General features: G+C 55.9%; 56 protein-coding genes (2 of these 56 only partly in view). 20 read left to right on the forward strand and 36 right to left on the reverse strand.

Annotation, left to right across the window (positions count from 1 at the left end; genetic code table 11):
* The 12 genes from dtpA to blr form a co-directional block, all read right to left on the reverse strand.
* A protein-coding gene (gene dtpA, locus PGR79_RS21615; RefSeq protein WP_087858483.1) for a dipeptide/tripeptide permease DtpA crosses the window boundary here: on the reverse strand, positions 1-1,392 show its 5' portion. The gene continues 114 nt to the left of window position 1, outside the view; only the first 1,392 of its 1,506 coding nucleotides appear in the window; its start codon is at positions 1,390-1,392; the stop codon falls past the left edge of the window.
* 656 nt (positions 1,393-2,048) lie between these two features.
* Positions 2,049-2,684 (reverse strand): endonuclease III, encoded by a 636-nt coding sequence (gene nth / locus PGR79_RS21620; protein ID WP_113374672.1) that lies wholly within the window; start codon positions 2,682-2,684, stop codon positions 2,049-2,051.
* Between the two features lies 1 nt (position 2,685).
* Positions 2,686-3,384, reverse strand: a complete 699-nt coding sequence (locus PGR79_RS21625; protein ID WP_087858486.1) for an electron transport complex subunit E — start codon at positions 3,382-3,384, stop codon at positions 2,686-2,688.
* 3 nt (positions 3,385-3,387) lie between these two features.
* Positions 3,388-4,008: an electron transport complex subunit RsxG gene (gene rsxG, locus PGR79_RS21630; protein ID WP_113374673.1), complete on the reverse strand. Its 621-nt coding sequence runs from the start codon at positions 4,006-4,008 to the stop codon at positions 3,388-3,390.
* Positions 4,009-4,017: 9 nt separating this feature from the next.
* Positions 4,018-5,070 carry an electron transport complex subunit RsxD gene (rsxD, locus tag PGR79_RS21635; RefSeq protein WP_015705232.1) on the reverse strand — a complete coding sequence of 351 codons (1,053 nt, stop codon included), beginning with the start codon at positions 5,068-5,070 and terminating at the stop codon, positions 4,018-4,020.
* Positions 5,071-7,167, reverse strand: a complete 2,097-nt coding sequence (gene rsxC / locus PGR79_RS21640; RefSeq protein ID WP_113374675.1) for an electron transport complex subunit RsxC — start codon at positions 7,165-7,167, stop codon at positions 5,071-5,073.
* Positions 7,160-7,738, reverse strand: coding sequence for an electron transport complex subunit RsxB (gene rsxB, locus PGR79_RS21645; RefSeq protein ID WP_113374676.1), 579 nt, complete (start codon positions 7,736-7,738; stop codon positions 7,160-7,162). The genes rsxC and rsxB overlap by 8 nt, the downstream gene beginning before the upstream one ends.
* A complete protein-coding gene (rsxA, locus tag PGR79_RS21650) occupies positions 7,738-8,319 on the reverse strand; it encodes an electron transport complex subunit RsxA (protein ID WP_015366851.1) in 582 nt (193 codons plus the stop codon). Before rsxA ends, rsxB begins: the two co-directional genes overlap by 1 nt.
* 78 nt (positions 8,320-8,397) lie before the next feature.
* On the reverse strand, positions 8,398-8,838 hold the full coding sequence (locus tag PGR79_RS21655; protein WP_113374677.1) for a DUF2569 domain-containing protein: 441 nt from the start codon (positions 8,836-8,838) through the stop codon (positions 8,398-8,400).
* Between the two features lie 78 nt (positions 8,839-8,916).
* Positions 8,917-9,132 carry a transcription modulator YdgT gene (gene ydgT, locus PGR79_RS21660; protein WP_015366849.1) on the reverse strand — a complete coding sequence of 72 codons (216 nt, stop codon included), beginning with the start codon at positions 9,130-9,132 and terminating at the stop codon, positions 8,917-8,919.
* 214 nt (positions 9,133-9,346) lie between these two features.
* Positions 9,347-10,717 (reverse strand): GH1 family beta-glucosidase, encoded by a 1,371-nt coding sequence (locus PGR79_RS21665; RefSeq protein ID WP_113374678.1) that lies wholly within the window; start codon positions 10,715-10,717, stop codon positions 9,347-9,349.
* Positions 10,718-10,827: 110 nt separating this feature from the next.
* On the reverse strand, positions 10,828-10,965 hold the full coding sequence (gene blr, locus PGR79_RS21670; RefSeq protein WP_015366847.1) for a division septum protein Blr: 138 nt from the start codon (positions 10,963-10,965) through the stop codon (positions 10,828-10,830).
* 170 nt (positions 10,966-11,135) lie between these two features.
* Between blr and PGR79_RS21675 the strand changes: the two genes are divergently transcribed.
* A complete protein-coding gene (locus tag PGR79_RS21675; protein ID WP_087858490.1) occupies positions 11,136-12,176 on the forward strand; it encodes an oxidoreductase in 1,041 nt (346 codons plus the stop codon).
* Between the two features lie 33 nt (positions 12,177-12,209).
* Here the strand turns inward: PGR79_RS21675 and add are convergent, their stop codons facing one another.
* Both add and PGR79_RS21685 read right to left on the reverse strand, forming a co-directional pair.
* Complete coding sequence (gene add / locus PGR79_RS21680; protein ID WP_087858491.1) at positions 12,210-13,214, reverse strand: adenosine deaminase; 1,005 nt, start codon at positions 13,212-13,214, stop codon at positions 12,210-12,212.
* Positions 13,215-13,451: 237 nt separating this feature from the next.
* Positions 13,452-13,847 (reverse strand): DUF1398 domain-containing protein, encoded by a 396-nt coding sequence (locus PGR79_RS21685; protein WP_087858492.1) that lies wholly within the window; start codon positions 13,845-13,847, stop codon positions 13,452-13,454.
* Between the two features lie 345 nt (positions 13,848-14,192).
* Here PGR79_RS21685 and metQ point away from each other — a divergent pair, with 345 nt between their 5' ends.
* Positions 14,193-15,008, forward strand: a complete 816-nt coding sequence (gene metQ / locus PGR79_RS21690; RefSeq protein ID WP_087858493.1) for a methionine ABC transporter substrate-binding lipoprotein MetQ — start codon at positions 14,193-14,195, stop codon at positions 15,006-15,008.
* Here the strand turns inward: metQ and PGR79_RS21695 are convergent, their stop codons facing one another.
* Positions 15,009-15,437, reverse strand: coding sequence for a MerR family transcriptional regulator (locus PGR79_RS21695; protein ID WP_087858494.1), 429 nt, complete (start codon positions 15,435-15,437; stop codon positions 15,009-15,011). It abuts the gene before it with no gap.
* An 80-nt stretch (positions 15,438-15,517) separates the two neighbouring features.
* On the opposite strand from PGR79_RS21695, the gene PGR79_RS21700 reads away from it, so the two are divergent.
* The gene (locus PGR79_RS21700) at positions 15,518-16,744 is read left to right on the forward strand and encodes an NADH:flavin oxidoreductase/NADH oxidase family protein (protein ID WP_113374679.1); all 1,227 of its coding nucleotides are present in this window, start codon (positions 15,518-15,520) and stop codon (positions 16,742-16,744) included.
* 33 nt (positions 16,745-16,777) lie between these two features.
* On the opposite strand, the gene yedF is transcribed toward PGR79_RS21700, so the two are convergent.
* The 5 genes from yedF to malX form a co-directional block, all read right to left on the reverse strand.
* The gene (yedF, locus tag PGR79_RS21705) at positions 16,778-17,011 is read right to left on the reverse strand and encodes a sulfurtransferase-like selenium metabolism protein YedF (protein WP_015366840.1); all 234 of its coding nucleotides are present in this window, start codon (positions 17,009-17,011) and stop codon (positions 16,778-16,780) included.
* Positions 17,008-18,219: a selenium metabolism membrane protein YedE/FdhT gene (gene yedE, locus PGR79_RS21710; RefSeq protein WP_087858495.1), complete on the reverse strand. Its 1,212-nt coding sequence runs from the start codon at positions 18,217-18,219 to the stop codon at positions 17,008-17,010. The genes yedF and yedE overlap by 4 nt, the downstream gene beginning before the upstream one ends.
* 164 nt (positions 18,220-18,383) lie before the next feature.
* Positions 18,384-18,587 carry a putative selenium delivery protein YdfZ gene (gene ydfZ, locus PGR79_RS21715; RefSeq protein WP_015705242.1) on the reverse strand — a complete coding sequence of 68 codons (204 nt, stop codon included), beginning with the start codon at positions 18,585-18,587 and terminating at the stop codon, positions 18,384-18,386.
* 92 nt (positions 18,588-18,679) lie between these two features.
* Positions 18,680-19,864 carry a MalY/PatB family protein gene (locus PGR79_RS21720; protein ID WP_430922488.1) on the reverse strand — a complete coding sequence of 395 codons (1,185 nt, stop codon included), beginning with the start codon at positions 19,862-19,864 and terminating at the stop codon, positions 18,680-18,682.
* 48 nt (positions 19,865-19,912) lie between these two features.
* A complete protein-coding gene (malX, locus tag PGR79_RS21725) occupies positions 19,913-21,505 on the reverse strand; it encodes a maltose/glucose-specific PTS transporter subunit IIBC (protein WP_113374681.1) in 1,593 nt (530 codons plus the stop codon).
* Positions 21,506-21,678: 173 nt separating this feature from the next.
* Here malX and PGR79_RS21730 point away from each other — a divergent pair, with 173 nt between their 5' ends.
* Positions 21,679-22,707, forward strand: a complete 1,029-nt coding sequence (locus PGR79_RS21730; RefSeq protein WP_015705245.1) for a Mal regulon transcriptional regulator MalI — start codon at positions 21,679-21,681, stop codon at positions 22,705-22,707.
* A 57-nt stretch (positions 22,708-22,764) separates the two neighbouring features.
* Here the strand turns inward: PGR79_RS21730 and PGR79_RS21735 are convergent, their stop codons facing one another.
* The gene (locus PGR79_RS21735; protein WP_113374682.1) at positions 22,765-24,258 is read right to left on the reverse strand and encodes a YdgA family protein; all 1,494 of its coding nucleotides are present in this window, start codon (positions 24,256-24,258) and stop codon (positions 22,765-22,767) included.
* A gap of 97 nt (positions 24,259-24,355) precedes the next feature.
* Entirely contained in the window at positions 24,356-25,534 is a 1,179-nt protein-coding gene (gene manA, locus PGR79_RS21740; protein WP_430922490.1) for a mannose-6-phosphate isomerase, read from the reverse strand.
* Positions 25,535-25,730: 196 nt separating this feature from the next.
* On the opposite strand from manA, the gene fumA reads away from it, so the two are divergent.
* Both fumA and fumC read left to right on the forward strand, forming a co-directional pair.
* Complete coding sequence (gene fumA / locus PGR79_RS21745; RefSeq protein ID WP_032714392.1) at positions 25,731-27,377, forward strand: class I fumarate hydratase FumA; 1,647 nt, start codon at positions 25,731-25,733, stop codon at positions 27,375-27,377.
* A 144-nt stretch (positions 27,378-27,521) separates the two neighbouring features.
* The gene (gene fumC, locus PGR79_RS21750) at positions 27,522-28,922 is read left to right on the forward strand and encodes a class II fumarate hydratase (protein WP_113374684.1); all 1,401 of its coding nucleotides are present in this window, start codon (positions 27,522-27,524) and stop codon (positions 28,920-28,922) included.
* Here the strand turns inward: fumC and tus are convergent.
* Together tus and rstB are read right to left on the reverse strand one after the other, a co-directional pair.
* Positions 28,912-29,844 (reverse strand): DNA replication terminus site-binding protein, encoded by a 933-nt coding sequence (tus, locus tag PGR79_RS21755; RefSeq protein ID WP_045392408.1) that lies wholly within the window; start codon positions 29,842-29,844, stop codon positions 28,912-28,914. The two genes, fumC and tus, sit on opposite strands and share 11 nt — an antisense overlap.
* 73 nt (positions 29,845-29,917) lie before the next feature.
* Complete coding sequence (rstB, locus tag PGR79_RS21760) at positions 29,918-31,219, reverse strand: two-component system sensor histidine kinase RstB (RefSeq protein WP_113374685.1); 1,302 nt, start codon at positions 31,217-31,219, stop codon at positions 29,918-29,920.
* A 190-nt stretch (positions 31,220-31,409) separates the two neighbouring features.
* On the opposite strand from rstB, the gene PGR79_RS21765 reads away from it, so the two are divergent.
* The gene (locus tag PGR79_RS21765; protein ID WP_113374686.1) at positions 31,410-31,991 is read left to right on the forward strand and encodes a hypothetical protein; all 582 of its coding nucleotides are present in this window, start codon (positions 31,410-31,412) and stop codon (positions 31,989-31,991) included.
* Positions 31,992-31,997: 6 nt separating this feature from the next.
* Here PGR79_RS21765 and rstA read toward each other — a convergent pair whose 3' ends face one another.
* Positions 31,998-32,714, reverse strand: a complete 717-nt coding sequence (gene rstA / locus PGR79_RS21770; protein ID WP_032707933.1) for a two-component system response regulator RstA — start codon at positions 32,712-32,714, stop codon at positions 31,998-32,000.
* Between the two features lie 125 nt (positions 32,715-32,839).
* Here rstA and PGR79_RS21775 point away from each other — a divergent pair, with 125 nt between their 5' ends.
* Complete coding sequence (locus PGR79_RS21775; RefSeq protein ID WP_015366825.1) at positions 32,840-33,175, forward strand: GlpM family protein; 336 nt, start codon at positions 32,840-32,842, stop codon at positions 33,173-33,175.
* Here the strand turns inward: PGR79_RS21775 and folM are convergent.
* The 3 genes from folM to ydgH all read right to left on the reverse strand — a co-directional run bounded on the left by folM (position 33,172) and on the right by ydgH (position 36,442).
* Positions 33,172-33,894, reverse strand: coding sequence for a dihydromonapterin reductase (gene folM, locus PGR79_RS21780; protein ID WP_113374687.1), 723 nt, complete (start codon positions 33,892-33,894; stop codon positions 33,172-33,174). The genes PGR79_RS21775 and folM overlap by 4 nt on opposite strands.
* Before the next feature lie 37 nt (positions 33,895-33,931).
* Entirely contained in the window at positions 33,932-35,314 is a 1,383-nt protein-coding gene (locus PGR79_RS21785) for an amino acid permease (protein WP_430922493.1), read from the reverse strand.
* Between the two features lie 177 nt (positions 35,315-35,491).
* On the reverse strand, positions 35,492-36,442 hold the full coding sequence (gene ydgH, locus PGR79_RS21790; protein ID WP_032711543.1) for a DUF1471 family protein YdgH: 951 nt from the start codon (positions 36,440-36,442) through the stop codon (positions 35,492-35,494).
* A 519-nt stretch (positions 36,443-36,961) separates the two neighbouring features.
* On the opposite strand from ydgH, the gene pntA reads away from it, so the two are divergent.
* The 3 genes from pntA to PGR79_RS21805 all read left to right on the forward strand — a co-directional run bounded on the left by pntA (position 36,962) and on the right by PGR79_RS21805 (position 40,210).
* Positions 36,962-38,491 (forward strand): Re/Si-specific NAD(P)(+) transhydrogenase subunit alpha, encoded by a 1,530-nt coding sequence (gene pntA, locus PGR79_RS21795; RefSeq protein WP_113374689.1) that lies wholly within the window; start codon positions 36,962-36,964, stop codon positions 38,489-38,491.
* A 10-nt stretch (positions 38,492-38,501) separates the two neighbouring features.
* Positions 38,502-39,890, forward strand: a complete 1,389-nt coding sequence (gene pntB / locus PGR79_RS21800; RefSeq protein ID WP_020078971.1) for a Re/Si-specific NAD(P)(+) transhydrogenase subunit beta — start codon at positions 38,502-38,504, stop codon at positions 39,888-39,890.
* 131 nt (positions 39,891-40,021) lie between these two features.
* Positions 40,022-40,210 carry a YdiH family protein gene (locus PGR79_RS21805; protein ID WP_045392396.1) on the forward strand — a complete coding sequence of 63 codons (189 nt, stop codon included), beginning with the start codon at positions 40,022-40,024 and terminating at the stop codon, positions 40,208-40,210.
* A 135-nt stretch (positions 40,211-40,345) separates the two neighbouring features.
* On the opposite strand, the gene uspE is transcribed toward PGR79_RS21805, so the two are convergent.
* The 3 genes from uspE to ogt form a co-directional block, all read right to left on the reverse strand.
* Positions 40,346-41,296, reverse strand: a complete 951-nt coding sequence (gene uspE, locus PGR79_RS21810) for a universal stress protein UspE (protein WP_045392393.1) — start codon at positions 41,294-41,296, stop codon at positions 40,346-40,348.
* A gap of 151 nt (positions 41,297-41,447) precedes the next feature.
* Positions 41,448-42,200, reverse strand: coding sequence for a fumarate/nitrate reduction transcriptional regulator Fnr (fnr, locus tag PGR79_RS21815; RefSeq protein ID WP_004862555.1), 753 nt, complete (start codon positions 42,198-42,200; stop codon positions 41,448-41,450).
* A 194-nt stretch (positions 42,201-42,394) separates the two neighbouring features.
* Positions 42,395-42,910 carry a methylated-DNA--[protein]-cysteine S-methyltransferase gene (gene ogt / locus PGR79_RS21820; protein ID WP_430922495.1) on the reverse strand — a complete coding sequence of 172 codons (516 nt, stop codon included), beginning with the start codon at positions 42,908-42,910 and terminating at the stop codon, positions 42,395-42,397.
* A 451-nt stretch (positions 42,911-43,361) separates the two neighbouring features.
* Here ogt and PGR79_RS21825 point away from each other — a divergent pair, with 451 nt between their 5' ends.
* Complete coding sequence (locus PGR79_RS21825; protein WP_087858541.1) at positions 43,362-43,481, forward strand: phosphatidate cytidylyltransferase; 120 nt, start codon at positions 43,362-43,364, stop codon at positions 43,479-43,481.
* A gap of 32 nt (positions 43,482-43,513) precedes the next feature.
* On the opposite strand, the gene abgT is transcribed toward PGR79_RS21825, so the two are convergent.
* The 3 genes from abgT to PGR79_RS21840 all read right to left on the reverse strand — a co-directional run bounded on the left by abgT (position 43,514) and on the right by PGR79_RS21840 (position 47,911).
* A complete protein-coding gene (gene abgT, locus PGR79_RS21830) occupies positions 43,514-45,040 on the reverse strand; it encodes a p-aminobenzoyl-glutamate transporter (RefSeq protein ID WP_113374691.1) in 1,527 nt (508 codons plus the stop codon).
* A 115-nt stretch (positions 45,041-45,155) separates the two neighbouring features.
* Positions 45,156-46,601 carry a M20 family metallopeptidase gene (locus tag PGR79_RS21835; protein ID WP_113374692.1) on the reverse strand — a complete coding sequence of 482 codons (1,446 nt, stop codon included), beginning with the start codon at positions 46,599-46,601 and terminating at the stop codon, positions 45,156-45,158.
* On the reverse strand, positions 46,601-47,911 hold the full coding sequence (locus PGR79_RS21840) for a M20 family metallo-hydrolase (protein WP_113374693.1): 1,311 nt from the start codon (positions 47,909-47,911) through the stop codon (positions 46,601-46,603). The genes PGR79_RS21835 and PGR79_RS21840 overlap by 1 nt, the downstream gene beginning before the upstream one ends.
* A gap of 166 nt (positions 47,912-48,077) precedes the next feature.
* Between PGR79_RS21840 and PGR79_RS21845 the strand changes: the two genes are divergently transcribed.
* Positions 48,078-48,986, forward strand: coding sequence for a LysR family transcriptional regulator (locus PGR79_RS21845; protein ID WP_087858508.1), 909 nt, complete (start codon positions 48,078-48,080; stop codon positions 48,984-48,986).
* 102 nt (positions 48,987-49,088) lie between these two features.
* On the forward strand, positions 49,089-49,652 hold the full coding sequence (gene smrA, locus PGR79_RS21850; RefSeq protein ID WP_087858509.1) for a DNA endonuclease SmrA: 564 nt from the start codon (positions 49,089-49,091) through the stop codon (positions 49,650-49,652).
* Here smrA and PGR79_RS21855 read toward each other — a convergent pair.
* Entirely contained in the window at positions 49,649-50,455 is an 807-nt protein-coding gene (locus PGR79_RS21855; RefSeq protein WP_015366809.1) for an IclR family transcriptional regulator domain-containing protein, read from the reverse strand. The genes smrA and PGR79_RS21855 overlap by 4 nt on opposite strands.
* A gap of 167 nt (positions 50,456-50,622) precedes the next feature.
* Between PGR79_RS21855 and PGR79_RS21860 the strand changes: the two genes are divergently transcribed.
* Genes PGR79_RS21860 through pcaC form a run of 6 tightly spaced genes read left to right on the forward strand, consistent with a single transcriptional unit; the run spans position 50,623 to position 55,687 of the window.
* Positions 50,623-51,309 carry a 3-oxoacid CoA-transferase subunit A gene (locus PGR79_RS21860; protein WP_032707939.1) on the forward strand — a complete coding sequence of 229 codons (687 nt, stop codon included), beginning with the start codon at positions 50,623-50,625 and terminating at the stop codon, positions 51,307-51,309.
* A 10-nt stretch (positions 51,310-51,319) separates the two neighbouring features.
* Positions 51,320-51,976, forward strand: coding sequence for a 3-oxoacid CoA-transferase subunit B (locus PGR79_RS21865; RefSeq protein WP_087858510.1), 657 nt, complete (start codon positions 51,320-51,322; stop codon positions 51,974-51,976).
* Between the two features lie 10 nt (positions 51,977-51,986).
* Entirely contained in the window at positions 51,987-53,189 is a 1,203-nt protein-coding gene (pcaF, locus tag PGR79_RS21870) for a 3-oxoadipyl-CoA thiolase (RefSeq protein WP_430922498.1), read from the forward strand.
* A 9-nt stretch (positions 53,190-53,198) separates the two neighbouring features.
* Complete coding sequence (locus tag PGR79_RS21875; protein WP_213794750.1) at positions 53,199-54,551, forward strand: 3-carboxy-cis,cis-muconate cycloisomerase; 1,353 nt, start codon at positions 53,199-53,201, stop codon at positions 54,549-54,551.
* Positions 54,541-55,308 (forward strand): 3-oxoadipate enol-lactonase, encoded by a 768-nt coding sequence (gene pcaD, locus PGR79_RS21880; RefSeq protein WP_087858513.1) that lies wholly within the window; start codon positions 54,541-54,543, stop codon positions 55,306-55,308. The genes PGR79_RS21875 and pcaD overlap by 11 nt, the downstream gene beginning before the upstream one ends.
* Entirely contained in the window at positions 55,298-55,687 is a 390-nt protein-coding gene (gene pcaC / locus PGR79_RS21885) for a 4-carboxymuconolactone decarboxylase (protein WP_015705266.1), read from the forward strand. Before pcaD ends, pcaC begins: the two co-directional genes overlap by 11 nt.
* Before the next feature lie 153 nt (positions 55,688-55,840).
* On the opposite strand, the gene PGR79_RS21890 is transcribed toward pcaC, so the two are convergent.
* Positions 55,841-56,716, reverse strand: partial view of a mechanosensitive ion channel family protein gene (locus tag PGR79_RS21890; protein ID WP_395226201.1) — the 3' portion only. The gene runs 741 nt beyond the window's last position; the window shows 876 of its 1,617 coding nt (coding positions 742-1,617); the start codon falls outside the window, past its right edge — the gene reads right to left on this strand; it ends in the stop codon at positions 55,841-55,843.

Consider the following 56,716-nt stretch of genomic DNA (forward strand, 5'->3'; position numbering starts at 1 on the left):
AATTTGCAGGAACACGTGGCCGTAAACGTTCAGAGAAACCAGCGGGTCGGTGACGTTTTCCGGTACTGCCATCAGGTTAGCTATTTTACCTGCAATGATGGCGGCGCCTGCGGTGGTCAGGAACCAGCTACCCATGATGAAGCCCATCAGACGTTGCGGTACCAGTTGAGCCACCATCGCCAGGCCGAGGCCGGAAATCATCAGTTCACCGATACTCTGCAGCGCGTAGCTGAGGATCAACCAGTTGACGGAGACGATACCGGCATCGCTGGCGAATTTGGTACCCAGCGGCAGCACCAGGAAAGCACCGGAGCACAGTACCATACCGATGGCGAACTTATGCGGCATCGGCAGACGGTCACCCATCTTGTTATAAATCGCCGCCAGAATCGGGCTACCAATCATAATCCAGAACGGGTTCAGCGCCTGATACTGCTCAGGTTCGAACGCGATACCCAGAATCGAGTGCTCAACGTTACGGATCGCGAAGAAGTTCAGCGAGGTTGGCATCTGGCTGTACAGTACGAAGAAGACAATCGCTTCAACCATCAGCAGGAAAGCAACGATCATTTTACGACGCGCCGCGCCCTGCAGCGCCATGGCTTCTTTAGCGAAGATGATAACGATGCCCAGTGCGATGACGCCCAGCGCCATACGTGCGATGCCCTGGTTGTGCAGCAGCCAGGTGGCAATAGCAACCAGAACTACCACGCCGACGATGGTCGCCAGCAGTTTGCCGACATGTACCGGAGCGAAGTCAGGTTTAGAACCGTACTGTTTAACCCACTTCTGGCAGAAGGCGAAGTTAACCACGGTAATCAGCATGCCCACTACGCTCAGCGCGAACGCCACGCTCCAGCCGAACTTCGCCGCCAACCACGGTGTGGCCAGCATAGAGAAGAAGGAACCGATATTGACGGACATGTAGTACATGGTGAATGCACCGTCCAGACGCGGGTCGTTCTTGTCGTAGCAGGTAGAGAGCAGGGAGGACGGGTTGGCTTTAAACAAGCCGTTACCGACGGCGATAGTCGCCATACCCATATAGACGATGGCGGCATCGTGACCGGACCAGGCAACCAGCGCATAGCCGATAGCCAGTACAATCGCGCCAAGCATGATGACGCGTTTGGTGCCAAGTACCTTGTCGCCGAGCCATCCGCCGATAGCGACCAGGCCATAAACCAGTGCACTAAAGGAAGAGAACAGGGTGATAGAATCCGCTTCCGACATACCCAGCTGTTTTACCAGGTAAACGGCCATGATCCCTTGCAGGCCGTAATAACCAAAACGCTCCCATAACTCAATGGAGAAAATGAGATAAAACGCTCTTGGTTGTTTGAAAGCGTTCAAACTCACGCTTTCTGCTGGTTTATTGTTTGCAGTTGACACATATACCTCTTTTTTTACATCCCATATTAACGGGGGCTGTTTGGGGCGCAATCCCGGAGGACCGCCGCCTTTATAGTTATTCTTGGAGGGAAAACGGCAAGTAATGTTCACTATCCTGCCCCATCAGGCAATAGCTTTGTAATACTCTGTTACACATAACTAAGCCACTATAATTAGCCAGTCATACAAATGTTATACAGAGTTAAATTTCACCTTTTTGCTAAACCTGATATTTTAATCTGTGATTGGCCGTCGCTTCGGGGATAAAGGCGATATATTCTGCTTTTTGACCTTGAAGGCAGTGAGATGGCCTATATTCCTAAAAATAAGCAGGCTATTGTCCTGGCGTGTAAGGCTCTGATATTGAAATTGCTGGCTTTTTGCAGCATTTTTGCAACAGTAATTTAACGATGAGTTGCGTGGATGATCTTGATCACAAATATATAGAAAATTTTCAACGGTAAAAAACGAATGCGCTGATTGCTGGTTATATAACCGCATAATTATCCATCTAAACGGCAAAAGTATGGAGTGATTATCGGTATGATTGATAAATAATAGAGCCATAACCATAGGTTAAGTTATGGCTCCAGGCGGTCAATGAGGAAAATAGCGGCGGCTGGGGAGAGCGGTCGTATTCAGCAGATATGCAGAACTCAGGACTCTACCTTCTCTTTATACTCGCACAAATCTTCAATCAGGCAGGAACCACAGCGCGGTTTTCGCGCGATACAAGTGTAACGGCCGTGAAGAATAAGCCAGTGGTGGCAGTCAACTTTAAACTCCGCAGGAACCACCTTTAACAACTTTTCTTCGACTTGTTCAACGTTCTTGCCGGGAGCAAATTGTGTCCGATTGCAAACGCGAAAAATATGGGTATCGACGGCAATAGTCGGCCAGCCAAAGGCGGTATTCAGCACGACATTAGCGGTCTTACGCCCGACCCCCGGTAAGGCCTCCAGCGCCGCCCTGTCTTCCGGTACTTCACCGTTATGCTGCTCCAGCAGGATGCGGCAGGTCTTAATGACGTTTTCGGCTTTACTGTTAAAAAGACCAATGGTCTTGATATAGGACTTCACGCCGTCAACGCCAAGTTCCAGCATCGCCGCCGGCGTATTGGCGACCGGATAGAGCTTCGCCGTCGCTTTATTGACGCTCACATCGGTGGCCTGCGCCGACAGCAGCACCGCAATCAGTAACTCGAACGGCGAGGTAAAATTAAGTTCGGTGGTTGGGTGCGGGTCGTTATCCCGCAGCCTGGTCAGGATCTCCAGGCGTTTGGCTTTATTCATCTTACGCTTTCCCTGTCACATCAGTTGGGGCGACGGAGACGGCCTGCGCCGCTTTCGCCTTACGCTGCTTAGTACGCTCATCGATGAGGTATTTTACCGCCAGCATCATACCGAGGCCAATGAAAGCGCCCGGCGGCAGCATCGCCAGCAGGAACGGCGTATCGGTATGGAAAACTTCGATGCGCAGAACTTTCGCCCAACCGCCTAATAAGCTATCGGCGCCATCAAACAGCGTGCCATTGCCGATTATTTCGCGCAGCGATCCCAGCACAAACATGGCGCAGGTCGCGCCCATACCAATGGAAAAACCATCAAGCGCCGACAGCGCCGGTCCTTTTTTGGCGGCGAACGCTTCGGCGCGCCCCACCACGATACAGTTGGTGACGATAAGCGGAATGAAGATACCCAACGATTGATATAGGCCGAAAGCGTATGCGTTGATAAGCATTTGTACCACGCTAACTACCGAGGCGATAATCATCACGTAGATCGGAATACGGATCTCCGCCGGCGTCCAACGGCGCAGGCTGGAGATAGTGAGGTTAGTTAGCGTCAGTACCAGCGTGGTCGCCAGACCGAGGCCCAGAGCATTGGTAGCCGTTGAGGTAACCGCAAGCAGGGGGCACATACCCAACAGCTGAACCAGCGCCGAGTTATTCTTCCACAACCCTTGAACAATGACGTCTTTTACTTCGCTCATGGTTTAGTCTCCGCAGGCGGTGAATTCAGGGATCTGCGCGGGCAGCGTTTGCGCATACAGTCCCGCGCGTTTAACGGCGTTTACCACCGCGCGGGGGGTAATGGTCGCACCGGTGAATTGGTCGAAATCACCACCGTCTTTTTTCACCGCCCAGTGGCTATCATTTTGACCATGGATAACCTTGCCGCTGAAGTGGGTGATCCAGTCAGAAATACGCAGTTCGATCTTATCGCCGAGCCCGGGGGTCTCATGATGCTCGGTGACACGTGATCCAAGAACGGTGCCTTTAAAGTCAGCTGCGACCAGCAGTTGAATCGCCCCGGAATAACCATCCGGCGCCGTGGCTTCCATCACCGCGCCGACCGGCGTATCGTTCTGCTTTGCAATCCACACTTTATGCTGACCTTTGCCTAACTGCGACGCGGTCACCAGATAACAGCTTTTCAGCAAATCGTTATTATAACTCTCCGCTGGCAGGACCTGATCGAATAGGGCCTTTTGCTGCAGCGCGGCCTGCTGCTCGATGGTGTTTTTGGTTAACTCATTAATGGCGGCCGTTAGTCCGGTCGAGCCAGCGGCAAAGAGCGCCAGCGTGATGCCATGTTTACGCATGCTGTTTAACATCGCGACTCCTCAACGGTGGCCATACACGCGCGGGCGCGTGTAGTAGTCAATCAATGGGACGGTAATATTCGCCAGCAGCACGGCAAAGGCGACCCCGTCCGGATAACCGCCGAAGCTGCGGATTAGCCATACCAGTAAACCGGCCAGCGCGCCGAAAATCAGGCGTCCGCGGTTGGTGGTGGATGCCGTCACCGGATCGGTAAGGATAAAGAATGCCCCGAGCATGGTGGCGCCGGAAAGCAGATGCATTTGCGGCGATGCCAGGCTTTCCGGTGAGAAAATCCAGCCGAGAGTGGCGCAGACGGCAAGGCTTAGCAGGAAGCTAACCGGGATATGCCAGCGGATGGTTTTTTGCCAAAGCAGGAACAGACCGCCAGCCAGCCAGGCGAGGTTAACCCACTGCCAGCCGAGACCAGCCAGTTGGCCGCCATAAATTGGATACTGCAGGATCTCTTTTGCGCTGTGTCCGGCATGCAGCGACGTTTTAAATGTATCCAGCGGAGTAGCCTGGCTGATACCGTCGATTCCCATGCGCAGGCTGTTCATATCGCCACCGCTGGCGGTGTGGCCGCTGAAAATGACCTGCAGCGCATCCATAAAACCAGGAACCTGAGCGGCAATCTCGTGCGGTGGTAACCAGGAGGTCATCTGCACCGGGAAAGAGATCAGCAGGACGACGTAGCCGATCATTGCCGGGTTGAAGGGGTTATGCCCTAATCCGCCGTACAGTTGCTTGGCAATCACCACCGCGAATGCGGTGCCCAACACCACCATCCACCACGGCGCCAGCGGCGGAATACTGACTGCCAGCAACAAACCGGTCAGCAGGGCGGAGTTATCCGCAAGGGTTGCCGCAATATTTTGTTTGCGCAACTTGAGAATAGCCGCTTCGGTTCCCCATGCGGTGAAGGCCGCAAGGATAATCTGCAACAGGGTACCCCAGCCGAAAAACCAGCTCTGGACGACAATACCAGGGATCGCCGCCAGCAGCACCAGTAGCATAATTCGCGAGGTCTGGCGCTGGTTGTGGGTATAAGGGGAGCTTGCGATTCTGAAAACCATTTATTCCTCGTTAACTGCCTGCTGTGTTGCTTTACGTGCCTGAACGCGAGCGATAGCTGCCGCGACGGCCGCTTTACGCGGGTCGTCATTGGCCGCGTCCGGCGCGGTTTGTTGTTCTACTTGCTGTGCGGCCTTACGCGCTTTTGCACGGGCGATAGCGGCTTCAACGGCGGCTTTACGCGGATCGACCGCGGGCGCAGCCTCAACCGTTGTTTCACTTTCGGCAGACGGTGCGGCGTTTTCAACCTGCTGCGCAGCCTTACGCGCTTTGGCTCGGGCGATAGCGGCTTCAACGGCGGCTTTACGCGGATCGACCGCGGGCGCTGCCTCAACCGTAGCTTCACTTTCGGCAGACGGTGCGGCGCTTTCAACCTGCTGCGCGGCTTTTCGTGCTTTGGCGCGAGCGATGGCGGCTTCAACGGCGGCTTTACGCGGATCGGGAGCATCGGCTGTCGAGTCGACAGCAGTTTGCTGTGCGGCTTTGCGCGCCCGAGCCTCGGCTTTACGCGCTTCGCGGGCGGCAATCGCTTCGCTGTTGTCCGGTTTACTGCCGGATTGAATGACAATCGGCTGCGCCGCATCACGCTGCTTATCACGCACCCGGGCCAACGCGGCGTTAATAGCATCCTGATCTTTCGCCGCCGGTTGGACGGCCGCTTTTTTGTGCCGCTCCTGACGCGCGGCTTTTTCGCGCTCAAGACGCGCCTGTCGCGCTTCAAAACGAGCTTTGGCCTCGGCGGCGCGCTGTTCTTCCAGGCGAATGGCGGCAATTTCCGCTTTTTCCTGGCGGAAATATTGCACTAGTGGAATATTGCTAGGACAGACCCAGGCGCAGGCGCCGCATTCGATGCAGTCAGCTAAGTTGTGGGTGGTGGCTTTATCGTGCTGCTGGCCTTTACTGAACCAATATAGCTGCTGGGGGAGGAGATCTGCCGGGCAGGCATCGGCGCAGGCGCTGCAGCGGATACAACCTTGCTCTTCCTGCGTTTCGCCCATCTCAGTCACCGACGGCGCCAGCAGGCAGTTAGTAATTTTCACGACCGGAACGTCGAGCCAGGGCAGAGTGAAGCCCATTAGCGGCCCGCCCATGATGACCATCGGCTCCGCGCTGGCGCAGAAACCGGCATCGCTCAGAAGATGGCGCACCGGCGTACCAAGGCGCGCCCAAACGTTGCCCGGACGGCTAATCGCTTCGCCGGTGAGGGTGACGACGCGCTCGGTCAACGGCTCGCCGTCGATCACCGCGCGTTTAACTGCATAAGCGGTGCCAACGTTCTGCATCAGGACGCCAATATCGGAAGAGCGTCCGCCGTGCGGCACCTGCTTTCCGGTGAGGATTTGCGTGAGCTGCTTCGCGCCGCCGGAGGGATATTTGGTTGGGATCACCCGCAATGCTATGCCATGGGCGTCGGTTAATACCGCGCGCAGCATGGAGATGGCCTGCGGCTTGTTATCTTCGATACCAATCAGCACCTGTTTGGGCTGCAAAATATGCGCAAGGATGCGGATCCCCTCCACAACCTGCGCCGCGCAATCCTGCATCAGGCGATCGTCAGCGGTGATATAGGGTTCGCATTCGGCGGCATTGATAATCAGGGTGTCGATTTTATCACCGCCGCCGCGCAGTTTTGTTCCCGTAGGGAAGCCGGCGCCGCCGAGTCCGGCGACGCCAAACTGGTGGATACGTTCGATCAGTTCTTCACGCGACTTGTTGTGGTAGTCGCTCCAGCCCTCGCGCTCAATCCAGCAATCTTCGCCATCGGCGTCGATAATAACGCTCAGTTCCGCCAGCGCGGAAGGATGGGCGGTCGAGTGAGGCTCGATAGCCGTCACCGTTCCGGAAGTCGGGGCATGAACCGGCAGCATTCTGCCAAAACCGCGGGTCAACGGTTGACCGCGCAGAACTTTGTCGCCCGGTTGTACGCACAATTCGCCTTCAGTACCGATATGCTGCTTCAGCGGAATGACGAAACGCTGCGGCAGAGGAACCTGACGCAGCGGCGTGCCGTTGGACTGAGTTTTCATTTCAGGCGGATGAATACCGCCGTTGAAGTCCCAGATTTTGTCTTTTCGGAAAGCGGAAAATAACTTAAACATGTTGTTCCACAGGAATATTGCGTACTGGGATGGTTTGCAGGTCCCATTTCCAGGTTTCGGTAGTCTGAGCGACTGGACGCAGGTCAATACACTGAGTCGGGCAGGGGGCCACGCAGAGATTACAGCCGGTACACAGGTCGCTCATCACCGTATGCATGGCGCGGGTCGCGCCAACGATGGCATCGACCGGGCAGGCCTGAATACATTTGGTGCAGCCAATGCAGTTGGCTTCATCAATCACCGCCAACATGCGAACCGGCGCTTGCTGCTGCTCGTCGCCGTCAATAGGCTGCGGATCGACATTCAATAATGCGGCGATTTTTAACATAACCGCTTCGCCGCCGGGGGCGCAGCGGTTAATTTTTTCACCTTGAGTCCCAACGGCTTCCGCGTAGGGACGACAGCCAGGAAAACCGCATTGGCCGCATTGACTTTGCGGCAGCAGTTCATCAATTTTTTCTACCACCGGATCGTCTTCCACCGCAAAACGGCGCGACGCGTACCCCAGTATTAAGCCGAAAATCAGCCCGAGCAGGCTGATGGCGATCACGGCTATCCAGACAGCGCTCATTACAACTTCACCAAACCACTAAAGCCCATAAATGCCAGCGACATTAATCCTGCGGTCACCAGCGCAATCGCGTTACCGCGAAACGGCGCGGGAACATCGGCAACTACTAGTCGTTCGCGAATGGCGGCGAATAACACCATCACCAGCGAGAAACCGACGGCGGCGGCGAAACCGTACAGCGCGGACTGCAGGAAATTATGCCCGAGGTTAATATTCAGCAATGCCACGCCAAGCACCGCGCAGTTGGTGGTGATTAACGGCAGGAAGATCCCCAGCAGGCGATACAGCGCCGGGCTGGTTTTACGGACCACCATCTCGGTAAATTGCACCACCACCGCGATGACCAGGATAAAGGCCAGGGTGCGCAGATAAACAAGGTTTAGCGGGATAAGGATCCAGGTGTCGATCAACCAGGCGCAAATCGAGGCCAGCGTCATCACGAAGGTGGTGGCCAGTCCCATCCCCATAGCGGTTTCCAGCTTTTTGGAAACCCCCATAAACGGGCACAATCCAAGGAACTTCACCAGCACGAAGTTATTAACAAGGACAGTACCGACAAAGAGCAGTAAATAATCAGCCATTATTGGACCTGAAACGAAAAAAAGCCGCCTATTATCGAATAAATCGATACCGGCGACAACAGGTGAACTGTGTGGTTATTACGGATTGACGAAGGTCCGCTTAACCCGCGCAGAGCGTCGAAAATAGGGCGCAAACAGTGCTGCGGCAAGCAACGGAAACAGCAGTTGGCGCATGGCCAGAAGATCCGAAATCGGCGAAAAAGCGAACGCCTTAATCGCCAGCAGCAGCGAAATAAGCAGCCAGATAATGTAGTGTTTGGGTACCACCGCGCGGCGTTTGAAAAAAGCTATTGTCAGCCACAGGGTATAATACCACATCGCGACGGCGAACAGCAGCGAGGCCAGCCATAGCGCCAGGTGGCCAGGGCCCATCGCTTTCATGAGGGCCCAAGTCTGGGAAGTCGTCAGGGCAAAAGTGTAACGAATCAGTAAATACGAATTTCCCAGAAGATTCAGCAGTAACCACGCCAGCGGCGCCAGTAGCCATCCGCCGATACGTTCTGCAGATTGAGAGGACATCGTAACCCCCGGATTCAACGCCAGTTAGTTAATTTCAGGGCGGGAAGTATAAGCAACTGGCGTGAATGATAACAGTCTTTATTGCACGTAACGCCATACCGACTTCGGCACCTGGCCGACATCGAACAGTTTTCCGCCAGAGACTAACTCGGCGCGGCGGTGATCGGCGGCGCGATACATGTTGACAATTTCATTGGTGTCAGAGAGAGAATAGTTAAGATGATCAAAAAGTTTTTCTAGGCTTTCCAGCGAACTAATTTTGCGGAATTTTAATAAATAATCCTGAACGGTCATTTGTGTATCCATTTAATAATCGGAATTAAGTCGAATATTACCAATTTTCTGTAAACCGTGTTTCAACTAACAGCGCCTTCTTGATGGGCCGGCGGAATTATTTCGGTTGCCAATACTAAAAACAAGAACTGATTAGGATCCTGGCATCGTAAAAAGAAATTTAAGAATATTCTACAACCAGATCAGGCGCCGGACGGCGCCTGAGGGGGGAAGATTAACGCTGTTCGCCTCGGCTGGCAATAACGTTTTGGTACCAGAAATAACTCTTTTTTCGTTTGCGGGCGCGGTTCTGCTGGTGATCGACGTAGACAAAGCCATACTGCTTCTGATAGCCGTTGAGCCAGCTTAGCAGGTCAATAAAGGACCACGGGTAAAAACCGCGGACATCCGCACCTAATGCTATTGCTTTTTCCAGCGCATTAATGTGGCTACTCAGATAGTCAATTCGCGGATCGTCGACAATTTCACCGTCAATTATCGGATCTTTTGCCCCCAAACCATTTTCGGTGATATAGATTGGGATATCGCCATAGCGCTCTTTTATCATCATGATGCCGTCGGTTAATCCCTGCGGCCAAATTTCCCAGCCCCATTCAGTATAAGTACTTTGCGGATTGCGGACGAAATAAAATAATCCATCCACGCCGGACTCGCCGACGCCTGGACCTTCTTGCGGCGTGGCGGAGACCGTCTCCCGACGATAATAATTCAGGCCGATAAAATCACAGCGGTTTTCCTTGAGCAGCGCATCGTCGCCCGGCGCAAAAAGGGGTACATTCCACAGCGCCTGAGCCTGATGGAGCAAATCGGCTGGATAGACGCCTTTCAGTACCGGATCGTATAGCCAGTGGGTATGGATAGCATCGGCCAACGCTGTGGCACTGATATCCTCGGCGCTTTGCGTCAACGGCGTATGGGGCTGCAGGACGTTAACGAAACCGATCTGGCCGTTAATGTTCATTTCACGGAAGGTCTTAACGGCCAGCGCGTGGGCGACAAAGACATGGTGACAAGCCTGGATGGCGCGAGCCGGGTCGCGTACCGCCGGTGGATGGCAGCCATTAATATAACCGTGGCCGATAAATACGATGGTTTCGTTAAAGGTTGCCCACAGCTTGACCCTGGAACCGAAGCGCTGATAGCACAGACGAGCGTATTCGGCGAAGGCTTCCGCTGTGCTGCGAGCCTCCCAACCCCCTTCGTCCTGCAATGCCTGCGGTAAATCCCAGTGATAAAGGGTGATCATTGGTTCGATATTGTGCGCCAGCAGTTCGTCGATCAAATCGCTGTAAAACTGTACGCCGGGTTCATTGACTTCGCCACGGCCATGAGGCAATAACCGTGGCCAGGAGATAGAAAAACGGTAGCTTTGTAGCCCCATTTCAGCCATCAGGGCGACATCCTCACGAAAACGATGATAGTGATCGACGGCGATATCGCCATTGGTGCCCTGAAAGGTGGTTCCCGGCTGGTGCGAGTAAATATCCCAAATAGAAGGGCCTTTGCCATCGGCATCGTGCCCGCCTTCAACCTGGTAGGCGGCCGTTGCTGCCCCCCAGAGAAAATCTTGCGGAAATGCGGCCATCAAAAAAACTCCTTATCAAGTGATAAGGAGAGTGTATTGAATGGCGCGACAAATCTGCAACCGGTTTCTGAAACCGGTTGCAGATTTGCGGCGAGTATCACTTTTTGCCTTTATTTCGCCTGTACGGTGCTAGCCGGGGGCGGGGACTGATAATCATCGATTTGATGCGCAACCACCAACAGTACAGCCGAAACGCCAAACACAACCCAACCAATAAGTTCTACAATGCGGGTAAAAACAGTCGTCATAATTCTAAAGCGGAAAGTTAAAATGGATTGAAATGTTACTAAACCGCGGAAACAACGCAAGTATTACCGCCCATGCATTGCGCAACTGACGCAAAGATGAACAGCGTGCACGGATAAGCGGAAGATTAAGGTTTATAGTAGAAGTCATGGTTGCCTGCGAGGATGACGCCATGAGTGATGCTATAAGGGTAGGACTGATAGGCTATGGTTATGCAAGCAAGACATTTCACGCGCCATTGATTTCCGGTACGCCGGGTATGGCGCTATCGGCCGTGGTCAGTAGCGACGCGCAAAAAGTACTGACAGACTGGCCGGCGACCCAGGTGGTGGCTTCAGCGAGTTCGCTATACGCTGACCCTGATATCGATTTGATTGTTATTCCGACTCCCAACGATACCCATTTCCCTTTGGCGCGAGCGGCGCTGGAGGCGGGTAAACACGTCATTGTTGACAAACCTTTTACCGTGACACTGTCACAAGCACGCGAGTTGGATGCTATCGCCAGAAGCCGCGGGCGGCTGTTATCGGTGTTCCATAATCGCCGTTGGGATAGCGATTTTCTCACGCTGAAGGCCTTGATTGCCGCAGGGGATTTGGGGGAGGTCAGTTATTTTGAATCACATTTCGATCGTTTTCGCCCGCAGGTTCGTGACCGCTGGCGTGAGCAGGGCGGCCCTGGCAGCGGTATCTGGTATGACTTAGGCCCGCATCTGCTGGATCAGGCGGTCAATCTGTTTGGCCTGCCGGTGAGTATTGCCGTCGATCTGGCGCAGCAGCGCCCCGGCGCGCAGGCGACGGATTATTTTCACGCGGTGTTAGTTTATCCGCAACGGCGAGTGATTTTGCACAGCACGCTGCTGGCGGCGGCAGAAACGGCGCGATATATCGTCCATGGTTCACGAGGAAGCTATGTGAAATATGGTCTCGATCCGCAGGAAGAACGTTTGAAAAACGGCGAACGGTTGCCGCAGGAGGATTGGGGCTACGATATGCGTGACGGTATATTGACCCGCGTTGAAGGCGAAGAGCTCGTCGAGGAAACCTGGCTGACGCTCCCCGGGAACTATCCCGCTTATTATGCGGCGATTCGCGATGCGCTCAACGGCAGCGGAGAAAACCCGGTACCCGCAAGCCAGGCGATTCAGATTATGGAACTGATTGAACTGGGGATTGAATCGGCACGGCACCGGACGGCGCTGTGCCTGATTTAACAGCATGCTCCGCCTGCACGGCGGAGCTTTGGCTTAATTAGCCTTTAGAACGCGTTGGATCAGCGCCTCTTTTTCCTGACGGCTGAGGAACGCCAATTCCAGACCGTTAATTTGCGCCTGACGGATCTGCTCGCGGTTGAGGCCCGCCGCCGGTGCGGCGACATTGTACTCGTGAATAATATCCACACCCTGTACCGCCGGATCGTCGGTGTTAATGCAGGCCAGCACGCCGTGATCGAGGAAGGTCTTCAGCGGGTGCTGCGCCAGTGAGGCGACGGTACTGGTCTGGATGTTCGACGTCAGGCAGGATTCAATGCCAATACGTTCAGCGGCGAGGTAGTCCATTAGCTTCGGATCCTGCACCGCTTTCACCCCATGACCGATGCGTTCGGCGCCCAGTTCACGAATGGCCTGCCAGATACTTTCCGGCCCGGCGGCTTCACCTGCGTGCACGGTAATACGCCAACCCGCGTCACGCGCGCGACGGAAATGATCCATAAACAGCGCGCCAGGGAACCCCAGCTCATCGCCAGCCAGATCCAGCGCGGTGATCCCATCGCGATGGGCCAGCAGGGCGTCGAGTTCCTCTTCACAGGCCGCTTCGCCGAAGGTGCGGCTCATGATGCCAATCAGACGCGCCTCGACGCCGAAATCACGGCAGCCTTCGCGTACTCCGGCAATCACCGCTTCGACGACGCCGGCGACCGGCAGCTGATGGGTCATCGCCATATAACGCGGAGAAAAACGCAGCTCAACGTAGTGCAGGCCGTTGCGCGCGGCGTCTTCAACGTTTTCCCAGGCAACACGGCGGCAGGCTTCCAGAGAAGCCAGCACCTTCACGCCCCAATCGAGTTTCGCCAGGAAGCTAACCAGGTCTGGTTCATTGCTGGTGACCTGCACATGCGGACGCAGCGTTTCAAGGGTATCTGCCGGGAGAGTAATATTGAACTGGCGGCCAAGATCGAGAATGGTTTGGGCACGGATGTTGCCGTCAAGATGGCGGTGAATGTCTGTTAAAGGCAAAGTTGAATCAATCATGGTCGCACTCATTTTTTAGTTGAAGTGCACGATATTATACATCAGCAGCGTAACCGTTTAAAAGTACGGAAAAAATCCTATGGATACAGGGAGATGGCTGGTGCAAAGTCTGTTTTTGCGCAAATAAAAAGCCATTTCCCTTTTCTGTTGCGCAACTTGAGGTGTTGAGCGGCCCCAAGCGTAAACTAACTTCCGGGCCGTCTGAATATCTGGATGAGCGTTTAATAATTTCTGCGATTAAAAGGGGAGAATCATATTTTCCATATGCAATAATGTGTTGTCTTTTGACCAGTAATGGCGCGTTTTTTCATTAAGATCAACCACCCATTTAAATACCCCGGCATTTGCCAGTTCGGCGCAATAGTTATCAAAAGGAGTGACACCACTAAAGTGGCGTCGCGCAGCTTCTCGGGTGAGCGTTCTGCAGGCCTGCGAGTTAACACGCAGCAACTTTCTGTTGCTTTTCAGGGAAACGAAAGTATCTGATGACATAACAAAATTCACATTCCCGGTAGCAACAAAATAGATGTAATAAGAGACATTATTTTCAATGAGTACTTCAGTAAATGAAATAAAATCCGCATCAGTACGTACTCGCTCAAAAATGGTTCTGAGCAAATCCAGAAGCTCCATGGTTTTCCTTGTGGGTCGTGTGTGCGTGCGATACGGCTTTATATACAGCTAGTGTATATAAAATGTTCACTTATCTATTTATTATAATGCTAATTATATAAACTTAATTTTAATGTGTGTAATGGTATTGGAACAGTGTTTCAAGTGTTACAAAGTATTGCTTCAGCGCAAGAAATCAGCAGTTCCACTGGCGGGGGAGTAAAAGCAGCGTGGCGACTTATCAATAGCGTTTCGCTATTAGTCATAGAGAATCAGTATTTAATCTTAGTAAGACGCTTATATATAGTGTCCCGGACTGACATTCCTGCCATCGTCAGCAGGCTATATTAAAAGGACACCGGGAAAATGGCTTTTTCACTTAAAGGTTTTACTCATTCATTGGCTCTCGTTGGCGCGTTGCTACTGGCGGGTTGTGGGCCAAAAGATCGGGATCCTAATCATATTAAGGTGGGGATTAGCGCGGGTATCGATCAGCAAGTCTGGGCGGTGGTGCAAAAAGTCGCCAAACAAAAATATAATCTCGATGTCGAGGTGGTGACTTTCAATGATTTCGTTCTGCCAAACGAGGCGCTGAACAATGGCGATCTCGATATCAATGCTTTCCAGCATAAACCCTATCTGGATAAACAGATTCAGGAGCGCGGCTATAAGCTGGTGGATGTTGGTACCACATTTGTCTATCCGATAGCCGCTTATTCAAAGAAAATCACCGCTATTTCGCAGCTTCCGGACGGCGCCCAGGTGGCGGTGCCTAACGACCCAACCAACCTTGGACGCTCACTGCTATTGCTGGAGAATCAGGGGCTTATCACTCTGAAAGAGGGAGTAGGCCTGCTGCCAACCGCGCTGGATATCGTCAATAACCCAAAGAAGCTGAAAATCGTCGAGATTGAAGCGCCGCAGCTGACCCGTGCGCTGGATGATAAACAGGTGACAATGGCTATCATTAATACCACCTTTTCCAGCCAGATTGGCCTGTCGCCGACGCGTAATGGTCTGTTCATTGAGGATAAAAATTCACCGTACGTCAATATCTTTGCCAGCCGCGAAGATAATAAAGATAGCGCAAAGGTGAAGAACCTGGTGAAAGCCTACCAGACCGACGAAGTCGCCAACGCCGCCGCCGAATTGTATAAAGGCGATGCGGTGAAAGGCTGGTAGCTATTCTTCCTTCGCCGTCCGGTCCTGCACATCCAGCACCTGAGATAACACGCGCCGCGCATTAGCGGCGCAGTCAATGTCATCCGGCTTCTGTTGTATCTCATCAATAACGCTTACCAGCTGCGCTTTACCGTACGCGAGTTTCTGTTCCAGTTTTTCAATATCCGCCACTTTTTGTTGCAGGGTGGTGAGTAGCGTTTGTCGGTCCCAGTGGTTGAGATCGGACGGTAACAGGGCGGCGATTTCTTCAAGAGTAAATCCCGCCGCCTGAGCGGTAGTAATCAGTCCCAGCACGACCAGCGTTTCTTCCGGATAGCTGCGATAGCCATTGGCTTTACGCTGCACGGTTTTGAGGATCCCCGCCCGCTCGTAATAACGGATCCGCGAAGGCGCCAGGCCGCTGCGTTTTGCCAGTGTACCGATATTCATTTTTATTCCTCATAAGCTGCTTGACCTTAAACTTAACTTTAAGGTTATGGTTTGTCCAGTTCACTGACTGGAGCCCTGACATGACCCTTTTTACCCCTCTGCGACTGGCCTCTGGCGTCGTCATTAACAACCGCATCGCTAAAGCGGCGATGGAAGAAAATATGGCCGATGCCGATCATGCGCCGTCAACGGAATTATTCATGCTTTATCAGGCCTGGGCGCAGGGCGGCGCCGGGGTGATTATTACCGGTAATGTGATGGTGGACGCCCGGGCGATGACCGGCCCGGCAGGCGTGGTGCTGGAAGATGAACGACATCTCGACAAGTTCCGCGCCTGGTCGCAGGCGGCACGGGCGAATGGCGCTCAGGTGTGGATGCAGATCAATCATCCTGGGCGACAGATGCCTGCGGGCCTGGGACAGGAGACGCTGGCCCCTTCGGCGTTGGCGCTGGATCTTGGGTCGCAATCTTCGCGCTTTCGCCTGCCGCGGGCGATGGATGAGAAGGATATCGCCGATGTGACGCGACGGTTCATCACCACCTCCCGGTTAGCGGAACGTGCTGGATTTCACGGCGTCGAAATCCATGCCGCCCACGGTTATTTGCTGAGCCAGTTCCTCTCGCCGCTCAGTAACCAGCGCACCGACCAATATGGCGGGAGCATTGAAAATCGCGCCCGTCTACTGCTGGATATCGTGCGCGGCGTCCGCGAGACGGTGGCGGCGGATTTTACCGTGGTGGTTAAACTCAACTCAGCGGATTTCCAGCGCGGCGGCTTTTCGATTAACGATGCCAGGACGGTGGTGCAAATGCTGGCGGAAAGCGGCGCCGATCTGGTCGAACTTTCCGGCGGCAGCTACGAAGCGCCGGCGATGATGGGCGCCATGCGTGATGAGCGAACGCTGGCGCGGGAAGCTTACTTCCTGCAGTTTGCCGAGCAGATCGCCGAAGTGGCGACCATTCCACTAATGGTCACCGGCGGCGTGCGGCGGCGTGAAGTGGCGGAAAGGGTGGTGAATAGCGGAGTTGCGCTGGTGGGGATCGCCACGGCGATGGCGATTGTGCCCAATTTGGCGCAGCAGTGGCGTGAGGGGGAGTACGATGCGCCACTGCTGCGTCAGGGTAACTGGAAGAACAAGGCCATTGCCGCCAGCGCGCATATGGCGGCGGTGAAATATCAGCTGCAGCGGTTAAGCCGCCACCGCGTGGTGCGGCCGCAGGTCTCACCACTGTGGGCGTTGCTGACGGCGCAACTGACGGCGAAACGGCAGGCTAAACGTTATCGGCGCTGGATGGCGGGCAAGTAATGACAGCCGGTAGCGCGCTACCGGCCCTTCTCGTCACTTTTGAATCAGATAGCGGATCGTCGGCCCATCCTGCTGAATATCCAGCACGGTATAGCCGTGATTTTTAGCATCGTGCGGGATGTTGTTGATTGACTGCGGACAGTCGCTCACCACTTCAAGTATTTCCCCTTTTTTTAGTGCCGGCATTGCTTCAAGCGTGGCCACGGCTGGGTAGGGGCAAGGTTCACCAACCATATCGAGGCGGTAATCAGGAACGATCTCTTTCATGCGGTTTCCTTAATACGGGTCGCCGAAGTGTTTTTCTGGCGAAAGAAGTGTTTTTCCCAGGCGATGACCAACATCAGCGCGATAAATAGCAGCAGGTAGGTGATAAGCAGGCCGCCGAACGGACCAAAAGTCGTCAGCAGGTTAATCTTATCCCAGTTGGTGGCAAGCGTCGGCGATAAATCATCCCAGAAGTAAGCCAGCAGGGTGGAGCCGATAACGTTGCCTAACCCGACCCACCAATAATGTACCTGGCCTTCAACGGCGCGATACATCCAACCGGTTTCGCAACCACCGGCCAGTACGATGCCGAAACCGAACAGCAGGCCGCCAATTACCGCGTTCGGCCCGGCCCACATGATTTTGGGCTCCATGCCGAGCTGCACATAGCTAAAGATACCGATGGCGCTGGCCGCCATCCCGAAGATGATTGCTTTGGCCATATAGGTGCGCCCGGTCACCCACATATCGCGAAAGGCGGAGGTGAAACAGATTTGCGCTCGCTCGATGAGCAGGCCAAAGGCAACGCCGAACAGCAGGGCCAGGCCCAGTTTAGGCTGATTGGCGGCGGTCAGTAGCCCCCAGCCGATCATAGCGACAAATACCAGCATTCCCAGACGAAAGCGGCGGCGGGCCTGCGCGGGTTTTTGAGTTAACGGTGAGGCCGCGGAGACTTTCTCAATTTTGACCGGAATACGGAAAACAGGCAGCAGCGTAAAGCGCGCGCCGAACCAAGTCCCGATGGCGGTGGCGATGGCGAAGAACCATGCGTGCAGGGAAAACTGCGGGATCCCGGTGAAGAAAGCCGCCAGGTTACAACCCATTGCCAGCCGGGCGCCGAAGCCCGCGATAATGCCGCCGGCCAGCGCCTGGAAAATGCGAATGCGGCTACGCGGCATCCGCAGCTTGACGTTATTCGCCCACAGCGCGGCGGCCAGGCAGCCGCCAAACATGCCAAGGATCATCATACCGTCGATACGCGTTAACGGCGTACCTTCGAGATGGATTAATTGGTAGTAACCCCAGTTTTCGGCCGGGACGCCCATCATCTGCAGCAGCTGGCCGCCCCAGCGGGTAAATTCGCCGGTGACTGCCCAGAATGTACCGGTAATGCCAAAATAGTAAGTAGAAAGAATACCGGCGGCGATCACCGCAGGCGCTGGCGCCCAAAACTTAATTAGCCAGGCTTGTTTGAATTGATGCCATGTCATAGAAATGCCTCTGAACTCAGAAGGTAATTCGCCCCGAAAGGGCTTGAAGAGCCGCGATAATACGCCGCTTAGCTTTCAGAATCACTCGACGAGATCAAAAGCGGGAAGAATGCCTCATGAAAAAGGCCGCCAGTCAGGGCGGCCTTAAATCAACAACGCTGGAATTAATTAAAGCCCAGGCGAATAAGATTCAATGGGCAATACAATTCATGACTACCGTCTAATTCTACGCAGTCACTGCGGCGCAGCTGTTCGCTGTTTTTATTAGCGCCATGAATGGCCTTAATCACTCCCGTCGCGCCGCTGTCGGCCACCATGACCCGGCTGCCAGCGTCAATAGCATTACGGTTACGATCGTAGGTTTTCATCATTTCCTCCTCTGCAGTGTCATTCGGACGTGATTGTTTCGCGTTGTTTTAATACTCCTGTGTGGTTAAAAAGTTTTTGAGGTATATCAAAATTATTTTAATTCAGGGCGCAATGATCGCAGAGCGGCAATCAATCCTTGAACCCCTTTCTCAAGCTTCACCCGCGGGCATCCGGCATTTAGCCTGATGAAACCGTTACCCTCTTCGCCATAGGTATAACCCGGCATGATCGCGACTTTTTGCTCTTCAATCAGCGCTTTTTGCAGCGCGCGATCGTCGATACCGAGTGGACGCAGATCGATCCACGCCAGATAGGTGGCTTGTGGCGGCTGCCAGTTTAGCTGCGGGAAGGCCTGATTCAGCTGCTCGGCGATATAGCGCATGTTTTCCTGCAGATAATCGCGTAACGCATCCAGCCATGGCGCGCCCTGACGATAGGCGGCGATATGCGCGACCAGCGCCGGAACCGACGGAGAAGATAGACCATCGCGGCCTTTCAGCGCTTGCAGATAGCCATCGCGCGAAGCGGTATCGGCGATGAGCCCATAGGCGCCGGTAAATGCCGGGATATTGAAGCTTTTTGAGCCCGACGTGAACAGCGCCCAGGGGCCCTGCGCAACGGCGCACCAGGGGGTATGATGGTGTTCGCCCCAGGTCATATCCATATGAATTTCATCGCTAATAACCCGGACGTTATGCTTCGCGCACAGCTGCGCCATGGTGGTCAGTTCGTCGCGGCTCCAGACTTTGCCCGTCGGATTGTGCGGGCTGCACAGCAGCAAAATGCGGTTGTCGGGATGGGCGAGCGCGGCTTCCAGTTCGTTCATATCGCAGCGCCACTCACCCTCATCAAGCTTGAGCGCCACCGGGGCAATGCGTCGCTGGTTGCCGTCGATAGTTTTGTAAAACGCGTCGTAAGCCGGGGTATGGACCACGATGCCGTCGCCCGGATTGGACCATTGCCTAATCATTTCGGCCACCATGTAGATAACCGACGGGCCGTAAACGATGGCGTCGTGGTCGATGGTGCTATGAAAACGGCTGGCGAACCAGTGGCTGACGGCCCCGAGAAATTCGTCGTTTTTCCAGCGGCTATAGCCAAAAACGCCGTGCGCCAGGCGCTGGCTGACGGCGTCGATAATACAAGGGGCGGTAGCGAAATCCATATCGGAGATAGTGAACGGCAGCAGGTCGGCGGCGCCGAAACGGTCGGCTACGTAATCCCATTGGGTGCACCAGGTCCCGTGGCGGTCCACTGGCGTGGCAAAATCAAACATCTGAATTTCCTTCGCGAATGCCCCCTCCGGGTGAGAGGGGGCGTATGTTTAGGCCTGAACGGTATTCATCAGGGTGGCCATTTCATCTTTTACCGACTGAACCTGTGGGCCGATGACCACCTGCAGGTTGTGATCGTTAAGCTGGACCACGCCGATTGCGCGGTTGGCTTTCAGCGCGGCGGTATCGACTTTGCTCATGTCGTTCACCGACAGGCGCAGGCGGGTAATACAGTTATCGAGCGTGACGATATTATCAGCACCGCCGAGCGCGGCCAGAATCGCCGGCACGTTATAACCTGATTTGCCAATCGTTCCGGCAACTGCTTTTTCGATGTTGGTCGCCGTTTCGATATCGCGGCCCGGCGTTTTCAGGTTGAAGCGGGTGATGGCGAAACGGAAGATACCGTAGTACACCGCGAACCAGATGGCGGCGACAACCGGCACCATATACCACTTGGTCGACAGCCCGTGCAGGATGCCAAACACCACGAAGTCGATAATGTTGCCGTCGGTGTTGCCGATGGTGACGCCAAGTACCGCCATGATAGTGAAACCAAGGCCGGTCAGCAGGGCGTGGATGACGTACAGTACCGGCGCGACGAACAGGAACAGGAATTCCAACGGCTCAGTGGTACCGCCAACCACGCAGGCAATGACGCCGGAAATGAGCAGCCCTTTAATTTTATGACGGTTTTCTGGGCGGGCGCAGTGGTACATCGCCAGCGCCGCGCCGGGCAGGCCGCCGAGGAAGGCGGGCATTTTACCCTGTGACAGGAAGCGGGTCGCGCTTTCAGAGAAGCCGTGCGTCGTCGGGCAACTCAGCTGCGCCTGAAAGATAGTCAGCGCGCCGCTGACGCTGTGGCCGCAAACGTCCATGGTGCCGCCCGCTTCGGTAAAGCGGATCAGCGCCACCAGAATATGGTGCAGGCCAAACGGCAGCAGCAGGCGTTCTCCGGTACCGAAGATCATCGGGCCAAAATCGCCGGCGCTATTGATAACATGTCCTAGTCCGTTGATACCCATCGCGAACACCGGCCACACCAGCGGAATGACCAGACCGACCAGGCCTAACACCACGGTGGTAATGATCGGCACAAAGCGCGTGCCGCCAAAGAAGGCCAGTGCATCCGGCAGACGGATGTTGTGGAAGCGTTCGTGCAGCATCCAGACGATAATACCGGCGATCACCGCGCCGAGGATCCCGGTGTCGATCGACTGAATACCGATAATATTCTGAATGTTGTTGGCCTTGAGGACCGCCGCGTCGGTCGTCGGCAGGATGCCTTTCGCCGTCAGCCAGAAGTTGACCGCGAGGTTCATGACCGCGTAGCCGACGAAGCCCGCGAATGCGGCGACGCCTTTGTTTTCACGCGCCAGGCCGAGCGGAATTGCGATACAGAACATGACCGGCAGGAAGCTAAAAGCGAAGGAGCCGACTTTACTCATCCAGACAAAAATCGCCTGCAGCAGCGGCACGTTCAGCCACGGCAGCAGCGTAATCACATCGTGGCTGCTTAACGAGCTGCCGATCCCCAGCATGATCCCGCAAAACGAGAGCAACGCCACGGGCAACATAAAGGTTTTTCCTAACTGCTGGAAAAACTCCCATAAGGTAATTTTTGGTGCTGTTTTCGCCGTCATACACGAATCCTGGTTCTGAAAAGGGTCGATAGGATGTAACGTAGCGGCAAGATAAAACGTTTTACCATTTTTTAGTGCGATAAAAATCACATAATCAAGCGATAATAAGGTTTATAAAGATAACATACTGATAAAACGTTTTATCGAAAGGCAAAGGGAGTCAGCCAGTCGTTATGGCTATCGCAAAAAAGACAACCATCAATGATGTGGCGCTGGCGGCTGGCGTCTCGGTCAGTACGGTATCGCTGGTGCTCAGCGGTAAAGGGCGCATCTCTTCGGCCACCGGCGAGCGCGTCAACCAGGCCATTGAGCAACTCGGGTTTGTGCGTAATCGCCAGGCGGCGTCGCTCCGCGGCGGGCAAAGCGGGGTGATTGGCCTTATCGTTAGCGATCTGTCGAAGCCGTTCTATGCCGAGCTAACCGCCGGGTTGACCGATGCGCTGGAATCACAGGGTAAAATGGTATTTCTCACCCAGGGCGGGCATCGCGGCGAAAAAATGCTCCAGCGCTTCGAAACGCTGGTCTCGCAGGGGGTTGACGGGGTGATTATCGCCGGCGCTATCGACAAGGGCGGCGAGCTGCGCGATCGTGCCGCCGAAGTAGGGATGCCGCTGGTTTTTGCCTCCCGCGCCAGCTACCTGGACGATATCGACCTGATCCGCCCGGATAACATGCAGGCGGCGCAAATGGTAACGGAACATCTGATTCGCCGCGGTCATCAGCGCATCGCCTGGCTTGGCGGACAAAGCGCGTCCCTGACCCGCGCTGAACGGGTGGGCGGCTATTGCGCCACCTTATTGAAGTACGGACTGCCGTTTCATAGCGAATGGGTTGTCGAGTGTGGCTCCAGTCAGCAGCAGGCGGCGGAAGCCATGATCGCGCTGCTGCGGCAAAATCCGACCATCAGCGCGGTACTTTGCTATAACAGCGTCATCGCCACCGGGGCGTGGTTCGGTCTGCTGCGCGCCGGGCGGCAGAGCGGCGAGGGTAGCGTGGAAAGTTATTTTGAGCAACGCATCGCGCTGGCGGCCTTTGCCGAAGTGCCGGAAGCGGCGCTCGATGATGTCCCCTTGACCTGGGTGACCACCCCCGCGCGTGAGATGGGGAACAGCCTGGCGGAGTGTATTTTACGCCGCCTCGAGGAGGGGCAAGGCAGCGCGCGTAATCAGATTATGCCGCCGCGGCTGGTTATCAGAAAGTAGGGGCCGCCATCGATTAAGGTGTTCCCGGGCTACCTGACTGCAGCCCGGGACATTTTTTTACTGCTGCGGTTCGGCGGTGGGGAGCGTCAGGCCGAACATGGCGGCGAAATCAGCCAGCGGCATTTTCTGCCCGTTTAGCGTGACCTGGCCGTCGGCGTACTGCAGGCTGGAGGTGATCGCGTTATCTTCCATTGTGGTCAGACGGAACATCTGCCCCATCGCCGCCAGCCCTTTGACCTGCTGATCGGCAAGTTTCGCCGCATCCTCCGGCTGGTAGCCTTCCAGCCCGGCAATCTGCGTCATCAGGGCGGTGGCCATATCCACCGGGATCACCAGCTTGCCGTCCAGCGATTTAACGCTGCGGTCCAGTTCATCGGCGACGGTCTGCGGCGCGGCGGTCGTTTGCGCCGGATCCTGCATCAGCACCGACAGATTCAGGGTGCTTTCGCCTTTGGCGTTTTGCCAGCTCAGCGGAGAAATCGTCAGCGACGGATTACCTTTCAACAGAATTGGCAGCGAGCTAAAGAAGATCTCGGTTAACGCCTGCTGATAAAGCTCCGGATTCTGCGCCAGCTCGGGTTTCGCCATCAGCGCCTGCGCCTGGGCGTTATACTGCTGACTGAATTGATGCCACGCCTGACCGTCGAGATTATCCAGCTTAACGGTGAGTTTGCCGCGGCCCATATCCTGGTTTTGCAGTTTCAGGCTGTTAAGGTTGTAATCAAGCTGGCTATTGATACGCTTGCCGTCATCGGAGAGCGTAGAGCGGCCGTCGATATTCATGCCTTCCAGCAGCGCCAGCTCTTTACCTTCAACGCCGATAGCCAGTTTTTCAAGGGAAATCTTCTGCTTGCCGATACGTTCCTCAAAGGAGGTCATTTCGGTGGCGCCGTCAGCCTTCAGGTTGCTGAAACTGAGCTGAACTTTCTGGTTGTATTCGTTGACCGCGTTGATCTGCCCGCTGGCCGCTTCGCCGCTCAGGCTAATAGTTTTGCCATCGCGATCGGCATTGAGCTGGAACTGGCCGCCGCTAAAGATAACTTTTTCATTGTCTTTAGCGTAATCCAGCGGGTTAAGGAAGATGGCCGACTGGGTATCGCCGCTGTAGGCAATGCGGGTGTCGATGTTAAACGGCGTTTGTCCTTTAGCAATATCGAACAGCGCTTTGCTGGCATCGTTATTCACGAGGGTGGTGTTGACGGAGGCCATTGCCGGCGCCAGGTTAAACGATTTTAACGAGGCAAGCGGGAAGGGACCATGATCGACCTTTTCGTCAAACACCAGGCTTTGACCGGCGGCCAATAGACTGTGTTCTTTACCGGCCTGCGGCTTCACCACCAATTGCAGATGGCTGCTGAATAACCCGCGCTGGTAGTCTTGATAGCTCAACTCTACGCCAGCTTCCGGCGCGTTGCTCTGCAGTTGGGCATTCGCCTGCTGCACCATTTCGGCAATACGGTTTTCCAGTTGCTTACCGGTAAACCAGGCTCCGCCTGTCCAGACGACTCCGAGCGCGACGATAATTCCCGCGGCGACCAACGTTTTTTTCATAGCATTTGTCCATAAATGAAACCAGGCGGAACATGCCGCCTGGTTGTGTTGTCATGATGGGGGAAGTCTAGCAACTGCGGATTAAAAGTTCAGTAACTTACTTAAGCTTATTGAACACGCGCGCCAGACGACCCTGGCCGCTGACCAGTACCGGTGATTCGTTGCAGGCGATAAACGCCGATTCACCCGGCTGCAGGGTCAGGCGCTGCTCGCCTTTACGTAGCGTCGCTTCGCCTTCCACGCAGAACAAAATCGCGGCGCTCTCTTGCGCCAGAGAGTCCTCATTACTGGACAGCTCGTGCAACGAGAAGGCGAAATCATCGACCGGGATTGGGAAATCCAGCTCGCTGCCGTGTTGTTCCGGCTGAGTCAGCAGCTCAGAGGCAGGTTTGGCGACAAATTTCACGTTCGCCACCAGTTCCGGAATATCGATGTACTTCGGCGTTAGACCGGCGCGCAGCACGTTATCCGAATTGGCCATCACTTCCAGCGCGACACCCTGCAGGTAGGCGTGCGGGGTCTCGGCGAACAGGAACATCGCTTCGCCAGGGTTCAGTTTCACCACGTTGAGCAGCAGCGGGGAGAAGAGGCCGCTGTCATCCGGGTAGAATTCAGCGATCAAACGAATGGTCTGCCACGGTTCGCCCTGTTGGCGGTCGAGGGCGTTTTGCAGCACGCTGAGCGCATGCGCTTTTTCCTCACCTTTCATATTCAGCAGGCTGGCGAACAGCTGGCTTAAACGCCCGGCATCCGGCTGTTGAATGAATTCGCCAATTGCCGGATGCGCCCCGGCAACCGGCTGCAGCAGCGCGACAATTTCATTAAATTCGCGGAACGCGTTCATGGCGAGGAACGGCGTCAGGGCGAAGACCAGTTCCGGCTTATGGTTGGGATCTTTATAGTTACGCTCGGCGGCATCCAGCGGAATACCCGCGGCGTTCTCTTTGGCAAAGCCAATTTCCGACGCGCGTTTGTTCGGGTGAACCTGGATGGAGAGCGGCTGGGCGGCGCACAGTACCTTGAACAAGAACGGCAGTTCGCCAAAACGCTCTGCGACGTTAGCGCCGAGGAGGGCATTTTTATCGGCCTCAATGACCTCGCGAAGCGACTGCGGCTGGCCGTCGGCGTTAAGGACCCGCGAACTGCTTTTTGGGTGAGCGCCCATCCACAGTTCCGCCATCGGCAGGTTGTCCGGATTGGCGATACCGTAAAGGTCGGTTAACGCGGTGTGACTTCCCCATGCATAGTTTTGCACTGAGTTAATGAGCTTCTGCATTCTCAATCCCTGTTTCCACATAAAAATGTTGGCTCTATTAAACCAACAAATCGTCGAGAAGCAACTGCTGAAAGAAAAAGTCGTCCTTGTCTCAGTTTTTGTTAAAAAATTGTGTAAGATTGATCGACTCGCTTTTCTACAGGCAAATGGAGTGTCTGCCTGAAACATAATCAGCCAAGCAGTAAGTGAGAGTACAATGTCGAACAAACCGTTTGTTTATCAGGATCCTTTTCCACTTAAAAAGGATGACACCGAGTATTATCTCCTCAGCAGTGATTACGTCTCCGTCGCCGAATTCGCCGGCCAGGAAGTTCTGAAGGTTGAACCTCAGGCGCTAACCTTACTGGCCCAACACGCGTTCCACGACGCCTCCTTTATGCTCCGCCCGGCACACCAGCAGCAGGTCGCGGATATCCTCAACGACCCGGAAGCCAGCGAAAACGACAAATACGTCGCGCTGCAATTCCTGCGTAACTCCGATATCGCCGCCAAAGGCATTCTGCCGACCTGTCAGGACACCGGCACCGCGATCATTATGGGGAAAAAGGGACAGCGCGTATGGACCGGCGGCGGCGATGAAGCCGCGCTGGCGCAGGGCGTGTACAACACCTATATCCAGGACAATCTGCGTTACTCGCAGAACGCGCCGCTGGACATGTATAAAGAGGTCAACACCGGTACCAACCTGCCGGCGCAGATCGATCTTTATGCTACCGATGGCGATGAGTATAAATTCCTCTGTATCGCCAAGGGCGGCGGCTCCGCGAACAAAACGTATCTCTACCAGGAAACGAAAGCGTTAATCACCCCGGCGAAGCTGAAAAACTACCTCGTCGAGAAGATGCGCACTCTCGGTACCGCAGCTTGTCCGCCGTACCATATCGCCTTTGTGATTGGCGGCACCTCTGCGGAAGCCACGCTGAAGACGGTGAAATTGGCCTCGACCAAATACTACGATGGCCTGCCGACCGAAGGTAACGAACATGGCCAGGCGTTCCGCGATGTGCAGCTGGAGCAAGAGCTGCTGCTGGAAGCGCAGAACCTCGGCCTCGGCGCGCAGTTTGGCGGCAAATACTTCGCCCACGATATCCGCGTGGTCCGCCTGCCGCGTCACGGCGCGTCCTGTCCGGTGGGGATGGGGGTCTCCTGTTCTGCCGACCGTAACATCAAAGCTAAAATCAACCGCGACGGCATTTGGCTGGAGAAACTGGAGAGCAACCCAGGGAAATATATCCCTGAACATCTGCGCCAGGCCGGTGAAGGCGAAGCCGTGAAGGTGAACCTCAATCAGCCGATGAGCGAGATCCTGGCGCTGCTGTCGCAGTATCCGGTGTCGACTCGTCTGTCGCTGAGCGGCACAATCATCGTGGCTCGTGATATTGCCCATGCCAAGCTGAAAGAGCTTATTGATAATGGCGAAGCGCTGCCGCAGTATGTCAAAGATCACCCTATCTACTACGCCGGCCCGGCGAAGACGCCGGATGGTTACGCCTCCGGTTCTCTGGGGCCGACGACCGCTGGCCGCATGGACTCGTATGTCGATCTGTTGCAATCGCATGGTGCGAGTAAAATCATGCTGGCCAAGGGTAACCGTAGCCAGCAGGTGACCGATGCCTGCCACAAACACGGCGGTTTCTATCTCGGTAGTATCGGCGGCCCGGCGGCGGTTCTTGCGCAGCAGAGTATCCGCAGCCTTGAGTGCGTGGCTTATCCGGAGCTGGGAATGGAAGCTATCTGGAAAATCGAAGTGGAAGATTTCCCGGCCTTTATCCTCGTTGATGATAAAGGTAACGACTTCTTCCAGCAGATCCAGACATCGCAGTGCTCGCGCTGCGTGAAGTAAACGACACCGCCCTTCGGGGCGGTTTTTGTTTGGGCCGCTTTAGCGGCACGAACGACTAAAACAACTAATAATTCTGGTTAATACTTAATCCTTTAAGCAGGTGAGCTTGTCGCTATGACGCACTTTGAATCCAAGGAGAAAGTAATGACAACGCATCGCAGTGAAAAAGACTCGATGGGCGCCATCGACGTCCCGGCCGATAAACTTTGGGGCGCGCAGACCCAGCGCTCGCTTGAGCATTTCCGTATCTCAACGGAGAAAATGCCTGGTGAACTGATCTACGCGCTGGCGCTGACCAAGCGCGCGGCGGCGAAGGTGAACCAGGACCTGGGCCTGCTGGCGGCGGACAAAGCGGGCGCCATCATCGCCGCCGCGGATGAAGTCCTCGCCGGCAAGCATGCGCAGGAGTTTCCGTTAGCTATCTGGCAAACCGGCTCCGGTACCCAAAGCAACATGAATATGAACGAAGTACTGGCTAACCGTGCGAGCGAGTTGCTTGGCGGCGAGCGCGGCATGGCGCGCAAAATCCACCCCAATGATGACGTCAATAAAAGCCAGAGCTCGAATGATGTTTTTCCAACAGCGATGCACGTCGCGGCGCTAATCGCGCTGCGCGAAAAGCTACTCCCACAGCTACAGGTGCTGCGGGACACGCTACAGGAAAAGTCGCTGGCCTTCGGTGACATTGTTAAAATTGGCCGCACTCACTTGCAGGACGCTACGCCGCTGACGTTAGGGCAGGAGATCTCCGGTTGGGTCGCGATGCTGGAACATAATCTCCGGCATATTGAACACAGCCTGCCGCATCTCGCTGAGCTGGCGCTGGGCGGTACGGCGGTTGGTACCGGCTTGAATACGCACCCGGAATATGCGGTGCGGGTGGCGGCGGAACTGGCGTCGCTTAGCGGGCTACCGTTCGTCACCGCGCCCAATAAATTTGAAGCGCTGGCCACCGTGGATGCGCTGGTTCATGCCCACGGCGCGCTGAAAGGGCTGGCGGCTTCGCTGATGAAAATCGCCAACGATGTGCGCTGGCTGGCCTCCGGGCCGCGCTGTGGCATAGGGGAAATCGCCATTCCGGAGAACGAACCGGGATCCTCCATTATGCCCGGCAAAGTCAACCCGACGCAGTGCGAAGCGTTGACCATGTTGTGCTGTCAGGTGATGGGTAACGACGTGGCGGTGAATATCGGCGGCGCGTCAGGCAACTTTGAGCTTAACGTCTATCGGCCAATGGTCATCCACAACTTCCTGCAGTCGGTACGCCTGCTGGCGGACGGTATGGAGAGCTTTAATGAGCACTGCGCGGTGGGCATTGAGCCAAACCGCGAGCGGATCGGCCAGTTGCTTAATGAGTCGCTGATGCTGGTGACCGCGCTCAATACCCATATCGGCTACGATAAAGCGGCGGAGATCGCCAAAAAAGCGCACCATGAAGGGCTGACGCTGAAAGCCGCGGCGCTGTCGCTTGGTTACCTGACGGAAGCCGAATTCGATAGCTGGGTGCGCCCGCAGGATATGGTTGGCAGCCTTGCTACTCGCTAGCCAGCCATAAATGCAGACGCGGGATCAGTAATCGTAACGACTGCGCCTGCGGCTTGTGGCGGTACTGCACGTTATCGGCATCGTAATTCAAAAGTTCGCCGAGATCCGGCACGCTTACCCCATGCGTGCCGGAGATAAGCGCAATTAGCGGGCCGGGGCAGGCGTACTGCACCTGCTTCTGCTCTCCGGCATACCACACTCTGGCAATCGGCTGTACCTTGACCGGGCGTTTTATTTTCAATTTTGCCCGCTGCGGCAGGGCGGCGATATCCTGAAATTCCCTTTCCAGCTTGCTTTGCCACTGTTCGCGGGTCCAGGGCGGCACCGCGCGCGGCGATTGCAGGCTCTTCTCTAGCTGCATTAATACTTCATCGCGGGTCAGATTTTTAATCACATGCTTATTGGCCCAGCCGAAGCGGATGGTGCTGGGGTCGAGCAGCGGCGTCAGGGTACGATAGGCGCTAAGGGTAATCAGGCCGGGCAGATGGCGGTGAACCCATTCGAAACGCGCGGCGGCCGGCAATCCGGAATCGACGGTGACGATTTTCTCAAACGCCGCTTTCAGCGCGTTAATGGCGCTGATTTTCTCCAGCAACTCCGCCTGCTGTTGCGTATCAACCGCCAGGCAAATCGCCCCGGGGAGGCGTACCGCCGCCTTGCTGCTGCGGTTTTCCGACTGCTGCTGTATAAACAGATGGCTGTAGTGCCTGAGCGCCATCTCCAGCGCGCTTTGCCCGACGTGCTGGGTGACCTGAATGGTATCCAGCGGCGCGTGCTCCGCCTCTTTGCTCACCGCCGGCAATTCGAAAACCCGCGCCGCCAGCAGACGGCAGCGGCTCAGCGACGCTTTGAAGGTTTGTAGTTCGCGCTCAAGCTCACGAAAGGTGTCATTTAAGCGCGCAACGAGGTCGTAGCTAGCCATGATTACCGCCTTAGTTACAACATACTGTTTGAGTATAAACTATACGCAGGCCGCGACGCCTGCGCAAGTTCAGCTAAGCAGAGGTAAAAGCGGGAAGCTGGTGGTAAATGGGCCAGCTGAAAATGAATGCCGCGCCGCCGAGCGAGCTTTCGTCGCAGTGGACTTCACCGGCCATCGCCTGAGCAATACTGTGTACAATCGCCAGCCCCAGGCCGCAGCCGCCGGTGGCGCGATCGCGGCTGGGATCGAGACGGACAAACGGCTCGAATACCCGTTCGCGTTCTTCAAGGGCGATACCCGGGCCATCATCTTCCACTCGCAGCGTCGCCCTTGAACCGGCCAGCGACAGGCCAATCTGAATATGTTGCTGACTGTAGCGCAGGGCATTATTAACAAGGTTATCCAGCACGCGCTCCATTAAACGCATATCCAGCGCGCCGTAGTCGCCCTCCGTAAGCTGGCGCAACGCGACTTCACGCTGCGGATTGACCAGTTGTATATCCTCGACGTGCGCGCGGATCCAGGCCGGGAAATCCGGGGTAGTCAGGTTGAGTTCGTTCTGCGGGCGATCGAGGCGCGCGTAGGTGAGCAGTTCTTCAATCAGCGCTTCTAGTTGCCCGATATCGCGGTTGAGAGCCAGCGACTCGGCCTCGGTCAGATTTTCGCTCATCTCCAGGCGATAGCGCAGGCGCACCAGCGGCGTGCGTAGTTCATGGGCGATACCGTCAATAAGCTGTTTTTTACTGGCTATCAGGGCGTTGATATTATCCGCCATCTGGTTAAAGGCCACGCCGAGTCGCTCGAAGCTCGACATGCTATCGAAATGGATGCGCTCGCTAAAATGGCCTTCGCCGAAGCGCTGTGCGGCGGTTTCGATACGCAACATATCCTGCCAGTGCGGACGCATCCAGATAAACACCGGGAAAGCCAGTGAAATAGCGATAAACGCCATCAGCGCGACGTCCAGCAGGCGCATCTCATGCAAAAAATAGAGATAGGGCACCGGGCCGACCGACAGGACGTAATGGCTGCGCGGGATGCGTTGAATAAAGGTGTACTGATCGTCCAGCGCCACGATATCGCCCGCGCGCAGATGCTGCATCGAGCTTTCCGAGAGCTTGAACTTGCTTAACGGTTCAATGTGCAGATCGAAAGAGAGGTTGAGGTCCAGCTCTTTCAGCGTGTTGCTCCAGTCGCGCGGCGGGATCTCGCGCAGTTCGCTGCGCATCAGATAGAGCGAGCTTTTCATCAGATCGTCCAGCGACTGGCGTCCGGCGCGCTCGGCGGTGAATTTATACACCAGGCCGACCAGCATGGTCATGACCAGGAAGCAGACGAACAGTAAAAGGTAAAACTGCACAAACAGTTTTTTCATTAATCATCACCGGTCATTAACTGGGTTATCTTGCATCAAAAGATTCTACAGGAGAAGGATCCCGCTCGGCAAAGTTCTCACCGACGCGCCAGGCCAAATGACCGATAGCCGTATTGTGCCATTTCCCCGGCCTGTCAGGTGCCAGCCTCTCTGTTAATTTAAGCGCCCCAAAAATGATGGAGAGCGCCAGATGACTAAGCCCGTGTATTTGCATACTGATAATGATGTTGAGATTTTAAAAACCTTCGATATGGTCCTGAGCCATATGCAGGCGATCGCCGACCCTTATCAGTGGAAGTGGGTGATTACCGGCTGGCACAGCATCCTGCAGAACGCGATGGTGTTGGCGCTGTGTCAGGGCAATGACTTTCAGGTCTACCTGGCCGACGGTAAAGCGTCGACACAAGAAATCTTCCAGCAAATCTGTAACGACGATTTCTCCAACATCAATAAACTGCAGCTGCCGTCCTTCATGGCGCTATACCGTGCGACGAGGGAGAGCAGCGCCTTCACACCCAGCGAAGTCTGTACGGTGGCGGTGGGCAAGCTTCACCAGCTGCGTAACGATTTCATCCATTATCATCCGGGAGGCTGGAGTCTACAGGTCGATGGTTTACCGCAATGGATTCAGGCGAGCGGCGAACTACTGGATCATTTCCTCGCCAGCGGTGAGATCGTACGCTGGTATGACGAAAACGACGAAATGGCATTCAGAGAGAAATACGCTGAATTTCAAGACCGACTACACGGTGTGATGTCGGTCTATTCCTGACGCGGATTAATTATCCCAGGCGTGCGGGGCAAACAGATAGCCTTTGTTGCGCACCGTCTTGATGCGGTAGGGCTCGGTGGCGTTGTCGAGCAGCTTTTTACGCAGGCGTGAAATCGCGACATCGACGCTGCGATCCATGCCGTCGTAGCTGACGCCGCGGAGATTTTTCAACAGCGCATCGCGATCCATAATCTGCCCGGCATGGGTCGCCAGTTCCCACAGCAGGTCGAAATCGGCGGTGGATAAAGCCACGTTGTCGCCGCCGAGCAATACCTGACGGTTAACCGGGTCGATCGACAGCGAACCAAAAACAATGGCTTTATGCGGCGTCAGGGTTGCGGGAGCTGGCATCGACGGCGAAGCCACGTGCTGGCGCAGATGCAAACGCAAGCGGGCCAGCAGCACCGCAGGTGGGGTGGTTTTGAGGATGTAATCACTGGCGCCCATCTCCAACGACAGAATATGGTTCATATCGCTATCGAGCGAGGTCAGCAACACGATCGGACCCTGCCACTGGCTGCGCAGGTCGCGGCACAGCGTCATCCCGTCTTTGCCAGGCAGCATGATATCCAGCAGTACCAGATCGGGTTGTTCACGAGCAATAACCTCTTCGGCCCGGTCGCCGCGCGGCTCAACAACCACGTCCATATCATGTTTTCCCAGATAGGCGGCGATAAGCGCGCCAACTTCGGGCTCATCCTCAACAAAAACGATCTTATTCATATCTTACGCGTATAAATTAAAAAGCTAACATACACCGCCCGCAAATTGCCTGCCATTAATCTTTCATAAACAAATGTTCTTCCGTTATGCTGGTAGAAATTGTTGTTCAAATGTTAAGGCATAAAATGGGGCTGTTGATTAAAGCGCTGCTGGGAGCGCTGGTGGTGGTACTGATAGGCGTACTGTCAAAAACCAAAAATTACTATATTGCCGGCTTAATTCCGTTATTTCCGACCTTCGCGCTTATTGCCCACTATATCGTCGCCAGTGAGCGTGGCATTGAAGCGCTACGCACGACTATTGTCTTCGGTATGTGGTCAATCATCCCGTATTTTATCTACTTACTTTCGTTATGGTACTTCACTGGCGTAATGCGCCTGCCTTACGCGCTGGCAGGCGCGGTGATCTGCTGGAGTCTGGCGGCCTGGCTGCTCATCCTCGGATGGAGCCGTTTCCACTAGCGCAGCGGTCGGCCGCCGTCGACAGCGAAAGAGCGGCCGGTGACGTAGCAACTGGTGAACAGATAATCGATGAGGTCGATAATCTCTTTTTCACCCGGTGCGATTTTCATCAGCGATTTATCCAGCGCCTGCTTACGATATTCAGCGTCATCATGCTCGTTGAACATAATCAGCGATGGCGCGATAGCGTTGACCTTTACTTCCGGGGCCAGCTTACGGGCGAAAGAGCGGGTCATATTATCAAGCGCCGCTTTACTGGCGGCATAGGCGATATGCTTATCGCTGCCGCGTTCCACTACGTAGTCGGTAATATGAATAATATCGCTGGCCGCGTGGCCAAAACCGCGCAGCAGGCTCTCCAGCGCGTGGTTAAGCAGATAGGGCGCGTGGACATGAATTTGCATCATCCGCGATATCACCGTGGATAACGACACGCCCGGTTTCTCCGCCATCCAATCACTGGCGTTATGAATAATCGCGCGCAGGCCGTTGGTCTGCGCTTTCACCGCTTCCGCGAAGGTAAGAATACCGTCGTCGCTGCTGAAATCAGCCTGCAGACACACCGCGCCGGCTTCGCGCAGGGTGTCAATCGAAGGATAATGCTGGCGATAGCTGACGATCACCGGTTGCTGCTGGTTTAAAAAATGGTGTGCCAGAGCGAGGCCGATACGGCGGCCTGCTCCCGTGATCAGGACCGGACGAGGCTGTGCTTCAGCCATGGGTATCTCCTTTCAAGTTCAGCGGTAGGGCAACCGCTTACCCCACCAGCATCCACGTTGCCGGAACGGCGGCAACCAGCAAAAAACCAATTAATGCCATTTCACGGCGTTTGAGCATGCGATCGTGCTGGTGCGTACGGCGGGCGTACAGGAAAACCAGAAGACCCGGAGCGTAAAGTACCACCGACAATAGCAAATGCACAGGACCGGACGCATACAATAACCATAAGCCATAAACGCACGCGCCGACACCCACGGCTTTGTGTAAAGGACGCACGGCAATCTTAAGCAGGAAAGCGCCGACGAGGAAATAGGGCACCAGAATCATTTCTGAGGCGATGGTTAGCAGGGTACCGTAGTCAGATCCGGTAAGCCAAATCAGCACAAGACAAATCTGCACGCTGATGTTGGTCAACCACAGCGAGGAAGAGGGCGCATTATTCTTATTGGTTTTGGCAAACAGGCGCGGGAACGCTTTGTGCGTCGCCGCCAGATACGGCACTTCGGCGGCCATAATGGTCCAGCTTAAATAGGCGCCGCAGACGGAGATAATTAATCCCGCGGCGATCACTATCTCGCCCCATGACCCCATCATCTTGACCATCAGGCCAGCCATCGACGGGTTGCGCATTTCAGCCAGTTCTGGGCGGGCGACAACGCCCAGCGACAGCAGGGTGACCAGCAGATAAACCGCCAGCGCCGAGACCACCGCCAGTAGCGTCGCGCGACCAACGTCGCGCTTATGACGGGCGCGAGCAGAGACTACTACTGCGCCCTCCACGCCGATAAATACCCACAGGGTGATCAGCATGGTGTTTTTCACTTGTTCCCATACCGGTACGCCGAGCGCGATACCGCTGAAATCGAGGCGGAAAGTATCGAGCCGGAACGCGATAGCGGCCAGCGCTACGAAAGCGCCGAGCGGCAACAGTTTAGCCAGCGTCGCCACCAGGTTAATGCCTGCCGCGGTCTGGACCCCACGCAACACCAGAAAATGCACCACCCATAGCAGCACGGACGCGCCGACGATCGCCTGCCAGGTGTTACCGTCACCAAAAATACGCATCTCCGGCGTATCGGTGAAGAAACTCAGGGCCGAGAAGACGATTACCAGGTAGGAGACATTGGCAATCACCGCGCACAGCCAGTAACCCCAGGCGGAACAGAAACCGATCAGTTCGCCAAAACCTTCGCGAGCATAGGTAAAGATACCGCCGTCCAGTTCCGGACGGATTCGGGTCAGCAATAGCATGGCGAAAGCGAGGAATAAAATCCCGACGCCGGTGATGGCCCAGCCGATAAGCAGAGCGGATGGGCTGGCAACGGCAGCCATGTTTTGCGGCAAACTGAAAACGCCCGCGCCCAGCATGGAGCTGAGTACCAGTGCGGTCAGGGCGCTAAGGCCCAGTTTCTTTTCCATTGTATTCCCGAGGTGGCAACAGTGAATTAAGAATATTTATTTGGCGAAATCGCATAAAAATGGAGGATTACGCTAAGGCGCGGGATTTTACGGAGTGTCTTGTACGCATGCAATGGCGGCGGGCGAAAAAATGCAAAAAGGCGACGTGATGTCGCCTTTTTGAGCAGCTGAAACCGATTACTTATACAGGTCGGCGCTGATGGTGATATTACCGCCACGTTCCTGCCACTGGCGGGTGATGTGGTAATATTTCGCCCCTTTCTTGGCCGCGCGTTTCGCGGTCTGATAGGAGATTTCCGTCATGTTGCCATAGTTACCGGTGAATTTGATGCTATCAAACGGCACCATCTGCGCGGCGGTGATTTTGTTCACCTCTTCAACTTTCGTGCCGTCCGGCAGGGTGACAGTGTAACGTCCGCCTTTCGACGATTGGGTTTCGTAGAACAGACCTACGCCGGTACCTGCGCCGACCGCAGCAGAGGAGGCCACGCCTGGGATTTCGACGTTTTTAGCCGCTTCGCCGCCTTTCGCCAGAGCGGCGCGACCGGCTTCAGAATCAGCAGGAATCGCATCCGGGCTCTGCAGTACGCGCTTCTGCGCATCCTTTTTATAAATATAAGCGGTGATGCGCTGGTTGCCGCCCTGGTTGGCGTCAACCTGGCGGACGATGAAGAAAGCATACGCGCCTTTAGCTTTTGCCGCTTTGGCGATGGCGTCGTTGACTTCCGGCTGGCTACGATAGAAGCCCTGCACGGTCACTGTGTCATATGGCATCAGCGCGACGGCCTGATCTTTCGGCAGTTCCATCACGCCGTTAATAATACGGTTTTTCGGGGTATCCGCCTGCGGGGCGTTTTCTTTATAAAAATCCGCCGTTACGCGCCAGTTGCCGCCGTTGCCGAAATCTGAGGTGTCGACAACATAAAAGGAAGCTGCGCCATCTTTATCCGCCTTACGGGAAACCGCCTGTACGGCATCGCCAATCGCGTTAAAACGGCCAGTGACGACGACGCGGTCATAGGGCTTCAGCGCTGCCGCTTGCTCCGGAGTCAGCTCGGTCGCTGCATGGGCAGACAACGCGGTGGTAGCCAGAAGAGCAGACGCCAGGAGTGTGTTCTTAAGCTTCATAAAAATAATCCTTTGCCTTGCGCAAACCATGTACTGGTATTGTTGTTGACTGAAAACAGGTGATTATTGCATTTAAACAACGTAACTGTCTGCGTCATTTTTCACTTCCCGCCCGAATCGTTCGTTACAAAAATATAACAAATACAGATATGTTGAAAAAACAGCCCCTTGAACAGCAAAATCGATAATCAATATCACTTTTATAAGTTAACGTAATGTTAATGCAATGATACTGGCGGTAATAAATGGCGAATTAATCCCAAAGGTAAGCGAATTATCAGGTTCTGGCATAAAATTAAGGCAAATATTGCTGCCTGACGCAGTCAGGACTAATTTTTCTCAATAAAATCAAAAATTCTGTTTTAACGATGTAGATCACAATCGGTATTTTCAGTAGGTTATAAAAAGTTTGTTACTGTTTCATTTTCCAGATGAATACCTGTGCGGCGTTTTTGCGCCGCCGCTGGCGCATTTGTGAAAAAAATAAACCATCATCAAAAACCGATGGAAGGGAAAACTATGCGAATTGGGATACCAAAAGAGAGCTTAGCTCAGGAAACCCGGGCCGCTGCGACGCCGAAGACGGTCGAGCAGCTGCTTAAGCTCGGGTTTAGCGTGGCGGTCGAGAGCGGAGCCGGGAAACTGGCGAGCTTCGACGATGAAGCCTTCGAACAGGCGGGCGCGGAAATCGTCAGCGCGGATAACGTCTGGCACTCCGACGTCATCCTCAAGGTTAATGCGCCGAGCGATGCGGAAATTGCGAAGCTCAACCCGGGCACTACGCTGGTGAGTTTCATCTGGCCGGCGCAGAATCCGGATCTCATGGAAAAGCTGGCCGCTCGCGGTATCAACGTGATGGCGATGGACTCGGTGCCGCGTATTTCCCGCGCCCAGTCGTTAGATGCGCTGAGTTCGATGGCCAACATCGCTGGTTATCGCGCGATTGTCGAAGCGGCGCACGAATTCGGTCGTTTCTTTACCGGGCAGATCACAGCGGCAGGTAAAGTACCGCCGGCGAAGGTGATGGTAATCGGCGCAGGCGTTGCCGGCCTCGCGGCGATCGGCGCGGCGAACAGCCTCGGCGCCATCGTCCGCGCCTTCGATACCCGTCCGGAAGTGAAAGAACAGGTGCAGAGTATGGGCGCCGAGTTCCTTGAACTGGACTTTAAAGAAGAAGCGGGCAGCGGCGACGGTTATGCCAAAGTCATGTCTGAAGCCTTTATCAAAGCCGAAATGGCGCTGTTCGCCGCACAGGCTAAAGATGTCGATATCATTGTCACCACCGCGCTGATCCCGGGTAAACCGGCGCCGAAGCTAATTACCCGCGAAATGGTTGACTCCATGAAGTCGGGCAGCGTAGTCGTCGACCTGGCGTCGCAAAACGGCGGCAACTGTGAATATACCGTGCCGGGCGAAGTCGTGACCACCGCTAATGGCGTGAAAATTATCGGTTATACCGACCTGCCGGGTCGTCTGCCGACGCAATCTTCTCAGCTCTACGGCACTAACCTGGTAAACCTGCTGAAGCTGCTGTGCAAGGATAAAGACGGGAATATCACCATCGATTTCGACGATGTGGTGGTACGTGGCGTTACCGTGGTCCGCGAGGGCGAAATTACCTGGCCGGCACCGCCGATTCAGGTATCCGCGCAGCCTCAGGCGGCGACGAAAACCGTCGAAGCGCCAAAAGAAGAGGCAAAACCTGGCTCGCCGTGGCGTAAATACGCGCTGATGGCGCTGGCGATTATCCTCTTTGGCTGGCTGGCGAACGTCGCGCCGAAAGAGTTTCTTGGTCACTTTACCGTCTTCGCGCTCTCCTGCGTAGTCGGCTACTACGTGGTGTGGAACGTGTCGCACGCGCTGCACACGCCGCTCATGTCGGTAACCAACGCCATTTCAGGGATTATTGTCGTTGGGGCATTGCTGCAGATAGGGCACGGCGGCTGGGTCAGCTTCTTGAGCTTTATCGCGGTGCTGATCGCCAGCATTAATATTTTTGGTGGTTTCACCGTCACTCAGCGCATGCTGAAAATGTTCCGCAAAAACTAAGGGGTAGCACATGTCTGGAGGATTAGTTACAGCTGCATACATTGTTGCCGCTATTCTGTTTATCTTTAGCCTTGCGGGGCTGTCAAAGCACGAAACGTCGAAGCAGGGCAACCTGTACGGCATCGCCGGGATGGCGATTGCGCTGATTGCCACCATCTTTGGGCCGGACAGCGGTAATGTCGGTTGGATAATCGTGGCGATGGTTATCGGCGGGGCGATTGGTATCCGCCTGGCGAAGAAAGTCGAAATGACCGAGATGCCGGAGCTGGTGGCGGTGCTGCATAGCTTCGTTGGTCTGGCGGCGGTGCTGGTTGGCTTCAACAGCTATCTCGACCACGGACCGGGCCTCGATCAGGTGCTGGCGAATATTCACCTGACCGAAGTGTTCCTCGGCATCTTTATCGGCGCCGTGACCTTCACCGGCTCGATCGTTGCCTTTGGTAAGCTGCGCGGCAAAATTTCGTCAAAACCGCTGATGCTGCCGAATCGCCATAAGCTGAACCTGGCGGCGCTGGTTATCTCCTTCCTGCTGCTGGTGGCCTTCGTGCGTACCGACAGCACCGGAACGCAGGTACTGTGCCTGCTGGTGATGACCATTATCGCCCTCGCGTTCGGCTGGCACCTGGTGGCGTCTATCGGCGGCGCGGATATGCCGGTCGTGGTATCGATGCTGAACTCGTACTCCGGTTGGGCGGCGGCGGCGGCGGGCTTTATGCTCAGCAACGACCTGCTGATCGTGACCGGCGCGCTGGTGGGTTCTTCCGGTGCGATCCTCTCCTACATTATGTGTAAGGCGATGAACCGTTCGTTTATCAGCGTTATCGCCGGCGGTTTCGGCACCGATGGCGGCAGTTCCAGCGGCGATGAAGAAGTCGGTGAGCATCGTGAAATCAGCGCTGAAGAAACGGCGGAAATGCTGAAAAACTCGCATTCCGTGATCATCACCCCGGGCTACGGTATGGCGGTGGCGCAGGCGCAGTATCCGGTCGCGGAAATCACTGAGAAGCTGCGTGCGCGCGGTATCAAGGTGCGCTTCGGGATCCACCCGGTCGCCGGGCGACTGCCGGGGCACATGAACGTGCTGCTGGCGGAAGCGAAGGTTCCGTATGACGTGGTGCTGGAAATGGACGAAATCAACGATGATTTCGCCGATACCGATACCGTACTGGTGATCGGCGCGAACGACACCGTCAACCCAGCGGCGCAGGACGATCCGAAGAGCCCGATCGCCGGTATGCCGGTGCTGGAAGTGTGGAAGGCGCAGAACGTGGTGGTCTTCAAACGTTCGATGAACACCGGCTATGCTGGCGTGCAGAATCCGCTATTCTTCAAAGAGAACACCCACATGCTGTTTGGCGACGCTAAAGCCAGCGTGGATGCCATTCTGAAAGCGCTGTAATAGCGCAACGCTCTAAGCCGTCTCTGTTGAGACGGCTTTTTTATATAGGCAGTGAAACCATGATTTTGCTCATAAAGTGAACGGTGATGGGTGTTATACTATGCCTGTTTTTTCACCACACTGAGGATATTATGGATACCGAGTTAACCCCCACGCAGATGGCCATCGAGTACCTGCGCCGCGACACTTCCGTTATGACCCCCGCGCAGTACCTGAAGAAGCTCAAACTCCTCGAGCTCGAGTTTGCCGATCTGATGTCGCTTTCATCGATGGAGCTGAAAGAAGAGATCGACCTGGCCTGGCGTTTAGGTATCCACTAACGCATTCTGTAAGTTTATTAAATTAGCGTTGATATCCCGGGCCGTAAGGCCCTTTTTCTTTTTTGCGGGCGCGGCAAAAAAATCCCCCGGCGGGCGGGGGACGTTAGATAATATTTCAAACCTGATGAGACGCTGTTAGTCGTCGTCTTCATCGTCCAGTTCTACTGGAGTTTGATAAGCTTCAGGTTTCAGTACCAGCAGGTCGCAGCGCAGGTGGTCGATAACCTGTTCCGCGGTATTGCCGAGAAACGCGGCAGAGATGCCGGTGCGGCCAACGGTGCCCAGCACCACAATCCCGGCCTGCAGGTGTTCAGCTAAATCAGGGATAACCTCTTCAGGCAGCCCTTTCTCTACGTGGGTGCGGCTTTCATCAATGCTGAATTTCTGGCGCAGCGCTTTCATTGCCAGTAGATGCTGGCCGCGAATCGCATCGTTATAGATGCTCGGGTCAAAATCAGGTAATTCAATGGCGATGTTGATAGGCGTCACCGGATAGGCGCCAACCAGATGTACTTCGGTATGGTTAACCTGATCGGCGAGGGCGATGGTCTCCCGCACCAGTTTTTCATTGAGGGCGTTGTGATAGTTCTCTTCACTGGCAAGATTAACCGCCACCAGCGCTTTACCGCCTTCCGGCCAGGGCTGATCTTTAACCATCCACACCGGACATGGACATTTGCGCAGCAGGTGCCAGTCGGTCGGCGTGAAGATGACCGCTTCGAGTTTGTCGTGCTGATGGGCCATTTTCAGCAGCAGGTCGTGTTTATCGCTGATGATTTCCTGAATGATGGCTTCAAAGGGGCGGTTGTGCCATACCACTTTGATATCGATTGGCACCCCGGATTCAATGTAAAACTTGGCCTGTTCACGGATCCAGGCGCTGCGTTGGCTAATCACGCCCTGGCGCATCGCCGTCCGCTCGTCGGGCGACAGCAGGGTGGTCATTTCGTAGGAAAAATCATAGATCGGCAAAAAGGCTTTGATGCGTCCACCAATCCGTTGGTGCAGATACACCGCGCGCCGTAATGCAGGCTGGTCGTCCTGGTTAGGGTCGATTACTACCAGCATGTTCTGATACTTCGCCATACAGGGTCTCCTTACAGCTGTAGCTACAGTCAGTATTTAAAAAGATAACCTATATGGATGAATTGAAACAGGGGATGACCCTGGCCAGATCAACAAATTAGAAAAAAATGTCGATCCGGCACAAGGTAGAAGAAAGTATAGCGGAGATAAATCAGGCGACGTTGCGCGCCTGGCCTGCCAGTTGCGCCAGCAGATCGCTGTTTTCGATGGTGATATATTTCCCTTTCACCGCCAGCATACCGCTTTTCTGGAAACGACCGAGCAGACGGCTGATGGTTTCTACCGTCAGGCCCAGATAGTTGCCGATGTCGCCACGCGTCATGGTCAGGCGGAACTCACGTGGTGAGAAGCCGCGCTGCGCGAAACGGCGGGACAGGTTGTAGATAAACGCCGCCAACCGTTCTTCTGCGTTCTTTTTGGAAAGCAACAGGATCATGTCCTGATCGCCTTTGATCTCGCCGCTCATCAGGCGCATCATCTGCTGACGCAGGTTCGGCATTTTACCGGAAAGATCATCCAGCGTTTCGAACGGAATTTCGCATACCATCGAGGTTTCCAGCGCCTGCGCAAAGCTTGGGTGCAGGGCGGTGCCAATGGCGTCAAAACCGACCAAATCGCCCGCCAGATGGAAGCCAGTAATCTGCTCATCGCCTTGTTCGGTGATGGTGTAGCTTTTGATGGTCCCTGAACGGATAGCGTACAGCGACTTCAGCTCATCACCCGCTTTGAACAGGGTTTGCCCTTTCTGAATAGGCTTCTTGCGCTCGATGATATTATCAAGCTGATCCAGCTCATGTTCGTTCAAAGTAAAGGGGATGCAGAGCTGGCTAATGCTGCAATCCTGACAATGGATTGCACAACCACCAGACTGAATGCGTCGTATAATTCGCTTTTCCGGGATCATATGTCTGCTCAAGCTTTAATTGATATTGGTCAATTTTAACATCTTTTTGAGGAGCAAGTAAGTCTCGAAACCCGGAAAGACGTAATATTAGAAGGGTAAATATATCACTCGCCATATCTCTTTGATAATAAGAAAATTATTAGGCGATTAATTATTGTAAAGTTACCTGTAATTTCCAAAAAAGGCATTATCTGTCAAAGCAGCAAATAGCCCTCATGGCGCAATAACCACTCTTTTCGCTGTACGCCCCCGGCGTAGCCGGTCATGGTGCCGTTACGGCCAATCACGCGATGGCAGGGAACCACGATGCTGACCGGATTGGAACCATTTGCCGCACCGACCGCGCGTGCTGCGCCTGGACGGCCAAGAACCTCGGCTAACTGACCGTAGTGCATGACTTGTCCGCAGGGAATCGTACGCAGCGCTTGCCACACCTGGCGTTGAAACGGCGTACCGCCGGTTGCGGTCGGCAGGGTATCGATAATCGCAAGATCGCCGTCGAAGTATTGCTGCAGCTTCGCGCCCAGCCCGCCCGGATCGCGCGCATCAACGCGATTATAACCCTCGTGATGGTAGTGGATGTCCAGCAGTTGCTCCATACGATCACGGTGCTGATCCCATTCCACGGCGCGCAGGTTAAATTGTTCATCGCAAATGACCCACAACGGCCCCAGCGGGGTGTCGATTTTATCTTGCAGCAGCGTCAGCATCGGTCTTCCTTCTACGAGGTTATTTCGCCAAGGGCACACCATATCATGACGTGCGGCCAGCAAACTATACCTCCGAAAGGTCAGCAAATATTGAAACCTGTACTATTAATTTATAAATACGAATCGCAGTCATTTAAATTCAGTCATTCCATTGCCCGATCGCAAATTGCAGGAATAAAGGAAGGGGTGAAGTAATGTTTATTTTTGCATTAACTACCAGGCGCGTCGTGAAGGGCATTTTGCTACCTTTGTCTGGCGGCGAATTTCCCTGTGCGGAGAAGCGTTCAGTTCAAATTCCTATGCAGTTTGTCATACGCACGCGGATTAGTGTGAACTGGCTAATCCACCGGGAGGCACCCGGCGCCGCAGATAAATATACAGGCATTCCTTGAGTCAATTATTTTTCCAGCGCTTTGGCGCTGGTTTTTTTACCCAACAGAAAGGTGGCGATATGCAATACATATTAACGGGAGTTGTTGTGTTGATTATCAGTGGGTTAGCTATCAATTTGCTGTCGGTGGTCATCGAAAGCCTGTATAAAACGTTCCTGCATCGCAGCACATCGCGTTAACGCCCGCAGGCCCTCCCTGGCCTGTCGCTGCGTTAGGGTAAGCGTGGATAAATACCTGGGCCAATCGGTAGCCCTACCAGGTACCAGCCCACCAGCAGCAGTAGCCAGACGGCTAAGAAAATGAGTGGGTAGGGTAATACCAGCGAATAGTAGGTGCCCAGTTTGGCATCGGGCCGGTAGCGCTGTAAAAAGCCGAGAAACAGCGGCACAAACGGCGATACCGGCGCGAGCGGCAGCACGGAAGAGTCAGCGATACGAAACAGGATCTGCGCAAACGCCGGGTGAAAGCCCAGCAGCATGAACATTGGTACAAAAATGGGCGCCAGAATCGACCAGATAGCCGAACCGCTGGCGATAAACATACACAAAAACGCCGACAGCAGCGCCAGGCCGACAAACGCCGGCACGCCATTCATTCCCGCGCTTTCCAGCACATCGGTTAGACCAACGGCCATGAATTTACCCATATTGCTCCAGTTAAACATGGCGACAAACTGGGCTAGTGGGAAGACCATCACGATAAATCCGGCCATCTCCTTCATCGGCTCGATCATTAACTGCGGCAGGTCAGCCTGACGGCGAATTTTGCCGGTAGCGATGCCGTAAGCCAAAGACACGACAAAAAAGAAAAAGATAATCAGCGGCACAATCCCTTTAATAAAGGGCGAGGGCATCACGGTATGTTTGATGGGATCGCGCAGGATGCCGTTTTCCGGCACCACCATCAGCGCGATAACCGCCACAAACAGCAGCGCCGCGATACCGGCAATACGCAGCCCGAACCGCTGTTCCGCCGTCAGCGTCTGCAGCGTTTCATCACTTTGGCCTTGCCACTTTCCTAACCGTGGCTCGACCAGTTTATCGGTGATTAATCCGCCGACCAGCGTCAGAACGATGACTGAGGTGGCCATGAAATACCAGTTGTCGATAACGCTAACATGCAGCGAGGCATCAAGCGTTTTCGCCGCTTCGGTACTGATACCAGAGAGCAACACGTCGGTGGTGACAATAAGTAAATTTGCCGTAAACCCGCAGCCGACGCCGGCGATTGCCGCCAGCAAACCGGCTACCGGATGGCGGCCCACGGCGAGAAACATTAACGCCCCCAGCGGCGGCATAATGACCAGCGCCGCATCGGAAGAGATGTGGCTGAAGAAGGCGATAAATAACACCATGTAACTGGCGTAACGCGCGCTAACGTGCGATGACATCTTGACCATCAGCGACGGCAGCAGGCCGACCCGTTCGGCAAAACCAGCGCCGAGCACCAGCGCCAGAATCGCCCCCAGCGGCGCGAAGCCGCTAAAGTTTTTAATCACGTTTGGCAGAAACCAGTGCAGCCCTTCAACGCTGAGCAGATTCTTTACCACCACTCGCGAACCGTCGGTAGGGTTCTGTACGCCGACGTTTAGCGCCGACAAAATGGCGGTGGCGGCCATCAGCGCGACGATCAGATAGATAAACAGCAAAAATGGATGCGGAACCTTATTACCTATTTTTTCAACCCAGCCATACAGCTTACCGGTGGGGGAATGCGACGGTATGGATGACATACTCATGGGCGTTCCTCAGTTGTCGTTGTTGTGTTGGTTGCGGCATGCCTCATGGGTTGTCAGCTGTTGTTTTTATTGGCGATTGCCATGCGCTGTACGCTATCCCAGAGGCTAGTTTTTCTTATTTTAAAATTGATGGTACGACGTCACGCGGGATCGGGCACTGGTATGGGCTTATCGCCAGTACCTGAGCCAGTTCCTGCTGGCTTGCTTCGAGTAACGGCCTGTCGCTGAACAAACGAATCGCCGTCGCTCCCAGTATCTTACCCGCCAGCAGCATCCCTTTATGGGCAATGGACGTTCTTCCCTGGCTCACCAGTTGCCAGCTATGCAGCGGCGTACCGATGGCGAAGCAGGGGCTAAAACACTGGGCCACCGGCGCTTTCCAGCTCACGTCGCCGACGTCGGTAGAGCCGGCCAGCACGTTTTCCGTCGCCGCCCACGGCGCGACTTCATCAATCAGCACCGTGTCGTGATGGCGGCGGGCAAACGCTTTTCCTTCTTCACCGCTGGTGCCGGCAATATTCTTCAGGCTGTTCTGTATATCGTTCACGCCGAGCGTGGCGCGAATATCCACCGCGAAAGCGCGCTCTTCGTCACTCCATTGCGGCGTACCGTAATGGCATACGGCCTGATACATTGCCGCTTCCAGCGTGCGATTGGGGAGATAGCTGGAACAGGCTTTTTCAAAACGACAGCTGACGCTGGTTTCGGTCATCAGCGCGGCACCCTGAGCAATTTTCTCAATACGGGCAAAGATTTGCTGCACGTCGGCCATTTCCGGAGCGCGAATTAAATACAGCACTTCAGCCTGCGCCTGCACCACGTTGGGCGACACGCCACCGGTATCGGTAATGGCGTAGTGCACACGCGCCTTCTCGATAATATGCTCATTGAGGAAGTTACTGCCGGTGGTCATCAGCGTGACGGCGTCCAGCGCGCTACGCCCAAGATGCGGTGAGTTTGCCGCGTGGGCGGCGGTTCCGGTAAAGCGCCACGCCGCCTGAATATTGGCCAGCGTGCTGGTGCTGAACATCCCGGCCCAGGCTTCCGGATGCCAGGTGAGGGCGGCGTCGATATCATCGAATAGTCCCTCGCGCACCATAAAGGTTTTACCCGAACCGCCTTCTTCGCCCGGGCAGCCATAAAAGCGCAGGGTGCCCGAGCCGCCATGCTGCTGCAGCCAGTGTTTCGCGGCGACGGCGGCGGCGAACGCCGCGGCGCCGAGGAGATTATGCCCACAGCCGTGGCCATTTTCCCCCGGCGTCGCGGATGTTGGTTCAGCACTGTGCGCCTGTTGGCTGAGTCCTGCCAGCGCATCAAACTCGCCGAGCAGGGCGATGACTGGTTTACCCTCGCCAAAGCTGGCGATAAACGCATTGGGGATTCCACCAGCGTTACGGCTTAGTTGAAAACCTTCCGCTTCCAGCGCGTCGGCCAACCGCGCAGCGGACCAGAATTCCTGGAAGCGGGTTTCCGGATGATCCCAGATATCATCGGCAATAGCGCAAAAATCGTCGCGTCGCGATTCAATGATGTCATCAACAAATTGATAGATCTTTTCCATCACACACCTCGCTGCCAGGGAAAGTTGAGCGCGATGCGCGCCAGCGTCTCGACCGCGATGGTCATCACGCCTTCGTCGAAATCAAATTTCTCATTGTGATGTCCGGCGCTCAGTTCAGTACCGAAAATCATGTATGAAGCCAGTCCGCCGCGCTCCTGTACGCGCGCCATCATCAAAGTGGCATCTTCGGATCCCGCCGGCGCAGCAATATGATCCACCGCCTCTACCACCCCCGGCACCTGTGCTGCCTGCTCACGCAGGTATTGCACCCACGCCGGAGAGGGGGCGCTGGAGGTCGCCGCGCCCATGAGCCGTAGTTCATAGCGGGCTTCATACATCGCTGCGGCGCCGGCAATCACGTTTTGCGCCCGCTCAAACACATACTGGTTGATAGCTTCCGTCTCGCCGCGGGTTTCCACTTTTATCAGCGCGGAAGAAGGGACCACGTTGCGCCCGGTGCCGGCCTGCATAACGCCGACGTTAACCCGCGAGGCGCCGGCGCTGTGCGGCGCGATGGCGTGTAATGCGAGGGCGGCCTGCGCGGCGGCCAGTAGCGCGTTGCGCCCATCTTCCGGTTTGCCGCCGGCGTGTGCCGCGACGCCCTCGAATTGCACGTCGAATTTGGTGGTCGCCATAAAGTTGTCACCGCCGCAGACCACGGTGCCACTGGGAACGCCGGTGCCGATATGAATGGCGGTGAAGTAGTCCACGTTATCGAGCACGCCTGCCGCCACCATCGCGCGCGCGCCGCGGGTACCTTCTTCGGCAGGCTGGAAAATCAGCTTGATGATCCCGTTGAGCCGATCGGCATACTGCTGTAGCACATGCGCTAAACCCAGCCCAATGGCGGTATGGCCGTCATGGCCGCAGGCGTGCATCATCCCGGCGTTGCAGGAGGCGAAACCCGCGCGATGCGGGCGATGGCAATCGTCGTGTTGTTCGTTAAGATCGAGCGCGTCCATATCGACGCGAAACGCCAGCGTCGGGCCGGGGCGGCCGGTGTCCAGGGTGGCGACGACGCCGGCGAATCCGCCTTCAAAAGCCGTTAGCCAACGTTCCGGCGCTCCCTGTTCGCGGGCTCGCTGGAATGCCTGTGCCAGGGTGGTGGCGTCGGGCAGCCCCATTCGGCTGTCGGCATCGATAACGTCGCGCCCCAGCGCCAGTTGATAACCGAGGCCGTCTAAGATCTCGGCAACCTTGCTGGCGGTGCGAAATTCCAGCCAGCCGGACTCCGCGTGCAGGTGAAAATCACGACGCCATTGCGTCATTTCCGGCGCCAGTTGGCTTACCAATTCATGAAGTTGCGGCATAACCCTTCCTGTCATAATTAAAAAGTGTGACGGCGTTCACGAAGCGATAGCTTTTGCTTATCACATACGCCTTTCATGCAATCTCACCCTTAACCTGCCACAGCATGTTCGATTACAGTAGATGTCATTTTCTTCTGTCTGATAAACAATGGTTATCACCTAAAACATGTCATTTCAGATTAAATTTCATCAAATTCGCGCTTTCGTTGAGGTTGCCCGCGAGGGGAGTATTCGCGGCGCCAGCCGGGCGCTTGCTATCTCGCAGCCCGCGTTGACCAAAGCGATTAAAGAGCTGGAAGAAGGGCTTTCCGCCCAACTGTTTGTCCGCCGCAGCCAGGGGGTGGCGCTGACGGAAAACGGCGAAAGTTTTTATCAACATGCGAGCCTGATCCTTGAAGAGCTTCGGGCGGCGCAGGATGAACTGCTGCAGCGTCAGGGCGAGCAGGCCGGGCAGATTAATATTGGTCTCGGCGCCAGCGTCGCCCGGTCGCTGATGCCATCGGTGATTTGCCGCTTTCATCAGCAGCATCCGCTGGTGAAGGTACGGATCATGGAAGGGCAACTCCTGGCGATGATTAATGAACTGCGGCAGGGTGAGCTTGATTTCACTATCAACACCTACTATCCCGGCCCGTACGATCATGAATTCAGCTTTGAAAAACTGTTTGAGAAACCGTTCGCGGTATTCGCCCGCGCCGGACATCCGGCGGCGCGCGCCACTTCCCTGACTGAATTGCTCGAACACCACTGGACGATGCCAACGCCGCGCGGTAGCTACTTTAAACAACTGCAGGAGATGTTTAACCAGGCCGGGCTGGCGCCCAAGGTCGATATCGTGTGTGAAACCTTCTCTTCGTGTATCAGTCTGGTGGTGAAGAGCGATTTCCTCAGCATTCTGCCGGTAGAGCTCGGAAACGATCCGATGATGGCGGATAAACTGGTGATGATCCCCATACGTGAAACGTTGCCCAGGGCAACCTACTACCTGATCCAGCGGCGCGACACGCGACAGACGCCGTTAACGGCTTCGTTAATCACCCTGTTTCGTCGTCAAAGCCGTCAATTGTTTCCTTAAATATCCTGCGTGGGGCTATTTGTCGGCAGTGGCGGCTAAACGCGTTGAGGGGCAGGCGCGAGGCGGCTATAGTAGCAGGCGATAGCCGCTGGAGGAGTGACCATGAACCTTGACGACAAATCCCTGTTTCTTGACGCCATGGAGGATGTCCAGCCTCTGAAACGTAATAATGATGTGCACTGGCATCGTGAACGCCCCGCGCGCGCCCCGCAGCGCATCGATACCCTGCAGCTCGATAATTATCTGACTACCGGCTACCTCGATATTGTGCCGCTCGCCGTACCGCTGGAGTTCAAACGGGAAGGGCTACAAAGCGGGGTACTGGAAAAGCTGCGGCGCGGAAAATACAGTCAGCAGGCAAGCCTGTCGCTTCTGCGCCAGCCGGTCGAACAGTGCCGGCAAATGCTGTTCGCCTTCGTGATACAGGCGCAAAAAGAGGGGCTGCGTAATTTACTTATCATCCACGGCAAAGGCCGTGATGACCAGGCCCACGCCAATATTATTCGCAGCTACCTGGCGCGCTGGCTGCCAGAGCTGCCTGAGGTACAGGCGTTTTGCGCTGCGCTACCGCACCACGGCGGCAGCGGCGCCTGCTATGTTGCGCTGCGTAAATCAGAGCAAGCCAAACAGGAGAACTGGGAGCTGCACGCCAAACGTAGCCGCTAGCGCAGCAGCAGCGTTAGCTCGCGGGCGGCTTTTTGTAGTTCCGGCAGCACCCGGTCCAGCATTTCGCGGGTCGACATCTGGCCCGCGTGAACCCCGACGTTTAACGCCGCTTCCACCTGTCCCTGCGGGTTATATAGCGGTACCGCCAGCGAACGCAGCCCCATTTCCAGTTCCTGATCGTTCAACGCATATCCCTGCTGATGCACGCGTTTTAGCTCCGCGCGCAGCTTATTCACCGAATCTACCGTCTGCGGGGTGTAGCGAATCATCGTCACCCGGCCCAGCATGTCGTTCAGCCGTTCTTCCGGCTGATGGCTTAACAGCACGCGCCCCATGGAGGTCGCCCACGCCGGCAGGCGGCTGCCGATATCAAGATCGATCGTCATAATTCGCGAACTGGAGGCGCGGGCGATATACAGGATATCGTCGCCATCAAGGGTGGCGATTGAGCAGGACTCATTGAGCATTTCGCTCAGATGTTTGAGCACCGGCTGCGCCGAGCGCGCCAGCGGCGTTGAGGCCAGCCAGGCGTGACCAAGGGCAAGTATCCGTGGACGCAGCTGGAAATTCTTACCGTCTTCGGCGTAGACGAATCCCAGTTTGCTTAAGGTATACAGGCAGCGCCGTACCGCCGCGCGAGGAATGCCGGTTTTCTGGCTGATCTGCGAAATCGACAGCACCGGGCGCTGCGGGGTAAAAGCCTGAATGACTTCCAGCCCCCGCGCCAGCGACGCCATAAAGTTCGGGTCGCCCTTAAACGGATCGCCGTCGCCCGCCACTACATCATCTGGATGCTTGTCCATTTTGTTCTCCGTATTTGCCATCGATCACATTCTTTCGCTAAAGATATACGATGTTCGATTATCGCACCATATTTCGATTATCGCCCTTGACCAGCATCGTTAAGCGGGTCACATTTTGTGCGAACAACGCATATAAGTGCGATTACCGCACGTTAAGGAGCGACCTGATGATTGATAAAAGCGTGTCGACGCTGAGTGAGGCCATTGCCGGGATCCACGACGGCGCGACCATCATGATTGGCGGATTTGGCCCCGCCGGGCAGCCGACGTACCTGATTGATGCTCTGATTGAACAGGGCGCCCGCGACCTAACCATTATTAATAACAACGCGGGCAATGGCGAAGTGGGGCTGGCGGCGCTGCTCAAAGCCGGACGGGTGCGCAAAATGATCTGCTCATTCCCGCGTCAGGTGGATTCACAAATTTTCGATGACCTCTATCGCCGCGGCAAGGTTGAGCTGGAACTGGTGCCGCAGGGCAATCTGGCGGCGCGGATCCAGGCCGCTGGAGCGGGTCTCGGCGCAGTCTTTACCCCGACCGGCTACGGCACGCCGCTGGCGGAAGGCAAAGAAACCCGGGAAATCGACGGCCGCCACTATGTGCTTGAGTATCCGATTAAAGCCGATTTTGCTCTTATTAAAGCCCATCAGGGCGACCGCTGGGGCAACCTGGTATACCGCAAAGCGGCGCGCAACTTCGGCCCGATTATGGCGACCGCCGCCAAAACTACCATTGTTGAAGTCTCGCAGCTGGTCGCCCTTGGCGAACTCGACCCGGAAAACATCATCACCCCGGGGATTTTCGTCCAGCGCGTATTCTCGCTGGAAAATCTGTCCGTCGCGCAAAGCGCCTGAGGAGCCGAACATGCAAAAACTGACTCGTGACGAAATGGCCCAGCGCGTCGCCCGCGATATTCCAGAAGGCGCTTACGTAAACCTCGGTATTGGCCTGCCAACCCGTATCGCCAACTATCTACCTGCCGATAAAGAGGTGTTCCTGCACAGTGAAAACGGGCTACTGGGAATGGGGCCGAAGCCGCAGTCCGGCGAAGAGGACCCGGAACTGATCAACGCGGGTAAAGAGTATGTCACTCTGCTGCAGGGAGGCTGTTTTTTCCACCATGGCGACTCCTTCGCCATGATGCGCGGCGGGCATCTCGATATCTGCGTGCTGGGCGCCTATCAGGTTTCCGCCAGCGGCGATCTCGCTAACTGGAGCACCGGCGCGCCGGATTCGATCCCGGCGGTCGGAGGGGCGATGGATTTGGCTATCGGCGCCCGCCAGGTGTTTGTGATGATGGACCATCTGACCCGCGATGGCGAATGCAAACTGGTCGAACAGTGCAGCTACCCGCTAACCGGCGTCGGGTGTGTCAGCCGTATCTATACCGATCTGGCGGTCATCGATATTACCGACCGCGGCCCGGTGGTCCGTGAAATCTTTAACGGTCTCTCATTTGAAGAGCTACAGCGCATCACACCGGTGGCGCTGACTTTTGAACAACTGGCGGAAAGCGCGTAAGGAACCTATGATGAATCAGGCATTTATCTGTGATGCGGTACGTACGCCGTTTGGCCGTTTTGGCGGCGCATTATCGAGTATGCGCGCTGACGATCTGGCGGCGCTGCCGCTGAAAGCGCTGCTGGAGCGTAATCCGGGTCTCGATCCGGCGCTAATTGACGATGTTATCTACGGCTGCGCCAACCAGGCCGGAGAAGATAACCGTAACGTGGCGCGTATGGCGTTGTTGCTGGCCGGGCTGCCGCAGAGCGTTCCCGGCAGCACGATTAACCGCCTGTGCGGCTCGAGCCTTGATGCGATCGGCGTCGCGGCGCGGGCCATTAAAAGCGGCGAAACTCAACTGATGATCGCCGGTGGGGTGGAGAGTATGTCGCGCGCGCCGTTTGTGATGGGGAAAGCCGAGAGCGCCTTTAGCCGCTCGATGCAAATGGAAGATACCACCATTGGCTGGCGCTTTATTAACCCACAGATGAAAGCGCTGTACGGCGTGCACTCGATGCCCGAAACCGCGGAAAACGTCGCCGATGAGTTCGCCATTTCTCGCGCCGACCAGGACGCTTTTGCGCTTCGTAGCCAGCAGCGTACCGCCGCGGCGCAGGAGGCGGGGCGTTTCGCCGATGAACTGATCGCCGTGTCGGTACCGCAACGCAAAGGTGAGCCGCTGCGTTTCAGCCGCGATGAACATCCGCGCAGCACCTCGCTGGAGGCGCTGGCTAAACTGCGCGGCGTGGTCCGTGCCGACGGCAGCGTTACCGCCGGTAACGCCTCCGGCGTCAATGACGGCGCCTGCGGGCTGCTGTTGGCCAGTGAACAGGCGATGTCGGCGAATGATTTACAGCCGCTGGCGCGGGTTGTCGGCGTGGCGACAGCGGGGGTGGCGCCGCGGATTATGGGCTTCGGCCCGGCGCCGGCGGTGCGTAAGGTGCTGGCGCAAACCGGGCTGACGCTGGCGCAGATGGACGTCATCGAACTGAATGAGGCTTTTGCCGCGCAGGCGCTGGCGGTTACCCGTGATTTAGGTCTGCCGGATGATGCCGCCCACGTTAACCCCAACGGCGGGGCCATCGCGTTGGGCCATCCGCTGGGGGCTTCCGGCGGGCGTCTGGCGATGACCGCCGCTTATCAGTTGAAGCGTACCGGCGGCCGCTATGCGCTGTGCACCATGTGTATCGGCGTGGGCCAGGGGATTGCGCTGATTATTGAACGCGTTTAAGGAGTCGCGATGAGTTTGTTGACCCCCATGTTGCGCAGCAGTCCGCTAACCGACTGGTTTAGCGATGCGCAGCGGGTACAGGGCATGCTGGATTTCGAAGCCGCGCTGGCGCAGGCGCAGGCCGACTGCGGGCTGGTGCCGCAGACGGCAGTCTTGCCGATAGTCAACGCCTGCCGGCATGCGCTTATTGATTTCGACGCGCTTGGACAGGCTGCGGCCAGCGCCGGCAATCTGGCTATTCCGCTGGTCAAACAGCTGACCGCGCGGGTGAAAGCACAGGATCCGGACGCCGCGCGCTATGTCCATTGGGGCGCCACTAGCCAGGACGCTATCGATACCGGCTTTGTTCTGCAGCTGCGCGGCGCGCTAGCGGCGACGGATAGCCTGCTACAAAGCCTGATTGACGCGCTTGCCGAACAGGCCCAGCGCTATCAACATACGGTGATGCCGGGACGCACCTGGATGCAACATGCGCTACCGGTCACCTTTGGCCTTAAACTGGCGGGGACGCTGGATGCGCTGTTGCGCTGGCAGCAGCGGTTGATTGAGATGCGCCCACGGGTGCTGGCGCTGCAGTTTGGCGGCGCGGCGGGCACGCTTGATTCATTGAAACAGCAGGCGCCGCAGGTGGCGCAGGCATTGGCGCAAACCCTTGACCTACAATTGCCGGATACGCCATGGCATAGCCAGCGTGACCGTTTCCTCGAGGTCGGCGCCTGGTTCGCTGGCGTTTGCGGTACCTTGGGAAAATTCGCCAATGATTTTTCGCTGCTGATGCAAACCGAGGTCGCTGAAGTCGGCGAACCGCTGGCGGAAGGGCGCGGGGGCTCCTCGACCATGCCGCACAAACGTAACCCGGTCTCCTGCGCGGCGATTTTAACCGCGGCGCAGCGCACGCCGGGGCTGGTCGCCACCCTTTACGCCGGTCAAATCCAACAGCATGAGCGCGCGCTCGGCGGCTGGCAGGCCGAATGGGAAACGCTACCGGAACTGATCATGCTGGTGGGCGGGGCGCTGGCGCAAACCGACATGCTGGTGCGCGAGATGCAGGTTTTCGTGCATAAGATGCGTGCCGACCTTGATATTACCCACGGGCTGATTATGGCGGAAGCGGTGACCCTGGCGCTGGCGGAGTTTATCGGCAAAGCCGAGGCGCATCATCGTGTAGAAGCGCTGTGCCGCCAGGCTCTGGACAGTCACGGTTTACTTGTCGATCTGCTGGCGGCTGACCCGCAGGTCAGTCAGTATCTCTCCCGCGAACGTTTAAACTCGCTACTGGATCCGGCAACGGCCACCGGTAGCGCCGAACGCTTTGTGCGCCAGGTACTGGCGCGTTATCAGGAGCAACATCATGAATCTTGATTATCAACTCGACGGGCCGGAAGGCGCGCCAGTTATCGTGCTGTCAAACTCGCTTGGCACCACGCGCGCCATGTGGCAACCGCAAATGGAGGCCCTGACGGCGAATTTTCGCGTACTGCGTTATGACACCCATGGCCATGGTAAAACGACGAAAAACGGCAAGGTGACCCTGGCGCAACTGGGCGAAGACGTACTTGCGCTGCTCGATCACCTTAATATCGGTAAGGCGCTGTTTTGCGGTATTTCGATGGGTGGGCTGACGGGATTATGGCTGGCGCGCTTTGCGCCGGAACGTTTTTACGCGGTGGCGGTGGCTAATACCGCGGCGCGGATCGGCGATCAGTCGGGCTGGCTTTCCCGCGCCCGCGCGGTGCGTCAGGAAGGGATGGATGTGGTTGCCGCAGGGGCGGCGGACCGTTGGTTTACTGATAATTTCCGCCAGCGCGCGCCGGATGTGGTCGAGGCGTTATGTCACCAACTGACCCATAGCGACGCTGAAGGCTACGCCGCCTGCTGCGAAGCGCTGGCGGCGGCAGACCTGCGGGGAGAGGTCGGGCAAATTTCGATTCCGGTACTGATTATTGCCGGGGAAAGTGACCCTGTCACGACTGTCGCCGACGCTAACTTCCTGCATCAGCAGATTGCCGATTCACAGGTGGTGGTGGTGCGCGCGTCGCATCTGTCGAATATCGAAGCGCCAGCCGCCTTTAACGCCGCGCTGAACGGCTTTTTGCTGGGGGAGCAAAATGGAAGATAAACAACGTTATCAGCAAGGAATGGAGGTTCGCCGCAAGGTATTAGGCGATGCTCACGTTGACCGTACTCTGCAGAATCTGACGCCGCTGAACGAGGAGTTTCAGGATTTCATCACCCGTTACGCCTGGGGAGAAACCTGGACCCGTCCGGGTCTCGATCACCATACCCGCAGCATGATCACCATCGCCATGCTGATTGCGCTGAACCGCGAGGCGGAACTTAAGATGCATCTGCGCGCCGCCTTTAATAACGGCGTGACCCGTGATGAGCTGAAAGAGTTGATTATGCATTCGGCGCTGTACTGCGGCTTACCAGCGGCAAATGCCACGCTGCATCTGGCGCAGCAGGTGTTTGCCGAGATCGACGCCGCGCAGGCGTAGGGGGCGGCGCATTGCGCCTTGTCCGGGCTACTAAATCGCACGGCGCTGTAGCCCCGGTAAGCGGTAGCGCCACCGGGGATTTTGAGTTGTAGGCCGGATAAGCGCAGCGCCATCCGGCATTACCTGGTGACGCTGCGTTGGCGTAGGATGTCGTTATCTGTCGCCTTCCTGCGGCGCGACGGCCGGGGCGGTATACCAATCCTCTTTGGCGACCACCACCGCGCTTTTCGGTTGCATGACAAAATTGGGCGACATAATCTGCACGCCAAATTCGTTAAATACATCGATAATGCTGCTGTGCAGCGCGTTGCGCCCCTCCGGCAGCGTCGTTTCCGGTAACAGCCGCACCTGCAGTTCATACGACGTATACCAGTCGAGCAATCCCAGTTTGCGAACCACCGGCGCCACCTGATGATCCACTCCCTGGGCGCGGTGGGCCGCCAGTTCCAGCATCGCCTGTACCTGCCGCCACGGCGTGTCGTAACCAATGGTCACGCCGGTGGTAAGGTTGATTCCCTGTTGCGGGTCACTGGCGCTGAGATTGGTGATTTTACCGCTGACCACCACCGCGTTCGGCAGGGTGACAATATAGTTCTCGCGGGTCAGGATTTTGGTCGCCAGCATGCCGATCTCGCTGACCTGGCCTTCGTTATCGGCGATGCGGATCCAGTCGCCTTTATGCAGCGCGCGGGTATAAATCAGCACCAGGCCGCTCATGGCGTGATTCATCACCCCCGCTGAGCCCAGCGTCAACATCAGGCCGAAAAATACGCTAATCCCCTTGAAGGCCAGAGAGTTTGCGCCAGGCAGGAAAGGATAGGCGGCGGAGAGCGCAAAGAGCCAGATAACCACGGCGATAAGCTTTCGCGTGGCGCCGACGGTTTCCGGATGCAGGCCGGGGATCTGCAGACGCCCGGCGGCGACCTGATCCAACACCACCTTCAGCAGGCGGATGATAAACCACGTAATCAGAAAGATAAGCAGTACGATCATCAATCCCGGCAGCGCCGACACGATGGACAGCGAAAT

This window comes from Klebsiella sp. 141161 (genome assembly GCF_050600815.1).
Taxonomy (GTDB): Bacteria; Pseudomonadota; Gammaproteobacteria; order Enterobacterales; family Enterobacteriaceae; genus Klebsiella; species Klebsiella aerogenes.

Coding starts and splice junctions, on each gene's coding strand:
- nth (WP_113374672.1), bottom strand. CDS start 2,684: ATGAATAAAGCCAAACGCCTGGAGATCCTGACCAGGCTGCGGGATAAC.
- PGR79_RS21625 (WP_087858486.1), bottom strand. CDS start 3,384: ATGAGCGAAGTAAAAGACGTCATTGTTCAAGGGTTGTGGAAGAATAAC.
- rsxG (WP_113374673.1), bottom strand. CDS start 4,008: ATGTTAAACAGCATGCGTAAACATGGCATCACGCTGGCGCTCTTTGCC.
- rsxD (WP_015705232.1), bottom strand. CDS start 5,070: ATGGTTTTCAGAATCGCAAGCTCCCCTTATACCCACAACCAGCGCCAG.
- rsxC (WP_113374675.1), bottom strand. CDS start 7,167: ATGTTTAAGTTATTTTCCGCTTTCCGAAAAGACAAAATCTGGGACTTC.
- rsxB (WP_113374676.1), bottom strand. CDS start 7,738: ATGAGCGCTGTCTGGATAGCCGTGATCGCCATCAGCCTGCTCGGGCTG.
- rsxA (WP_015366851.1), bottom strand. CDS start 8,319: ATGGCTGATTATTTACTGCTCTTTGTCGGTACTGTCCTTGTTAATAAC.
- PGR79_RS21655 (WP_113374677.1), bottom strand. CDS start 8,838: ATGTCCTCTCAATCTGCAGAACGTATCGGCGGATGGCTACTGGCGCCG.
- ydgT (WP_015366849.1), bottom strand. CDS start 9,132: ATGACCGTTCAGGATTATTTATTAAAATTCCGCAAAATTAGTTCGCTG.
- PGR79_RS21665 (WP_113374678.1), bottom strand. CDS start 10,717: ATGGCCGCATTTCCGCAAGATTTTCTCTGGGGGGCAGCAACGGCCGCC.
- blr (WP_015366847.1), bottom strand. CDS start 10,965: ATGACGACTGTTTTTACCCGCATTGTAGAACTTATTGGTTGGGTTGTG.
- PGR79_RS21675 (WP_087858490.1), top strand. CDS start 11,136: ATGAGTGATGCTATAAGGGTAGGACTGATAGGCTATGGTTATGCAAGC.
- add (WP_087858491.1), bottom strand. CDS start 13,214: ATGATTGATTCAACTTTGCCTTTAACAGACATTCACCGCCATCTTGAC.
- PGR79_RS21685 (WP_087858492.1), bottom strand. CDS start 13,847: ATGGAGCTTCTGGATTTGCTCAGAACCATTTTTGAGCGAGTACGTACT.
- metQ (WP_087858493.1), top strand. CDS start 14,193: ATGGCTTTTTCACTTAAAGGTTTTACTCATTCATTGGCTCTCGTTGGC.
- PGR79_RS21695 (WP_087858494.1), bottom strand. CDS start 15,437: ATGAATATCGGTACACTGGCAAAACGCAGCGGCCTGGCGCCTTCGCGG.
- PGR79_RS21700 (WP_113374679.1), top strand. CDS start 15,518: ATGACCCTTTTTACCCCTCTGCGACTGGCCTCTGGCGTCGTCATTAAC.
- yedF (WP_015366840.1), bottom strand. CDS start 17,011: ATGAAAGAGATCGTTCCTGATTACCGCCTCGATATGGTTGGTGAACCT.
- yedE (WP_087858495.1), bottom strand. CDS start 18,219: ATGACATGGCATCAATTCAAACAAGCCTGGCTAATTAAGTTTTGGGCG.
- ydfZ (WP_015705242.1), bottom strand. CDS start 18,587: ATGAAAACCTACGATCGTAACCGTAATGCTATTGACGCTGGCAGCCGG.
- PGR79_RS21720 (WP_430922488.1), bottom strand. CDS start 19,864: ATGTTTGATTTTGCCACGCCAGTGGACCGCCACGGGACCTGGTGCACC.
- malX (WP_113374681.1), bottom strand. CDS start 21,505: ATGACGGCGAAAACAGCACCAAAAATTACCTTATGGGAGTTTTTCCAG.
- PGR79_RS21730 (WP_015705245.1), top strand. CDS start 21,679: ATGGCTATCGCAAAAAAGACAACCATCAATGATGTGGCGCTGGCGGCT.
- PGR79_RS21735 (WP_113374682.1), bottom strand. CDS start 24,258: ATGAAAAAAACGTTGGTCGCCGCGGGAATTATCGTCGCGCTCGGAGTC.
- manA (WP_430922490.1), bottom strand. CDS start 25,534: ATGCAGAAGCTCATTAACTCAGTGCAAAACTATGCATGGGGAAGTCAC.
- fumA (WP_032714392.1), top strand. CDS start 25,731: ATGTCGAACAAACCGTTTGTTTATCAGGATCCTTTTCCACTTAAAAAG.
- fumC (WP_113374684.1), top strand. CDS start 27,522: ATGACAACGCATCGCAGTGAAAAAGACTCGATGGGCGCCATCGACGTC.
- tus (WP_045392408.1), bottom strand. CDS start 29,844: ATGGCTAGCTACGACCTCGTTGCGCGCTTAAATGACACCTTTCGTGAG.
- rstB (WP_113374685.1), bottom strand. CDS start 31,219: ATGAAAAAACTGTTTGTGCAGTTTTACCTTTTACTGTTCGTCTGCTTC.
- PGR79_RS21765 (WP_113374686.1), top strand. CDS start 31,410: ATGACTAAGCCCGTGTATTTGCATACTGATAATGATGTTGAGATTTTA.
- rstA (WP_032707933.1), bottom strand. CDS start 32,714: ATGAATAAGATCGTTTTTGTTGAGGATGAGCCCGAAGTTGGCGCGCTT.
- PGR79_RS21775 (WP_015366825.1), top strand. CDS start 32,840: ATGGGGCTGTTGATTAAAGCGCTGCTGGGAGCGCTGGTGGTGGTACTG.
- folM (WP_113374687.1), bottom strand. CDS start 33,894: ATGGCTGAAGCACAGCCTCGTCCGGTCCTGATCACGGGAGCAGGCCGC.
- PGR79_RS21785 (WP_430922493.1), bottom strand. CDS start 35,314: ATGGAAAAGAAACTGGGCCTTAGCGCCCTGACCGCACTGGTACTCAGC.
- ydgH (WP_032711543.1), bottom strand. CDS start 36,442: ATGAAGCTTAAGAACACACTCCTGGCGTCTGCTCTTCTGGCTACCACC.
- pntA (WP_113374689.1), top strand. CDS start 36,962: ATGCGAATTGGGATACCAAAAGAGAGCTTAGCTCAGGAAACCCGGGCC.
- pntB (WP_020078971.1), top strand. CDS start 38,502: ATGTCTGGAGGATTAGTTACAGCTGCATACATTGTTGCCGCTATTCTG.
- PGR79_RS21805 (WP_045392396.1), top strand. CDS start 40,022: ATGGATACCGAGTTAACCCCCACGCAGATGGCCATCGAGTACCTGCGC.
- uspE (WP_045392393.1), bottom strand. CDS start 41,296: ATGGCGAAGTATCAGAACATGCTGGTAGTAATCGACCCTAACCAGGAC.
- fnr (WP_004862555.1), bottom strand. CDS start 42,200: ATGATCCCGGAAAAGCGAATTATACGACGCATTCAGTCTGGTGGTTGT.
- ogt (WP_430922495.1), bottom strand. CDS start 42,910: ATGCTGACGCTGCTGCAAGATAAAATCGACACCCCGCTGGGGCCGTTG.
- PGR79_RS21825 (WP_087858541.1), top strand. CDS start 43,362: ATGCAATACATATTAACGGGAGTTGTTGTGTTGATTATCAGTGGGTTA.
- abgT (WP_113374691.1), bottom strand. CDS start 45,040: ATGAGTATGTCATCCATACCGTCGCATTCCCCCACCGGTAAGCTGTAT.
- PGR79_RS21835 (WP_113374692.1), bottom strand. CDS start 46,601: ATGGAAAAGATCTATCAATTTGTTGATGACATCATTGAATCGCGACGC.
- PGR79_RS21840 (WP_113374693.1), bottom strand. CDS start 47,911: ATGCCGCAACTTCATGAATTGGTAAGCCAACTGGCGCCGGAAATGACG.
- PGR79_RS21845 (WP_087858508.1), top strand. CDS start 48,078: ATGTCATTTCAGATTAAATTTCATCAAATTCGCGCTTTCGTTGAGGTT.
- smrA (WP_087858509.1), top strand. CDS start 49,089: ATGAACCTTGACGACAAATCCCTGTTTCTTGACGCCATGGAGGATGTC.
- PGR79_RS21855 (WP_015366809.1), bottom strand. CDS start 50,455: ATGGACAAGCATCCAGATGATGTAGTGGCGGGCGACGGCGATCCGTTT.
- PGR79_RS21860 (WP_032707939.1), top strand. CDS start 50,623: ATGATTGATAAAAGCGTGTCGACGCTGAGTGAGGCCATTGCCGGGATC.
- PGR79_RS21865 (WP_087858510.1), top strand. CDS start 51,320: ATGCAAAAACTGACTCGTGACGAAATGGCCCAGCGCGTCGCCCGCGAT.
- pcaF (WP_430922498.1), top strand. CDS start 51,987: ATGAATCAGGCATTTATCTGTGATGCGGTACGTACGCCGTTTGGCCGT.
- PGR79_RS21875 (WP_213794750.1), top strand. CDS start 53,199: ATGAGTTTGTTGACCCCCATGTTGCGCAGCAGTCCGCTAACCGACTGG.
- pcaD (WP_087858513.1), top strand. CDS start 54,541: ATGAATCTTGATTATCAACTCGACGGGCCGGAAGGCGCGCCAGTTATC.
- pcaC (WP_015705266.1), top strand. CDS start 55,298: ATGGAAGATAAACAACGTTATCAGCAAGGAATGGAGGTTCGCCGCAAG.